This window comes from Arthrobacter sp. NPDC055585 (assembly GCF_053619115.1).
Map to the genome: position 1 here is coordinate 260,972 of NZ_JBSHIT010000004.1, position 53,070 is coordinate 314,041.

Annotated in this window: 60 protein-coding genes and 1 tRNA gene (2 of these 61 only partly in view); 28 read left to right on the forward strand and 33 right to left on the reverse strand. The window is 65.7% G+C overall.

Annotated features, from left to right (window positions below):
* Window positions 1-132, reverse strand: the 5' portion of a protein-coding gene (locus ACWGQ2_RS09280) for an EAL domain-containing protein (RefSeq protein ID WP_452016520.1). Its footprint begins 624 nt before the window's first position; only the first 132 of its 756 coding nucleotides appear in the window; it begins with the start codon at window positions 130-132; its stop codon lies off the left edge, out of view.
* A 124-nt stretch (window positions 133-256) separates the two neighbouring features.
* On the opposite strand from ACWGQ2_RS09280, the gene ACWGQ2_RS09285 reads away from it, so the two are divergent.
* The 3 genes from ACWGQ2_RS09285 to ACWGQ2_RS09295 all read left to right on the forward strand — a co-directional run bounded on the left by ACWGQ2_RS09285 (window position 257) and on the right by ACWGQ2_RS09295 (window position 2,063).
* Window positions 257-1,066, forward strand: coding sequence for a hypothetical protein (locus ACWGQ2_RS09285; RefSeq protein ID WP_452016522.1), 810 nt, complete (start codon window positions 257-259; stop codon window positions 1,064-1,066).
* Window positions 1,067-1,147: 81 nt separating this feature from the next.
* The gene (locus ACWGQ2_RS09290) at window positions 1,148-1,333 is read left to right on the forward strand and encodes a hypothetical protein (RefSeq protein WP_452016524.1); all 186 of its coding nucleotides are present in this window, start codon (window positions 1,148-1,150) and stop codon (window positions 1,331-1,333) included.
* Window positions 1,334-1,397: 64 nt separating this feature from the next.
* Complete coding sequence (locus ACWGQ2_RS09295; protein ID WP_452016526.1) at window positions 1,398-2,063, forward strand: SRPBCC family protein; 666 nt, start codon at window positions 1,398-1,400, stop codon at window positions 2,061-2,063.
* Here ACWGQ2_RS09295 and ACWGQ2_RS09300 read toward each other — a convergent pair.
* Complete coding sequence (locus tag ACWGQ2_RS09300; protein WP_452016528.1) at window positions 2,060-2,851, reverse strand: SDR family NAD(P)-dependent oxidoreductase; 792 nt, start codon at window positions 2,849-2,851, stop codon at window positions 2,060-2,062. The two genes, ACWGQ2_RS09295 and ACWGQ2_RS09300, sit on opposite strands and share 4 nt — an antisense overlap.
* A gap of 101 nt (window positions 2,852-2,952) precedes the next feature.
* On the opposite strand from ACWGQ2_RS09300, the gene ACWGQ2_RS09305 reads away from it, so the two are divergent.
* On the forward strand, window positions 2,953-4,848 hold the full coding sequence (locus ACWGQ2_RS09305; RefSeq protein WP_452016530.1) for an AfsR/SARP family transcriptional regulator: 1,896 nt from the start codon (window positions 2,953-2,955) through the stop codon (window positions 4,846-4,848).
* Here the strand turns inward: ACWGQ2_RS09305 and ACWGQ2_RS09310 are convergent.
* The gene (locus tag ACWGQ2_RS09310) at window positions 4,836-5,303 is read right to left on the reverse strand and encodes a VOC family protein (RefSeq protein ID WP_452016532.1); all 468 of its coding nucleotides are present in this window, start codon (window positions 5,301-5,303) and stop codon (window positions 4,836-4,838) included. The two genes, ACWGQ2_RS09305 and ACWGQ2_RS09310, sit on opposite strands and share 13 nt — an antisense overlap.
* A gap of 105 nt (window positions 5,304-5,408) precedes the next feature.
* On the opposite strand from ACWGQ2_RS09310, the gene ACWGQ2_RS09315 reads away from it, so the two are divergent.
* Window positions 5,409-6,368, forward strand: coding sequence for a helix-turn-helix transcriptional regulator (locus ACWGQ2_RS09315; protein WP_452016534.1), 960 nt, complete (start codon window positions 5,409-5,411; stop codon window positions 6,366-6,368).
* Window positions 6,369-6,370: 2 nt separating this feature from the next.
* Here ACWGQ2_RS09315 and ACWGQ2_RS09320 read toward each other — a convergent pair whose 3' ends face one another.
* The 3 genes from ACWGQ2_RS09320 to ACWGQ2_RS09330 all read right to left on the reverse strand — a co-directional run bounded on the left by ACWGQ2_RS09320 (window position 6,371) and on the right by ACWGQ2_RS09330 (window position 8,756).
* The gene (locus ACWGQ2_RS09320) at window positions 6,371-7,210 is read right to left on the reverse strand and encodes a formate/nitrite transporter family protein (protein ID WP_452016536.1); all 840 of its coding nucleotides are present in this window, start codon (window positions 7,208-7,210) and stop codon (window positions 6,371-6,373) included.
* An 81-nt stretch (window positions 7,211-7,291) separates the two neighbouring features.
* Entirely contained in the window at window positions 7,292-8,140 is an 849-nt protein-coding gene (locus ACWGQ2_RS09325; RefSeq protein ID WP_452016538.1) for a class II glutamine amidotransferase, read from the reverse strand.
* Between the two features lie 115 nt (window positions 8,141-8,255).
* A complete protein-coding gene (locus ACWGQ2_RS09330; protein WP_452016695.1) occupies window positions 8,256-8,756 on the reverse strand; it encodes an ASCH domain-containing protein in 501 nt (166 codons plus the stop codon).
* Window positions 8,757-8,859: 103 nt separating this feature from the next.
* On the opposite strand from ACWGQ2_RS09330, the gene ACWGQ2_RS09335 reads away from it, so the two are divergent.
* From ACWGQ2_RS09335 to ACWGQ2_RS09345, 3 genes are all read left to right on the forward strand, one after another.
* Window positions 8,860-9,066, forward strand: coding sequence for a hypothetical protein (locus tag ACWGQ2_RS09335; RefSeq protein WP_152969933.1), 207 nt, complete (start codon window positions 8,860-8,862; stop codon window positions 9,064-9,066).
* An 82-nt stretch (window positions 9,067-9,148) separates the two neighbouring features.
* Window positions 9,149-9,748, forward strand: a complete 600-nt coding sequence (locus tag ACWGQ2_RS09340; RefSeq protein ID WP_452016540.1) for a hypothetical protein — start codon at window positions 9,149-9,151, stop codon at window positions 9,746-9,748.
* Between the two features lie 97 nt (window positions 9,749-9,845).
* Complete coding sequence (locus ACWGQ2_RS09345) at window positions 9,846-10,511, forward strand: Type 1 glutamine amidotransferase-like domain-containing protein (RefSeq protein ID WP_452016542.1); 666 nt, start codon at window positions 9,846-9,848, stop codon at window positions 10,509-10,511.
* 32 nt (window positions 10,512-10,543) lie between these two features.
* On the opposite strand, the gene ACWGQ2_RS09350 is transcribed toward ACWGQ2_RS09345, so the two are convergent.
* From ACWGQ2_RS09350 to ACWGQ2_RS09360, 3 genes are all read right to left on the reverse strand, one after another.
* Window positions 10,544-10,750, reverse strand: a complete 207-nt coding sequence (locus ACWGQ2_RS09350; protein WP_055240672.1) for a helix-turn-helix domain-containing protein — start codon at window positions 10,748-10,750, stop codon at window positions 10,544-10,546.
* Window positions 10,750-11,037: a DUF2975 domain-containing protein gene (locus ACWGQ2_RS09355; protein ID WP_452016544.1), complete on the reverse strand. Its 288-nt coding sequence runs from the start codon at window positions 11,035-11,037 to the stop codon at window positions 10,750-10,752. The genes ACWGQ2_RS09350 and ACWGQ2_RS09355 overlap by 1 nt, the downstream gene beginning before the upstream one ends.
* A gap of 223 nt (window positions 11,038-11,260) precedes the next feature.
* Window positions 11,261-12,220: a LysR family transcriptional regulator gene (locus ACWGQ2_RS09360; protein WP_082413467.1), complete on the reverse strand. Its 960-nt coding sequence runs from the start codon at window positions 12,218-12,220 to the stop codon at window positions 11,261-11,263.
* A 72-nt stretch (window positions 12,221-12,292) separates the two neighbouring features.
* Here ACWGQ2_RS09360 and ACWGQ2_RS09365 point away from each other — a divergent pair, with 72 nt between their 5' ends.
* Together ACWGQ2_RS09365 and ACWGQ2_RS09370 are read left to right on the forward strand one after the other, a co-directional pair.
* The gene (locus tag ACWGQ2_RS09365) at window positions 12,293-13,273 is read left to right on the forward strand and encodes a DMT family transporter (protein ID WP_452016546.1); all 981 of its coding nucleotides are present in this window, start codon (window positions 12,293-12,295) and stop codon (window positions 13,271-13,273) included.
* Window position 13,274: 1 nt separating this feature from the next.
* Window positions 13,275-13,775 (forward strand): hypothetical protein, encoded by a 501-nt coding sequence (locus tag ACWGQ2_RS09370; RefSeq protein ID WP_452016548.1) that lies wholly within the window; start codon window positions 13,275-13,277, stop codon window positions 13,773-13,775.
* 4 nt (window positions 13,776-13,779) lie between these two features.
* Here ACWGQ2_RS09370 and ACWGQ2_RS09375 read toward each other — a convergent pair whose 3' ends face one another.
* The gene (locus ACWGQ2_RS09375; RefSeq protein WP_452016550.1) at window positions 13,780-14,178 is read right to left on the reverse strand and encodes an ACT domain-containing protein; all 399 of its coding nucleotides are present in this window, start codon (window positions 14,176-14,178) and stop codon (window positions 13,780-13,782) included.
* Window positions 14,179-14,424: 246 nt separating this feature from the next.
* Between ACWGQ2_RS09375 and ACWGQ2_RS09380 the strand changes: the two genes are divergently transcribed.
* Window positions 14,425-14,934 (forward strand): universal stress protein, encoded by a 510-nt coding sequence (locus tag ACWGQ2_RS09380; RefSeq protein WP_452016552.1) that lies wholly within the window; start codon window positions 14,425-14,427, stop codon window positions 14,932-14,934.
* Window positions 14,935-15,007: 73 nt separating this feature from the next.
* Window positions 15,008-15,220: a hypothetical protein gene (locus ACWGQ2_RS09385; protein ID WP_452016554.1), complete on the forward strand. Its 213-nt coding sequence runs from the start codon at window positions 15,008-15,010 to the stop codon at window positions 15,218-15,220.
* 59 nt (window positions 15,221-15,279) lie between these two features.
* Here the strand turns inward: ACWGQ2_RS09385 and ACWGQ2_RS09390 are convergent, their stop codons facing one another.
* A complete protein-coding gene (locus ACWGQ2_RS09390) occupies window positions 15,280-15,630 on the reverse strand; it encodes a hypothetical protein (protein WP_452016556.1) in 351 nt (116 codons plus the stop codon).
* A 155-nt stretch (window positions 15,631-15,785) separates the two neighbouring features.
* On the opposite strand from ACWGQ2_RS09390, the gene ACWGQ2_RS09395 reads away from it, so the two are divergent.
* Window positions 15,786-17,141, forward strand: coding sequence for an APC family permease (locus ACWGQ2_RS09395; RefSeq protein ID WP_452016558.1), 1,356 nt, complete (start codon window positions 15,786-15,788; stop codon window positions 17,139-17,141).
* A gap of 32 nt (window positions 17,142-17,173) precedes the next feature.
* Here ACWGQ2_RS09395 and poxB read toward each other — a convergent pair whose 3' ends face one another.
* Window positions 17,174-18,892 carry a ubiquinone-dependent pyruvate dehydrogenase gene (gene poxB / locus ACWGQ2_RS09400; protein ID WP_452016560.1) on the reverse strand — a complete coding sequence of 573 codons (1,719 nt, stop codon included), beginning with the start codon at window positions 18,890-18,892 and terminating at the stop codon, window positions 17,174-17,176.
* A 111-nt stretch (window positions 18,893-19,003) separates the two neighbouring features.
* Entirely contained in the window at window positions 19,004-19,621 is a 618-nt protein-coding gene (locus tag ACWGQ2_RS09405) for a hypothetical protein (RefSeq protein ID WP_452016562.1), read from the reverse strand.
* A gap of 150 nt (window positions 19,622-19,771) precedes the next feature.
* On the opposite strand from ACWGQ2_RS09405, the gene ACWGQ2_RS09410 reads away from it, so the two are divergent.
* The 3 genes from ACWGQ2_RS09410 to ACWGQ2_RS09420 are packed head-to-tail and all read left to right on the forward strand — an operon-like array spanning window position 19,772 to window position 21,816.
* On the forward strand, window positions 19,772-20,479 hold the full coding sequence (locus ACWGQ2_RS09410; protein WP_452016564.1) for a histidine phosphatase family protein: 708 nt from the start codon (window positions 19,772-19,774) through the stop codon (window positions 20,477-20,479).
* 9 nt (window positions 20,480-20,488) lie between these two features.
* Window positions 20,489-21,049: a DUF3090 family protein gene (locus ACWGQ2_RS09415; RefSeq protein WP_452016566.1), complete on the forward strand. Its 561-nt coding sequence runs from the start codon at window positions 20,489-20,491 to the stop codon at window positions 21,047-21,049.
* Window positions 21,049-21,816 (forward strand): SCO1664 family protein, encoded by a 768-nt coding sequence (locus ACWGQ2_RS09420; RefSeq protein ID WP_452016568.1) that lies wholly within the window; start codon window positions 21,049-21,051, stop codon window positions 21,814-21,816. Before ACWGQ2_RS09415 ends, ACWGQ2_RS09420 begins: the two co-directional genes overlap by 1 nt.
* 92 nt (window positions 21,817-21,908) lie before the next feature.
* Here the strand turns inward: ACWGQ2_RS09420 and ACWGQ2_RS09425 are convergent, their stop codons facing one another.
* Window positions 21,909-22,379: an SRPBCC family protein gene (locus ACWGQ2_RS09425; protein WP_452016570.1), complete on the reverse strand. Its 471-nt coding sequence runs from the start codon at window positions 22,377-22,379 to the stop codon at window positions 21,909-21,911.
* A 116-nt stretch (window positions 22,380-22,495) separates the two neighbouring features.
* Here ACWGQ2_RS09425 and ACWGQ2_RS09430 point away from each other — a divergent pair, with 116 nt between their 5' ends.
* Together ACWGQ2_RS09430 and ACWGQ2_RS09435 are read left to right on the forward strand one after the other, a co-directional pair.
* A complete protein-coding gene (locus ACWGQ2_RS09430; RefSeq protein ID WP_452016572.1) occupies window positions 22,496-22,714 on the forward strand; it encodes a hypothetical protein in 219 nt (72 codons plus the stop codon).
* A 116-nt stretch (window positions 22,715-22,830) separates the two neighbouring features.
* Window positions 22,831-23,037 (forward strand): hypothetical protein, encoded by a 207-nt coding sequence (locus ACWGQ2_RS09435; RefSeq protein ID WP_452016574.1) that lies wholly within the window; start codon window positions 22,831-22,833, stop codon window positions 23,035-23,037.
* A 24-nt stretch (window positions 23,038-23,061) separates the two neighbouring features.
* Here ACWGQ2_RS09435 and ACWGQ2_RS09440 read toward each other — a convergent pair whose 3' ends face one another.
* The 4 genes from ACWGQ2_RS09440 to ACWGQ2_RS09455 are packed head-to-tail and all read right to left on the reverse strand — an operon-like array spanning window position 23,062 to window position 25,372.
* A complete protein-coding gene (locus tag ACWGQ2_RS09440; protein ID WP_452016576.1) occupies window positions 23,062-23,334 on the reverse strand; it encodes a GyrI-like domain-containing protein in 273 nt (90 codons plus the stop codon).
* A 9-nt stretch (window positions 23,335-23,343) separates the two neighbouring features.
* Window positions 23,344-23,520, reverse strand: coding sequence for a hypothetical protein (locus ACWGQ2_RS09445; protein ID WP_452016578.1), 177 nt, complete (start codon window positions 23,518-23,520; stop codon window positions 23,344-23,346).
* A 45-nt stretch (window positions 23,521-23,565) separates the two neighbouring features.
* On the reverse strand, window positions 23,566-24,687 hold the full coding sequence (locus ACWGQ2_RS09450; protein WP_452016580.1) for a sensor histidine kinase: 1,122 nt from the start codon (window positions 24,685-24,687) through the stop codon (window positions 23,566-23,568).
* Entirely contained in the window at window positions 24,680-25,372 is a 693-nt protein-coding gene (locus ACWGQ2_RS09455; RefSeq protein WP_452016582.1) for a response regulator transcription factor, read from the reverse strand. The genes ACWGQ2_RS09450 and ACWGQ2_RS09455 overlap by 8 nt, the downstream gene beginning before the upstream one ends.
* An 88-nt stretch (window positions 25,373-25,460) precedes the next feature.
* Between ACWGQ2_RS09455 and ACWGQ2_RS09460 the strand changes: the two genes are divergently transcribed.
* Window positions 25,461-26,105 carry a M15 family metallopeptidase gene (locus ACWGQ2_RS09460; RefSeq protein WP_452016584.1) on the forward strand — a complete coding sequence of 215 codons (645 nt, stop codon included), beginning with the start codon at window positions 25,461-25,463 and terminating at the stop codon, window positions 26,103-26,105.
* Between the two features lie 4 nt (window positions 26,106-26,109).
* Here the strand turns inward: ACWGQ2_RS09460 and ACWGQ2_RS09465 are convergent, their stop codons facing one another.
* The 6 genes from ACWGQ2_RS09465 to ACWGQ2_RS09490 form a co-directional block, all read right to left on the reverse strand.
* Window positions 26,110-26,682 (reverse strand): helix-turn-helix domain-containing protein, encoded by a 573-nt coding sequence (locus tag ACWGQ2_RS09465; RefSeq protein WP_452016586.1) that lies wholly within the window; start codon window positions 26,680-26,682, stop codon window positions 26,110-26,112.
* A 107-nt stretch (window positions 26,683-26,789) separates the two neighbouring features.
* Entirely contained in the window at window positions 26,790-28,079 is a 1,290-nt protein-coding gene (locus ACWGQ2_RS09470; protein WP_452016588.1) for an NAD(P)/FAD-dependent oxidoreductase, read from the reverse strand.
* A 107-nt stretch (window positions 28,080-28,186) separates the two neighbouring features.
* Complete coding sequence (locus ACWGQ2_RS09475; RefSeq protein WP_452016590.1) at window positions 28,187-29,269, reverse strand: ABC transporter ATP-binding protein; 1,083 nt, start codon at window positions 29,267-29,269, stop codon at window positions 28,187-28,189.
* Window positions 29,262-30,050 carry an ABC transporter permease gene (locus tag ACWGQ2_RS09480; protein WP_452016592.1) on the reverse strand — a complete coding sequence of 263 codons (789 nt, stop codon included), beginning with the start codon at window positions 30,048-30,050 and terminating at the stop codon, window positions 29,262-29,264. The genes ACWGQ2_RS09475 and ACWGQ2_RS09480 overlap by 8 nt, the downstream gene beginning before the upstream one ends.
* Window positions 30,047-30,883 (reverse strand): ABC transporter permease, encoded by an 837-nt coding sequence (locus ACWGQ2_RS09485; RefSeq protein WP_452016594.1) that lies wholly within the window; start codon window positions 30,881-30,883, stop codon window positions 30,047-30,049. Before ACWGQ2_RS09485 ends, ACWGQ2_RS09480 begins: the two co-directional genes overlap by 4 nt.
* A gap of 65 nt (window positions 30,884-30,948) precedes the next feature.
* A complete protein-coding gene (locus tag ACWGQ2_RS09490) occupies window positions 30,949-32,061 on the reverse strand; it encodes an ABC transporter substrate-binding protein (protein WP_452016596.1) in 1,113 nt (370 codons plus the stop codon).
* A gap of 399 nt (window positions 32,062-32,460) precedes the next feature.
* Here ACWGQ2_RS09490 and ACWGQ2_RS09495 point away from each other — a divergent pair, with 399 nt between their 5' ends.
* Genes ACWGQ2_RS09495 through ACWGQ2_RS09505 form a run of 3 tightly spaced genes read left to right on the forward strand, consistent with a single transcriptional unit; the run spans window position 32,461 to window position 38,002 of the window.
* The gene (locus ACWGQ2_RS09495) at window positions 32,461-33,921 is read left to right on the forward strand and encodes a DUF3375 domain-containing protein (RefSeq protein ID WP_452016597.1); all 1,461 of its coding nucleotides are present in this window, start codon (window positions 32,461-32,463) and stop codon (window positions 33,919-33,921) included.
* The gene (locus ACWGQ2_RS09500) at window positions 33,918-34,685 is read left to right on the forward strand and encodes a DUF4194 domain-containing protein (protein ID WP_452016599.1); all 768 of its coding nucleotides are present in this window, start codon (window positions 33,918-33,920) and stop codon (window positions 34,683-34,685) included. The genes ACWGQ2_RS09495 and ACWGQ2_RS09500 overlap by 4 nt, the downstream gene beginning before the upstream one ends.
* Complete coding sequence (locus ACWGQ2_RS09505) at window positions 34,682-38,002, forward strand: ATP-binding protein (RefSeq protein WP_452016601.1); 3,321 nt, start codon at window positions 34,682-34,684, stop codon at window positions 38,000-38,002. Before ACWGQ2_RS09500 ends, ACWGQ2_RS09505 begins: the two co-directional genes overlap by 4 nt.
* 22 nt (window positions 38,003-38,024) lie before the next feature.
* Here the strand turns inward: ACWGQ2_RS09505 and ACWGQ2_RS09510 are convergent, their stop codons facing one another.
* Window positions 38,025-38,987: a DUF2332 domain-containing protein gene (locus ACWGQ2_RS09510; RefSeq protein ID WP_452016603.1), complete on the reverse strand. Its 963-nt coding sequence runs from the start codon at window positions 38,985-38,987 to the stop codon at window positions 38,025-38,027.
* Between the two features lie 256 nt (window positions 38,988-39,243).
* Between ACWGQ2_RS09510 and ACWGQ2_RS09515 the strand changes: the two genes are divergently transcribed.
* Both ACWGQ2_RS09515 and ACWGQ2_RS09520 read left to right on the forward strand, forming a co-directional pair.
* Complete coding sequence (locus ACWGQ2_RS09515; RefSeq protein WP_452016605.1) at window positions 39,244-40,185, forward strand: oxygenase MpaB family protein; 942 nt, start codon at window positions 39,244-39,246, stop codon at window positions 40,183-40,185.
* A 137-nt stretch (window positions 40,186-40,322) separates the two neighbouring features.
* Window positions 40,323-41,000: a DsbA family protein gene (locus ACWGQ2_RS09520; protein WP_452016607.1), complete on the forward strand. Its 678-nt coding sequence runs from the start codon at window positions 40,323-40,325 to the stop codon at window positions 40,998-41,000.
* 52 nt (window positions 41,001-41,052) lie between these two features.
* On the opposite strand, the gene ACWGQ2_RS09525 is transcribed toward ACWGQ2_RS09520, so the two are convergent.
* Genes ACWGQ2_RS09525 through ACWGQ2_RS09535 form a run of 3 tightly spaced genes read right to left on the reverse strand, consistent with a single transcriptional unit; the run spans window position 41,053 to window position 44,881 of the window.
* Window positions 41,053-42,291 (reverse strand): beta-ketoacyl-[acyl-carrier-protein] synthase family protein, encoded by a 1,239-nt coding sequence (locus tag ACWGQ2_RS09525; RefSeq protein ID WP_452016609.1) that lies wholly within the window; start codon window positions 42,289-42,291, stop codon window positions 41,053-41,055.
* Between the two features lie 8 nt (window positions 42,292-42,299).
* Complete coding sequence (locus tag ACWGQ2_RS09530) at window positions 42,300-43,985, reverse strand: class I adenylate-forming enzyme family protein (protein WP_452016611.1); 1,686 nt, start codon at window positions 43,983-43,985, stop codon at window positions 42,300-42,302.
* A gap of 17 nt (window positions 43,986-44,002) precedes the next feature.
* Entirely contained in the window at window positions 44,003-44,881 is an 879-nt protein-coding gene (locus tag ACWGQ2_RS09535) for an SDR family oxidoreductase (RefSeq protein ID WP_452016613.1), read from the reverse strand.
* A 378-nt stretch (window positions 44,882-45,259) separates the two neighbouring features.
* On the opposite strand from ACWGQ2_RS09535, the gene ACWGQ2_RS09540 reads away from it, so the two are divergent.
* Both ACWGQ2_RS09540 and ACWGQ2_RS09545 read left to right on the forward strand, forming a co-directional pair.
* Window positions 45,260-45,619 carry a cupin domain-containing protein gene (locus tag ACWGQ2_RS09540; RefSeq protein ID WP_452016615.1) on the forward strand — a complete coding sequence of 120 codons (360 nt, stop codon included), beginning with the start codon at window positions 45,260-45,262 and terminating at the stop codon, window positions 45,617-45,619.
* Window positions 45,620-45,711: 92 nt separating this feature from the next.
* Window positions 45,712-46,308: a TetR/AcrR family transcriptional regulator gene (locus ACWGQ2_RS09545; protein ID WP_452016616.1), complete on the forward strand. Its 597-nt coding sequence runs from the start codon at window positions 45,712-45,714 to the stop codon at window positions 46,306-46,308.
* 136 nt (window positions 46,309-46,444) lie between these two features.
* Here the strand turns inward: ACWGQ2_RS09545 and ACWGQ2_RS09550 are convergent, their stop codons facing one another.
* The gene (locus ACWGQ2_RS09550) at window positions 46,445-47,089 is read right to left on the reverse strand and encodes a response regulator (RefSeq protein ID WP_452016618.1); all 645 of its coding nucleotides are present in this window, start codon (window positions 47,087-47,089) and stop codon (window positions 46,445-46,447) included.
* Window positions 47,077-48,459, reverse strand: coding sequence for a histidine kinase (locus tag ACWGQ2_RS09555; protein ID WP_452016620.1), 1,383 nt, complete (start codon window positions 48,457-48,459; stop codon window positions 47,077-47,079). Before ACWGQ2_RS09555 ends, ACWGQ2_RS09550 begins: the two co-directional genes overlap by 13 nt.
* 143 nt (window positions 48,460-48,602) lie before the next feature.
* On the opposite strand from ACWGQ2_RS09555, the gene ACWGQ2_RS09560 reads away from it, so the two are divergent.
* The gene (locus ACWGQ2_RS09560; RefSeq protein WP_452016622.1) at window positions 48,603-49,358 is read left to right on the forward strand and encodes an ABC transporter ATP-binding protein; all 756 of its coding nucleotides are present in this window, start codon (window positions 48,603-48,605) and stop codon (window positions 49,356-49,358) included.
* Between the two features lies 1 nt (window position 49,359).
* On the forward strand, window positions 49,360-51,831 hold the full coding sequence (locus tag ACWGQ2_RS09565; protein WP_452016624.1) for an ABC transporter permease: 2,472 nt from the start codon (window positions 49,360-49,362) through the stop codon (window positions 51,829-51,831).
* A 98-nt stretch (window positions 51,832-51,929) separates the two neighbouring features.
* On the opposite strand, the gene ACWGQ2_RS09570 is transcribed toward ACWGQ2_RS09565, so the two are convergent.
* The 3 genes from ACWGQ2_RS09570 to ACWGQ2_RS09580 all read right to left on the reverse strand — a co-directional run.
* Window positions 51,930-52,017: transfer RNA gene (locus ACWGQ2_RS09570), tRNA-Ser, on the reverse strand.
* Between the two features lie 78 nt (window positions 52,018-52,095).
* On the reverse strand, window positions 52,096-52,746 hold the full coding sequence (locus tag ACWGQ2_RS09575; RefSeq protein ID WP_452016626.1) for a TMEM175 family protein: 651 nt from the start codon (window positions 52,744-52,746) through the stop codon (window positions 52,096-52,098).
* 85 nt (window positions 52,747-52,831) lie between these two features.
* Window positions 52,832-53,070, reverse strand: the 3' portion of a protein-coding gene (locus tag ACWGQ2_RS09580) for a cytochrome b/b6 domain-containing protein (protein ID WP_452016628.1). It continues 919 nt past the right edge of the window; 239 of the gene's 1,158 nt are visible here — the last part of the coding sequence; its start codon lies off the right edge, out of view — the gene reads right to left on this strand; its stop codon occupies window positions 52,832-52,834.

Genomic DNA, 53,070 nt, shown 5'->3' on the forward strand with positions numbered 1-53,070 from the left:
CTCGCCGTTTGTCCCGCGGACCAGCGCTTCGTAGCCCCAGACCCGGCGTTCAACGGCGTCGTAAATCGGCTGGAACGCCATGCTGAAATCGAAGTCGAGCTGCGCAGCCGTGCTGCAGCCATCACATGGCATGGGTCCCCCGTTTGTTGTTGGTTCCCGAATGCTATCTTCCGGAGCCGCACATCCCCCGGATGCGTGCCTTGGGATCTTTCTGCGGCTAGGGTGTGGGACGACCGTCCACACATTCGGGGGAACCATGAAGAAAGCCGTCTCTGTCTCTGCCCTTGCCCTGCTGCTCCTGACCGGTTGCACGGCGGCGGAGGCCCAGCCGGAAGGTTCCGTCCCGCCGTCGCCCGCCGGCCCGGCCGCCGCGTCCGCCACGTCCGCCGCGGCACAGCCTCCGGCTCAGCAGACAGAGGAACAGTCCTGCGCCAAGCTCACGGGCAGCGGCGGCTCCGGTCCGCTGTACAAAAGCATCCAGCTGGTGCGCATCAGCGACGGCACGTTCAGTTTCCAGCCTTCCACTCCGGAGAACACGGAGCAGCTGCATACGACGGTGCTGGCAGCTGCGGACACTGCCCCGGAGGACATCGGTGTGCTGTTGACGGAGCTCTCAGCCGGCACGGAAAACGCCCTGCAGGTCGCCGGCGGCAAAGGATCCCAGTCCGTGAACTTTGATCCCTTTGCTTGGAGCGATGCAGCCGGTCAGCTGCTCACCCGCTGCGCACCGTATGAAGCCGCGTCCGCAGGTGTTCCGGCGGCTCCGGACCTCGGAACCCCGGAAGCCGTCGGAGTCAGGTTCCCGGGGTATCCGCTGGTGGTGGACGCCGCGTCCGTGGATTACCGTGCGGGTGCGTGGCTGGACGGCAAACTGATCGACGGCCGTGTGGTGGCGCTGGCACCGGGCCTTTACACCCCGTATGACCCGGCAGTGCCGGATCTGGGCGCCTACTACGCGTCGTCCGACGGCGTCTCCGGGGACACGGCAATGAAGCAGACAGTCTTCCCCGGTTCAGGTGCTGCCGGTGCGTTTGCCGGGGTAACCGCCGGGTCGCAGGAACCGTAACGGTCTCACGAAGGAGGCTCTGTGGATCCACGGAATCACCCGACGGTACGCCGCGGGACAAGGTGGTGGCGGTGCCAATCGGTGAGCGGATCAGTCGTCCTGCTGGGTCTGGCCGTGCTGCTGTTGCGGGAACCGGTGCTGATGAACGTCCTGGGCGCACTGGCCTGTGTCCTCGCCACCGGCCTGTTTGTCTATTTCAGCGAGAAGCAAATCAAGGTGCTGCGCCGTGAGTACCGGTATGAGGACGAAGACACGCCTCGCAGCTAGCTGCACCCGGGGTTCACGGCTTCCATGATTGCCATGGCCCGGTACCGGTGCAATATTGGGGCGCATGGGATGGGGACGGCGCCTGGCAGGAACGACGGCGGCAGCGGCTGCAATTGCCGCAGCGGTACTGGCTTTGCGGCGCGTATCGCTGCGCTGGGGGGCCTCCGAGGAAGAGCTGCGCATGACCCTGCCCGGCGATGAGCTGGTTCCAGTGCCTGACCTCGCAGCGACCCGCGCCATCACCGTGGCTGCGCCTCCGGCCGCCGTCTGGCCCTGGCTCACGCAGCTGGGCCAAAACCGCGGCGGTTTCTACAGCTACGACTGGCTCGAGAACCTCATGGGTCTGGGCATCCACAGCGCGAATGCGATCCGGCCCGAGCTGCAGGTTCAGGCGGTCGGCGACGAGGTGAACCTTGCGCCCGGCGGCGGGCTTTTGGTGGTTCGGCTGGATCCGGACAGCGCACTGGTCCTTGGCGGCGGCGTCGGTCCCGGAAGTGCGGCCTCCGGCTCCGACGACGGCGGCGCCCCCTTCGATTTCACCTGGTCCTTTGTGCTGCTGCCCCAGGCGGACGGTTCAACGCGGCTCGTGGTCCGCGAGCGCTATGCCTACCGCACGGTCTGGGCGGGACTCATGGTCGAACCTGTGGAAATGGTCAGTTTCCTCATGACAGAGCGGATGCTGCGCGGCATCCGGGACCGGGCGGAGCGGAATCAAGCGGAGCGGACCTAAAGCACCGTCGTCAGCACGCCGCCGTCGACCCGCACCGCTGCACCGTTCGTTGCGGAGGCACGCGGGCTCGCCAGGAACACCGTCATGGCGGCAATCTCGGCGGGTTCGATGAACCGTTCCAGGAGCGTGGTCTGGTTCGCCGCAATGATCGCGGCCTTCATCTCCCCGGCAGCCAGCCCGGTCTGGGCGGCGAGTGATTCGACAGTCCCGGCAACGCCGTCGGAATAGGTGGGCCCGCCCAGGACCGAGTTCACCGTGACGCCGGTGCCCCGGGTGAGTTTTGCCAGTCCGTTTCCAACGGCCATCATCGCGGCCTTGGAGGCGCCGTAGTGGATCATGTCCGCCGGAACACTGACGCCGGATTCGCTGCTGATAAACACGATCCGGCCCCATCCCCGCTCCAGCATGCCTGGCAGCAGCCGGCGGGCAAGCTGCGCTCCGCTGAGGGTGTTGACCTCGAAATACCGCCGCCATTCATCTGCGGGAATCTCCGTGAACGGCTGAAGGTCGAACAGGCCTACGTTGTTGACCAGAATGTCGACGTCGGGCAGTTCCGCGCACAGCCGCTCAACCTGGTCCGGGTTGGAGAAGTCCGCAGCAATGCCGTCCACCGAGGCGCCCGGCACTTCCTGGCGGAGCGTTTCGACGGCGCCTGCGAGTTTCCCGGCTTCTCGGCCGTTGAGTGTCACCTGAACGCCCTCCCCTGCGAGTGCCTTCGCGATGGCGTAGCCGATTCCCTGCGTGGAGCCGCTGATGAACGAGGTTTTCCCGGTGAGCTGCAAATCCATGGTGTTCCTTTCCTGCCGCCTGTGCGGCTGTTTCTGGAACGAGGTTCCCACTGCTGGATCAGCGCCCGATCAGCCGGCGGCACGCGAACTAGAATCAGCTGGTGAGCAAGCTACGACTCCGCGTCCTCGGTCCGGTCAGCGCGGAGATCGGCGGCAGCCCGCTCCGGCTGTCCAAGGCGCGGCAGCGTGAGGTCCTGGCGATCCTGGCCGCAGCCCGCGGACGGGCCGTCCCCGCGGAGAGCCTGATCGACGACTTGTGGGACGACGCCCCGGCCGGCGCCCTCGGCGCCGTGCGCACCTTCGTCGGAGAACTCCGCCGCATCCTGGAACCCGCCCGCCAGGCCCGCACTCCCCCGGCAATCCTCGTGACCGTCCCCGGCGGTTACGCGCTCAGGCTCGGGACGGACGACGTCGACCTGTGGCGGGCGGATCAGGCGGTCCAGTCCGCTGCCGGGCTGGGTCTGGCTGCCCGGGAAGCACAGCTGGCAGCAGCACTTGGCGAATGGCGCGGAACCGCATTCGAGGAGTTCGGGGCCCGGCCCTGGGCCAGGGCAGAACGGGCAAGGGTCGCTGAGCTGCGGGCGTCGGCGGTGGAGCAGCTGGCGGAAACCCGGCTGGAACTCGGCCGGCCGAAGGATGTAATTGGCCTCCTCGATGCGCACGTGGCCGAGTACCCGTGGCGGGAGGAAGGCTGGCGGCTGCTCGCGCTTGCCCTGTACCGCGGCGCCCGGCAGGCCGATGCCCTGGCTTTGCTGTCCAAGGCCCGTTCGACTTTGCGCCACGATCTCGGCCTGGACCCCGGGCAGGCGCTGAGGGACCTGGAGCAGCACATCCTGCGCCACGATCCGTCCCTGAGCCCTGAGGACGACGGCGGGACGCTCCTGCGGCGCACCGCCACCGCCGCTGCCCAGACCGGTCAGCGCACCCAGCTGGAAAGCGTGGCTCGGCTGCTGCCCGTGCTTGCGGTGTCAGGGTCCGTCCAGCTGGCAGCCGAGCAGCGCACAGCAGTCATCGCGGCCGCGGAGCAGTTCGGAGATCCGGAACTGGCGGCACGGGTCATCGGCGGGTTCGAGGTGCCCGGAAGCTGGACCCGGTCAGATGATCCAGCCCAAGCTGCGGCGGTGGTCGAGGCTGCCCTGCGTACGCTCGCTGTACTTCCGTCCGGAACCTCGGCCCGGGTCCGTGCCAGGCTGCTGGCCACTGCTGCCATGGAATCGCGCGGCACCGCGGACAGGCTGGCCGAAGCCGCCGAGGCCGAGCGGATCGCACGGCAGCTAAATGATCCGGCCCTGCTGTGTTTCGCGCTCAGCGCCCGGTACCAGCAGAGCTTTGAGACGGCCGGGCTGGCAGCGGCACGAGAAGCGCTGGGTGCTGAGATCACCGCCGTCGCGGTGGAGGCTGAGCTGCCGACTTTCGAGATCCAGGGACGCCTGATCCGGATGCAGGCACTCTGCGCACTCGACCGCATTGAGGCGGCGTCGATGGAAGCCAACCGGATCGACGCCTTGGCCGTCCGGTTCGACCGGGCGCTGGCCATGGTGTTCACTGCCTGGTTCCGGCACACCTTCCTGCAGGGCCCCACACCGCCGGACGGTGCGGAGATGCCCGGATTCCAGACGGGCCTGCCGGCCCTGGCCGAGCTCACCGGTGCTGTCCGGAAGGGTGCGGACCTGCCCGACGGGAACTTCGGACCGTACGAGCCGTGGGCGCGGCCATTGCTGCTGGTACGGGCCGGACGCAGCGATGAAGCACGCTCGGCGCTCGGGTGTCTTCCCGATCCTCCCCGCGATCTAATGCTCGAAGCGTCCTGGTTCCTCGCCGCTCTTGCCGCGCTTGAAACCGGGAACCGGGAGGCGGGTCTGCGTGCGTACCGCGCCCTGCTGCCGGCGGCGGGTGAACGTGCCGCCGGCAGCGGAGCCGTGGATCCGGGTCCGGTCCGGCCGCTGCTCAATGCCCTCCGGGATCTCGCAGAGCCGGACACAGCTCACCCGTTGTAGGGGACCTCGACGTCGATCACCCAGGTGACACCGAAACGGTCGGTAAGCATCCCAAATCCGGGACTCCACGCTGACGCGGCAAGGGGTTCAATGATGTCGCCGCCGTCGGCCAGTCCTTCCCAGAGTTGTGTGACCTCCTTCAGGCTCTGTCCGCGCAGGGACTGAAAGAAGGTGCGGTCCGTGACGGTGGTGCCGTTCTCACGGCGGGTGGTGCCCGCGGTTCCGGCGATGTCGGTGCTGTCCTGGCCGGGAATGTCGTAGGCCATCAGCCGGAAACCGTCAGCCGTCTCAACCTGCCCGAACACGATCTTCTCCGCTCCCGGAGCCTCCTTCGGCATGCCAAAGTCGCCGTAGGTTGCTGACGTCAGGGTGCCTCCAAAGACCTGCTGGTAGAACTCCAGGGCCTGCCCGGCCGTGCCGCGGAAGTTCAGGTGGGTAGTGGTGGTGATGCTCATGGGATCTGCCCCTTCGGTTCGTTGCGGCCACGGTTTGCGGCCCTGAAAACAGCCTGAACCTCGTAGCGGACAGGATGTGTCCTCTTCTTCCGCCATACTCAATGCATGCCCGGAACTTCTTCGCGGATGCTCGCCCTGCTCTCGCTGCTGCAGTCCCGCCGGGACTGGCCCGGACAGGTCCTGGCCGAGCGCCTGAACGTGACATCGCGGACGGTCCGCCGCGACGTCGACCGGCTCCGGGAGCTGGGCTACTCCATCACGGCCGTCAAGGGGCCCGACGGCGGTTACCGGCTGGCTGCCGGTTCGGAACTCCCGCCGCTGCTGTTCGACGATGAGCAGGCCGTGGCCATCGCCGTCGCGCTTCAAAGCGCGCCCTCCAGCGGGGTGGACCTGGACGAGGCCGCGGCGCGGGCGCTGACAACGGTGAAGCAGGTGATGCCGTCCCGGCTGCGGCACCGCGTGGAGGGAATCCAGTTCACCGACACCGGCACTCCGGCCCGGGTGGACCCGGCGGTTCTCGAAGCGGCCAGCACCGCCACCCGGGAGCACCGGATCCTGCGGTTCGAGTACGGCGGGGACTGGTCAGTGCCGCCCAAACGGGTGGAGCCGCATGCGGTGATCGCCCGCCGGGGCCGCTGGTATCTGGTTGCCTGGGATTTGGACAAGGCCGGCTGGCGGATCTACCGGCTGGACCGGATGACGCCGAAGTCCCCGGCGGGCGCAGTCTTTTCGCCGCGGCCGGTTCCCTCCGGTGATGCCGGCAGCTACCTCACCTCCCGCTTGAAGGGATCCGACGACGGCGATACGTGGCCCTGCTACGGCGAACTGCTGATCGAGCTCCCTGCCGCAGCGATTGCGCCGTGGCTCGGGGACGGCGAATTGGAACAGGTCTCGGCGGCCGCCTGCCGGGTGCGCGCCGGGTCGTGGTCCTGGGCGGGCCTGCTGTCCTGGGTCCTGCGCTTCGATGCCCCGTTCACCGTTCTGGGGCCGGATGCGTTTATCGATTCACTGTCCGGGTTTGCCGGCCGGATCGCGGCTGCGCACCCTGACAAGCCGCACAGCTGAACCTAGCTGTCCCCGTGGGATGCATCAGGGTCCGCGGGAGCTTCCTCGCGGCGCTCCTTGAGCAGTTCTTTGGTCCGGACCAGGCGCAGGGCCGTGACCAGCACCAGCCCGCCCACCATGTTGAAGAACAGTGTGTAGCCAAACCATGTGAGCCACTCCAGGTAGGTAATGCCGGCACCGGACTGAATGGCCCCGAAGATCAGCAGTGAATCCAGGATTGAGTGGAACATCTGAAGCCCGGCAAGCAGGAACCCGCCAATCACCGTGGCAACGATCTTGGCCGGATCCGAAGACGTTCCCTGCTGCATACGGCTCATCAAGGTGATGGTGCTGCCGCCCAGGACGGCGAGCGCAACCGTCTGCAGGGAAAACGGTGCGTCAGTGAAGTGCCTGGCCGATTCGGCAATGGTGTCCTCCCACTGCGGGAACGCCTGCATGACGATCCACATGATGACCCAGCCGCCCACAAGGTTGCCCAGCAGCGTGACTCCCCAGAGTTTCACCAGTTGCCGCACCCTGGCCTCCTTGGCCACCACGGCTGCGACAGGCATCAGGAAATTCTCGGTAAACAGTTCGCTGTGGGCGAGGAACAGCGCGATCAGACCCACGCTGAACGCAATTCCGGCCAGCAGGTGATCCCCGGTTTGGTACATCACGGCCAGGTAGGCCATGACTCCCAGCCCCACCTCCAGTCCGCCGAACACTCCGGTCACCAGGACGGCGCGGAACGTGCGGTGCAGCCGCTCCGCTCCTTCGGTGATGGTGTTGTCGAAGGACTCCTGCAGCTCGTCCTCGACTGGAGCGTCGGATTCCCCGATTTCCCTGCGGCGTTGCTCGCTCATGCCGTTCCTTTCGCTGCCTCCGGGGACTGCTGTCGGGTCAGCAGCCTAGTCCGCCGGGCCTGCATATGGGCGGGCAGAGCGTTATGTGGCCAGGAGGGATACGGGCGCCGAGGGAACAAACGGGTGCAGCTCCTGCTCGCCGCCGCGTACGACGACGCACGTGGCTTCCGGCACTTCCTGCCACGCGCCGTGCAGGTCTCCCAGCGGTTCGGAGACGATTAGCCGGGAGTCGTCCGAGAGTTTATTCAGCAGCACGTTCTCGGGGTACAGGGCCTGGAGTGGTGAAATGTCCCTGCTGGTGAAGAGGGAGCGCGACTTGCCTTCGCTGGAGTAGCGGAACGCCCAGGTGGTGTCGCCGTCGGTGGTTGCAACCGTCATCTGGACGGGGTGCTCCACACCGTGGCGCCGTCCCGCATCCTCAATGAATCCCACCGCTTCGGCGACTGCCGCGCGGGGGTCCTGCTCCAGTCCGAAGGTCAGCGCGAGGTAGAAGAACACCTCGGAGTCCGTTGATCCTTCGATCTCCGGATACAGGTTGGGGTTGACCGCCAGCGCCATGTCGCGCTTCACCTTGGGGAAGTCTGCGAGCGCCCCGTTGTGCATCCAGAGCCATTTGCCGTGGCGGAACGGATGGCAGTTCGTCTGCTGAATGGCCGTGCCGGTCGTGGCGCGGATGTGCGCGAAGACGCGGCTGGCGGAGGCCTGCCGGCCGAACTCGCGCAGGTTGCGGTCGTGCCAGGCGGGCTCCGTGCTGTGGAACAGGCCAGGGATTGGTTCGGTGCCGTACCAGCCGATGCCAAAGCCGTCCCCGTTGGTGGTCTCCGCTCCCATGCGCGCGTGTTTGCTCTGCATAACGAGGGAGTTCACGGGTTTGTAGAGAAGGTCATCCAGGCGGACGGGGGAACCTGAATACGCTAGCCAACGACACATTGCCGTCTCCTTCGGATCGGGCCGGATTTATGAACCGGCGGTCCGAGGGGGTGGGCTTAGCGAACGTCGTTACGCTCGGGCCGCACTTCAGTCGACCACAGAACGCGGGGAAGTTCTACGGGCTCCCGGGGACGCGACCGCTGCCGTGCACCGTGCTCACTTTGTCTGCGTGCGCAGGGGGCCAGACAACCGTGAACCGTTCGAAAACGATCTCGTCAGTTTCAGACCACTCACGCCCCTGGGCTGCTGATACCCGTGTCCAGTAGCGGCGGTGTTCACGCTGCCAGCTCGCCAGGCTCAGATCGTCTTCGCCTTCGTCCCGTGCAAAGGCCTCGTCCGCCGTGCCGAAGGGCCCCAGCCGCAGCTCGATGCTGCGCAGGATGAGCCGCGGCGTCCCCGTCCCGTCGCACGCTATCCAGTGGGAACCGATCTGGGGGACCGCGTCTCCACTGGCCAGGAAATCAGCGGCGAGTTCCGACGTCGCGCGTTTCCGTCCGCTGAGCACATGGGTGAGGAGTTCGTCCGCCAGCCGCCGTGTATCCCCAAAGTGTTCAACGGTGTACTCCGGGGACACGGCTACTGCTTCCGGGTGCGCGGCGCTGTATGCCTGCCACATTCGGATTGCTGCGTCCTGGTCAATCGGGCTTACCGGGTCAGATTCCACCAAGCCATGATGTCAGGCCTGCAGCACGTATCCGGGCTACCAGTAGGGTGGGCCGATGAACAGAACTCAGAAGTACCGCAAAGCCGTGTTCATTGCTGGCGTGGGACTGTTTGGTGCGATAGCCGTCGTGCTGATACCAGGGCTGTTTGCTGAATTCAGAACCGGCCGGCTTATCGCGGTTTTGGTTTTGCTGGCAGGCGTCGTCGTTTTTGCTGTCGCCGCCAATTTGCCCCGGTGGCCGGGAAACGCCGTCGATCCCTAAAGTGCCGCTGATAGCCCGCCCTGTTCACGCCGTCTGCCTCCGTCTAATGTCTAACTAGCTGACCAACGGGGGATAAAAGCACATGCGGAAACGAATTGCGGGCGCCGCGGCGGCGCTGCTGCTAGGCGCTCTGCTCGCAGGCTGCGGACCGACGGACGCGGAAGTCAACGAGGCGCAGGCGATAGCTGAAGTGAAAGCCGACCCAGCGCCAACCCCGTGGGAGCCCCGACCGTGTCTCGGCGGTGAGATCCTGCAGTCGGACCCCAGTGGAACCATGCAGACCATCAAGCCGGATTGCATGGACCAGGCCCTGCTCGAAGCTACGCAGGAATTCCCGGAGCCGCTGCCGCCAGGCGTTGAATGGAAGTTCGAGTCCGTGGATTACTCCAACCCGGAAGAGAACCCGTCACTGGAAATGCCTGCAATCATGGACGGCAACCAGGACACGATGGTGGCTCACTACTGGCTCTGCGCATGGGCGGATTCCTATCTCCAGTCCGTGGAGAACAATGACTTCCAGGGTCAGGAACAGGGGATGGGCTACCTGGCCAAATACACACAGCTCCCGGCGGTCCAGGCGTGGCATGTGGACCCGGAAGTCTTTGAGGCCAACGTGATCACACCGGCTCAGGCCGGAGATCCGGCCGCGTTGCAGAACTGGGCGCGGTCCTGCCCCCTCTGATTCCGCCCTGCCGTAACCGGAACGAACCATAGACAAGGCCCTGCCGGGTGTGTAGCCATGGGAAACATCCATTCCTGCACGAACACCCGGGGGCATCATGAAACTCCTGCTGACGTCCGGCGGCGTGACAAACCCCAGCATTGAATCCGCGCTGGTCAGCCTACTCGGCAAGTCCATCGCCGAGTCCCACGCCCTGGTGATACCGACGGCGCAGTGGGGCCACCCGGCGTGCGGGCCGGCGTCAGTGGGCAGGCTGGTTGCCGCCGGCCCGGGCTCCCCTCACCTGACAGGTCTGGGATGGGCGTCACTCGGTGTCCTCGAGCTCACCGCCCTGCCATCCATCGGCGTCGAGCGCTGGGTCCCCTGGGTCCGGGAGACTGATGTGCTGCTGGTCGACGGCGGCGACGCCACCTACCTGAACCATTGGATGCACGCGTCCGGACTTGCAGACCTGCTGCCCTCCCTGCCCGATACCGTGTGGGTTGGAGTCAGCGCGGGAAGCATGGTCCTGACGCCGCGCATCGGGGATTATTTCGTGGAGTGGCCAGCCGCGGCGGACGACCGCACGCTGGGCGTGGTGGACTTTTCGATCTTCCCGCACCTCAACGCTTTTCCGACCAATACCCCGGCCGACGCCGAGCGGTGGGCCGCTGACCTGGGCGTTCCGTCCTATGCGATCGACGAACAGACGGCCATCCAGGTGCTCGACGGCACCGTCGAAGTAGTTTCCGAAGGGCTCTGGAAGAAGTTTGAAAGCGGATAAGAACAGCCGGCTCCGGCAGATATGTCCGGCGCTTAGTCCTTTTCCCAAATCAGAATGTCCCCCGGCTGGCATTCGAGCACCCGGCAGATCGCGTCCAGCGTGGAGAACCGAACTGCTCTTGCCCGCCCGTTTTTAAGGACAGCCACATTGGCGGGAGTGATGCCAACCCGGTCCGCGAATTCCCCAACGGATAATCCACGTTCGTCCAGCAGCCGGTCGATTGCCACTCGAATGGGCATCAGACGACCTCGTCCAGCTCTACCCGCATAAATGCCGCCCTGTGCAGGAGTGCTCGGAGCACCAGCAGGACCAGCGTGATCGTTGCAGCTACCAGCGCGCAGCCCAGAATCAGCAGGCCGAGGGCGGGCGGTCCCGGAATGAAGAAAAGGGTGCCCAGAATCAGAAGCGTGGCAGTCACCAGCACCCCGGCCGTGACGTCCACCAGCCGAAGAGCCTGAGGCCCGAAGATGCGGCCGTCCCGGGTATGTCCGGCGAGGATGCCGGTGATGACCAGAACCGTCTGCACATCCCAAAAGCGATGGCAGCGGTGACCAGCGGACCCTGCAGATCGGCGAACTCGGGATAGCTGTCCACCACCGCCTGGGCACTGAAGACTGCAGCGACCTGCCCGCCGATCACTGCAAGAAAGAGCAAGCCCAGGGCTGCACGCGTCAGGGAAATGACGGCTGAACCGGCATGCGGCGTCGAAGTGGTCATGCCCGGATAATCGATTATCAATCGATCGCAAGTCAATAGGTACGATCGGGACTTCCTACGCTGCGAATGGCGCTGTGCGTGTGCCCTTTCCCGGGTTCAGGGCGCACCACAATTTCCCGGAGCGCCGTGACGACCTGCTGAACCGCAGCCCGGTGGAGCGCCTCGGGCCGGCAGAGCACGTCGACGTGCCGGGCCAGCGGAAGGCCGCGGATCGGCTTGAGGACCAGGCCACTGCCCTCCGGCGGGGACGCAGTGCGCCGCGGCATCAGCGCGACGGCGGAACCCGCGGCGACAATTTCGGCAGCGATAAAGAATTCATTTATTTGATGCGTGATATTCAGAGGCTGTCCCGCGTGAACGGCGATGGCCTGCAGAGCCGGCATCAGCGGGAAACCGTCCTGGACTGACACCCATTCTTCGTCCGCGAGGTCGTCCACACTGACGTCGGGCTGCCGGGCGAGGCGGTGCCTCCCGGACATAGCGACGTCCAGCGGCTCCCGGATCAGCGGACGAACGCTGATCGATTCGGGCCAGGGTTTGCTGTGCTCCAGGCGGTGCGCGATCACCAGGTCATAGTCGGCAGCGAGCGCCGGGAAGGCTTCCTGCCCCACATCCCGGTCAGAGCAGACCAGCTTGGGGTTTCCCTCGCCCGTCATTGCCTGCAGCAGCGGACGGAACCAGGCGAGGCCCGCGCTGCTGAATGCGGCAATGCTTACTGTCGCACGGGGGTCCTGCAGGTACCGGCTCACGGCCTGCTCCGCGGAACTCATGGCAACGCTGATGTCCACGGCGGCCCGGGCCAGGGCCTGCCCGGCCTCCGTCAGGACGAGGTTCCGTCCCCGGCGTTCGGTCAGCGGAACCTCCACACGACGCTGCAGTGCGGTCAGCTGCTGGGAGACCGCCGACGCCGAGATGTGGGATGCGCGGGCGACGGCGGCGAGGCTTCCCCGCTCGCCAAGCTCCCGCAGCAGCCGCAGCTGATGAAGATCCATAAGCACAGGCTAAACCGTTACTTCAGGATTTGGCCTCTGGTCTTACGAATTCGTCCTCATCAGACTCAAGGAGTGCCCTCCCCGATACTGACTCCAGCCCCGCCCGAGCCCCGCGAACGGCGCCGCCGGCTTGCCGCGCTTCTCACTGCACGCAGAGTGGATCTGCTGCTTCTCCTCGTCGCAATGGTCTGGGGCAGCAGCTATCTAGCGGCGAAAACCCTCACCGCTACGGTCGGCGTGACGGTCATCCTGTCCCTGCGGTTCCTCATCACCGCCCTGGCATTGGCAGCGATCTGGCTGATTTGGAACCGCCGCCGGACAACCCGCCGCGAAGCCGCGACCGGCGTCGTTCTGGGCTTTACCCAGGCAGCGGTGCTGATCCTGGAAACCCACGGCATCGCGGGCACGAGCGCTACCAACGCCGGACTGATCATCAGCCTCGTCGTGGTGTTCACCCCCGTGACCGAGAGCATCGCCTTCCGGGTGAAGCTGCCGCGTACGGTTTTCGTTGCCGGCGTCATTGCCGTCGTGGGTGTTTGCCTGCTCGTTTCAGCAGACGGATTTGCTGCCCCCGGGCCGGGGGACCTGCTCGTGCTTGCCGCAGCTGCGGTGCGCGCCATCCATGTCACAGCGGTCTCTGCGCTCACGCGGGGACGCGGGTTCAGTGCGCTCAATCTGACCCTGGTCCAGGGCGTGGTCTGCGCGCTGCTCTATACCGCCGCCGATTACCAGGGTGTGCTCCGGGCGGTGCAGGGCTTCGGCCCGGGTGAATGGATGGGTGTGCTCTACCTGGGACTGGTGTGCAGTGTCTTCGCGTTCCTGGTCCAGACCTGGGCCATCCAGCAGACGTCGGGTTCCCGGGCGAGCCTGCTGATGGGAACCGAACCCATCTGGGCTGTCCTTATCGGAATCTCCATCGGGCAGGAACCGCTTGCGCTCCTGGGCTTCGCCGGGGCGGCTCTCATCGTTGGCGGCACGTACCTCGGGTTGAGGGCTGAATCCCGGCACTGGCTGGCCCTCGCAGCGCCCCGGACCGCGGCCGTAGACTCCTGAGATGACCACCGCCGAAGGGCAGCCTCGACTGAGAATCCGGCTGTTTCCGGACTACGCCGGAACCGTGCTCTGGCTGGATGAGCCCGTCTCATTTGAGGTGTCCGGGCTGAGCCCGGAACTCGTCCACTCGCTGCAGGCGTGGGAAGAGTCCTACTATCGTTCACTTACCCCGGACTTCGAATGGGTGTCCGACGGCGCTGCCCGCCTGTTCACCGCTGAAGGCAACCGACTGGCGCAGCGCCTGGCCGACGAACTCGGCGACGGGTACGAAGTGTCTTTCAAGTCCTATGAGGACGGTGTTCCCCGCCGTATCTTCCGCTCGTCCGGCGCGGCGCCCAACGCCGCCGCGGTAGCCGCGTTCAACAAGCTGAACGGCGCGCGGCCGGCTGAAGCGGGCCGGCCTGGATCAGGGCCGCGTCCCACGGGGAACGACGCCGGATGGTATGCCTGGGCTCCGCTGTCGGACACAGCTTTCAAGCCGCCGCCGGTCGACGGTGAGTGAGCGATCAGCGAAGGGTGTGCCCCGCCGCTGCCAGCAATTCGCAGGCCTGCCCATACTGCGGGGACGGGACCATCAGCACGTCTCCATCGAAGGTTGAGGTGACAAACACCGGGCAGCCGGCGGCGGAGAGCGGCGCGACCAGCGACGCCACAACCCCCGTCAGCCCGAAAGGCATCGGTCCCGCGGCATAGAGAGCCTTCCACGGTCCGTCGACTTCCATGCCTTCCGGAGCAAGTGGGGCAGGACAGACGATCGAGAGCTCCTGCGGAGTGCGGGTCACGGACACGAAACCACCCGTATCTGCCGGTGACAGCAGGTCAGCGGGCACCCGCGATGACGCGGCAAGCCGAGCAATGATGTAGTCGCCGGGAAGGCTGTGGAGTACCACCGAAGGATTGGGCATAGCCGGTCCTGATTCGCTCTGTGCGGAAGGCCGCCGGTTGAGGCGGCCGCGCGGATCGCACGCTTTCATCCTGCCAGAGCAGACCATTTGCCAGCGCCGGCAGGGCTCCTCCTCCCGGTTCAGGCCCGATGAGCAATGGGCCTGCCCCGCAGCTGAAACCTGGGATGAGCGGTGCACAGAGCATCCAGACTGTGCCACCTTGGCATTGTCTGTCCGCACACCCCTTCCCCCGAAGGAGCGACCAACATGCCAAACTCCAATCCACAGATCGTCGTCGGCGTTGTCAGCGGTACGGCCGCCGCAGTGGTTGAGGCCGCAGCGGGACTCGCTGAGCACATTGGCGCTGAACTGGTCTGCGCCAATGTGGACGCCTCCAGCGAAAAGGTCGAGGAAAAGCCGGACGGGACAGTAGTCTCACGGCCCATCGACCCGGACGTGCCATTCGAGGAGAACGAGGAGTTCGACGCCGGTCTGCGCGCAGAGATCGCCGCAGTTCTGGACCCGCTGCAGGTGCATTGGTCGGTGCGGGCGCTGGCCGGGGGTCCGGCGCAGGAACTGGCAGGGCTGGCCGAGAGGCTGGACGCAGCGCTGATCGTTGTCGGCACCCGGGAATCAGGGTTTCGTGGTTCCGTCGAGGAGTTCCTCAACGGGTCGGTGGACATTCGGCTTGCGCACCGCCAGCACCGTCCGGTGGTCATGATCCCGCTGCACCCGGTCCTCGATGACGCCGACCTCCCCTGGAAGACAGCCCAGTAAGGACTCGATGGTGTTCCGACGACCGGAGCTATAATCGTAAGGTTACTTACAGTCGAAGATTGAGGAGCACATCGTGGCTGACACGCATGCGAATGATCCCAAGGGCGAACCGTCGAACCCGATCGAGAAAGCAGCTGACAACCTCATGCAGAATCTCGGTGAAGAGGTTCCGGACGGCAGCGGCAGCCAGGACAAATCCGATCCCCGTACCAAGGTCCACTCGAACCTAGCGGAGGGGCTGAACGCCGACGACGAGAATTTCAAGGCTGAGCACAAGGACCGTTAGCCCCGGTTCACCGCGGGGACCTGGAGAACGCACGGTGGGTGACCGCCAGCAGCGCGCGACTAGTTGGACTCACGGTCAGGATTGGGCCGGGAGTTCTCTTCATCGTCCAGCTCGGAGATGGTGTAGGCCGGTCCGCTGGAAGGTTCAATCGGTGAGCTTCCCGGCGTGAAACCGAACATTCTTGACTGGACGGAAGCGGAACCGGCAAGCGGGCCTGCAATTTGCGAACGCCAGGATCCCGCGCGGGTCAGCAGGCGAATAAGGACCAGAACGGCGAGCGCAGAGAGCATTAACGTGCTCCACTGACTGAGATCCGCCGCAGACAATCCGTCCACAATCAGGACCGCCAGCAGCGCCACCAGGAGAATGACCGTGGTTGCTGTGAGGAGACGCGAGAGCCGGGCTGCCATTCGCCCACCCTAGCCAGAACCACCGGCGGCAGCCAGAGGGCAGCCGCACCCCCGGGGACCTGTCCCTTCCCCACCCCCTTCATGAGCCGCCTGCGGCAGCCCCGAAGGTGGAAAGTTCTCTTGCGCTGAGGCGGCAGAGGATTTCCAATGGCCCAATGACAAAAGATGCGGACAAAGCCGCCGCGAAACCGCAGACCGGGCTGAAGCGGGCAATCGGCACGCCGCTGCTGTACGCATTCATCGCGGGAGACACCCTCGGGGCCGGCATCTACACCCTGGTGGGCACCATGGCTTCCGATGTCGGCGGCGTGATTTGGCTGCCCCTGCTGATAGCGCTGGTCGTCGCGATGCTCACTGCCGCTACCTATGCCGAGCTGATCACCAAATACCCGCACGCCGGCGGAGCTGCACGCTACGTTGACCGGGCCTTTGGCATCCCCTACCTGTCCTTCATCATCGGCTTCCTGATGATGGCCTCCGGCATTACCACAGCCGCTGCCCTGGCGAACGCGTTCGCGGGCGACTACCTGACCGCCATCGTCGATGTGCCCGCAGCCCCGGCTGCAGTCGCGTTCATCATCCTGCTGACCCTGATCAACCTGCGCGGCGTCCGCGAGTCCCTCACCGCAAACCTGGTTGCGTCCGTCATCGAGGTCAGCGGTCTCGTCATCGTCATCTTCGTCGCCGGCGTCGTCCTCACCTCCGGCAACGGGGAGCCGTCCCGGCTCCTTGAATTCGCTCCGGACGTACCGCCGCTCGAGGGAGCCTTGGCCGCGTCCATCGTGGCGTTCTTTTCCTTCCTTGGTTTCGAGGCAGCGGCGAACATGGCTGAGGAGGTGCGCAAACCGTCCAAGTCCTACCCCCGCGCCCTGTTCGGTGCCATTGGCACCGCAGGGTTCGTGTATCTGCTGATTGCCCTCGGGGCAGTGATCGTGCTGCCTCCGGCGGAGCTGGCCGAGTCCAGCGGACCGCTGCTCGACGTCGTTGCGGCCAGCGGCGTCGGCGTCCCGCCCTGGCTCTTCAGCCTCATCGCCCTGGTTGCGATTTCGAACGGAGCGCTGCTTTTCATGGTGATGGCCAGCAGAGTCGGCTACGGACTGGCGGAGGCCGAACTGCTCCCCCGGGCCTTCAGCCGTGTGCTGCCGGGACGCCGCACGCCGTGGGTCTCGATCGTGGTCATCGCCGGGCTGACAATCATCCTGGCCCTGACCGGGAGTGTCGCTTCACTGGCCGAAACCACCGTGCTGCTCCTGCTGCTGGTGTTCCTTTCCGCCAACGTCAGCGTCCTTGTGCTCAAAAAGGACAAAGTCGACCACGATCACTTCTCTGCCCCGCGTTTTGTGCCGGTCCTGGCGATCATCGCGAGCGTCGCCCTCCTGACCCAGCAAACCGGGCCGATCTGGCTCGGCACCGCGGCGTATATAGCCGTGGGCTCCCTGCTGTTCCTCGCGGCCCGGGCACGGCGCAAGCACGAGGAACGGCGCCTGCGCCCGGGCGCGGCGCAGGCCTGAGCCGGCACCACCGCTGAACAGGGCAGCCAGGCTTAGAGCAGCTGGCGGACGTTCGCCCTGGCCAGGTCGATGAGCTCGCGGCCGTTGCCCGCCAGAACGGTGCGCAGCGCGTAGAGCGTAAAGCCCGTCGCCTGCTTGGCCTCGATCTTCGGCGGCATGGAGAGCTCCTGCCGTTCCACTGCCACGGAGACGAGCGCGGGACCGTCATATGCGAAGGCACGGCGCAGCGCACCCTCAAGATCCTCCGGACGGGTTACGCTCTCGCCGTGCATCCCCACTGCCTGAGCGACCGCGCCGAAGTCGGGGTTCTCGAGCCCGGTGCCGAAGTTAACGATGCCCGCCGCCTTCATTTCCACCTCGACGAAGCTGAGTGCGGCGTTGTTGAACACCACAATCTTGATCGGCAGCTTGTGCTGCACGGCCGTCAGCAGTTCACCGAGCATCATCGCGAGCCCGCCGTCGCCAGCAAGGATGACAACCTGCCGGTTCCGGTCCACGGCCTGCGCACCCAGACCCAGCGGGGTCGCCGCCGCCATGGTGCCGTGCCAGAAAGAGCCGATCAGCCGGCGTCGGGGGCCAATGTGCAGGTGCCGGGATGCCCAGATGACGGGCGTGCCGACGTCGGGAAGGAACACCGCGTCGTCGTCGGCGAGTTCGTCGATCAGGTGGGTGAGGTGCTGCGGATGGATCGCGCCCGGTCCCTGCTTTTCCAGGTCGTCGAGCTGGCGCCGGGTGCGCCGGTAGTGGTCCAGGGATTTCTCGAGGTGGGAACGTTCCTGCTTCCGTTCGAGCAGGGGCAGCAGTGCCGCCGCTGTCTCGCGCACCCCGCCGACCATGCCCTGGGTAAGCGGTACCCGGCGGCCGAGCTGTTCGCCCCGGATGTCGATCTGAAGGATCTTCGCCTTCTCCGGATAGAACTGCTGGTACGGGAAGTCGGTGCCGAGCATCAGCAGCGCATCGCAGTCCTCCATGGCACGGTAACCGGAGGCGAACCCGAGCAGCCCGGTCATGCCGACGTCGAACGGGTTGTCCCACTCGATATGTTCCTTGCCGCGCAGGGCGTGAACGATCGGCGCGCCCAGCGCGTCGGCGAGGGCGAGGACCTCCTCGCGGGCACCTTCGACGCCACCGCCGGCGAGGATCGTCACGTTGCCGCAGGAGTTCAGCGTATCCGCCGCTTCCTGCAGCTCCGCCGGAGAAGGCACGGTCACCGGGTCGGTGCGGCGGACCGTAAAGACCCGCTCGTCCGCGGCGTCGTCCAGTGCCGTGTCGCCGGTCATGATGAGGACGGCGACTCCCCGCTTTTCGATGGCGGTCCGCATGGCGATCTCCAGCAGCCTCGGCATCTGCTCGGGGCTCATCACCATTTCGCAGAAGACCGTGCAGTCCCGGAACAGCTCCGTGGGACGGGTCTCCTGGAAGTACTGGCTGCCGATCTCCTCGGTCGGGATGTGCGCGGCGATCGCCAGCACCGGAACCCGGCTGCGGTGCGCGTCGTAGAGCCCGTTGATGAGGTGCATGTTTCCGGGGCCGCAGCTGCCGGCGCAGACCGCGAGTTCGCCCGTCAGCGCTGCCTCCCCCGCAGCGGCGAAAGCGGCTTCCTCCTCGTGCCGGGCGAGCATCCACTCGATGTCCTTCTCCCGGCGGATGGCTTCGGTCACCGCGTTCAGGGAATCCCCCGGCACGCCCCAGATCCGCCGAATTCCATTGGCTGCAAGATTGCGGACGACGGTCTCGGCGATGGTGGCCATGATGCTCCTCAGTTAGGCGGGCTAAGTTCGGGGTTCAGGCGGCCCAGTCTAGGGGCCGGGAGCTGGGCAGTGCCACCGTGCGGCTCGCGGCGCGGGGATCCACTGGCACCTCTATCCGCCCGCCGGTTTAAGGAGAATAGTGTCCCGGCCGCATGTGAGTTCCAGGCCGGCTGCCCCGGAACCGAGCGCGCAGTTCCCCTCAGTGACCGCCTCCATGTCTGTCAGCACCTGCCCCTTGAAGCGTTGGTACAGCGGCCCGGCATAAGGCGTCCAGATTTCGACGCCGTAGGACTGCACCCGGACCAGCGCACGGTGGCCTTCCCCGTCCGAAAAGGAGGAATAGCTCCAGGTCCCTGCAATGAAGAACAGGACGAGGGAAAAAAGCGCCCAGACTCCGAGCAGGGCCAGATACGTCATTGCCAGCAAGCCTTTCAGGCACCACCGCAGCCACCGCAGCCGGATTCTGCGCAGCAGCGGCGGAAACAGACGGGGAAGCGCCGCTGCCAGACAGATGCCGCCGAGAACGTAAAGTAAGCAGTTCCACTGGCTTTCGTCCATCACCAGGTAGAAGAGGAGCGGCTGCCCGCTTCCGCCGTGGAGCGAGATCCCTTCCAGGAGGGCGTGGCCGCCAAACAACAGCAGCCCCGCGGCTCCGAGGGCGATGCCCCAGGCCACAGTCACGCGATCCCCAGCCGCCGGGCGCGCCAGCGCTGTGCCCTCGGCCGGCACAGCATTTGAATCCTCCGGTTCCGCTGCACCCATGTGCCCCCCCCTGCGCGTTGTCAGACTGCAGGATACGGGCAGCAGCGCATGATCGCGTTTATGCCGCTCGCGCCGCCGTCGGGCAAGCCGGCCGGACAGGGCAACTAGGCTGGGGGCATGGCGACAGTAATCCTCGTGCGGCATGGCCGCACCACAGCGAATGCCTCCGGCCTGCTGGCCGGCCGCACCCCCGGCGTCAGCCTCGACGACACCGGCCGGGAACAGGCGGCAGCGGCTGGTGACCGCCTTGCCGTCGTGCCCCTGGTGGGCGTGGTGTCCAGCCCACTCGAACGCTGCCGGCAGACCGCGCAGTTCATCCTGGACCGCCAGAAAGCCGCTCCGCACGCGCCGGTCGACGACGATCTCACCGAGTGTGATTACGGCCAGTGGCAGGGGCAGACCCTGACGGACCTGGCGAAGGAGGACCTGTGGAAGGTGGTGCAGTCGCAGCCGTCGGCCGTCACGTTCCCGGGCGGTGAGTCCATGGCCGCGATGCAGGCCCGTTCGGTTGCCGCGGTCCGTCGCCACGATGCGGCGTTCGAGGCCGAGCACGGACCTGGCGCAGTCTGGGCTGCGGTGAGCCACGGGGACATCATCAAGTCGGTCCTGGCCGACGCGCTCGGCATGCATCTGGACATGTTCCAGCGGATCGACGTCGGGCCGGCGTCGCTGTCGATCGTGCGCTACGGCCCGGGGCGCCCTACCGTGCATGCCACCAATACCGATGCCGGGGACCTGTCCTGGCTTGCTGCCGTCCACGCCCCGGATGATGCTCCGGTGGGCGGCGGCGCGGGACACGCAGCGCCGCCCGCGCAAGGAGCCTAGAGTAGTCCTATGCCTACAACCGTTCATGATTTCGACTGGCCGGACCGCGTAGTAGTCGGCACCGTCGGCGTCCCCGGTCAGCGCACGTTCTACCTGCAGGCGCGGGCAGGCAAGCAGCTCATCAGCATCGCGATGGAAAAGCTGCAGGCGGACCAGCTGGCGGAAAAGATCGATGAGATCCTCGACCAGCTGATGACCATCGACGGCAACCCCTTCCACGTTCCCGCGAACACTCCCCTGGAACTCGTGGACAACGACGATCTGGACACTGTGGAGGAACAGTTCCGCGCCGGGGTCATGAGCCTGGGCTGGGACCCCACCACCGCTCAGGTGGTCATCGAGGCCTACCCCATCGAGGAAGTCGATGAGAACGACGACGGCCTCCTCGAGGAAGGTGACGACGACGATGCCGACGCCGCCGAGGTGCTGCGGGTGCGGATGCCGGTGGGCACTGCCCGGGCCTTCGCGAAGCGCACGCGGGAAGTGGTGGGCGCCGGGCGTCCGATCTGCGTGATCTGCGGCCAGCCAATCGACGACGACGGCCACACCTGCGCCCTCCCCGAAAACTAATGCCGGAGCCTGACCTGCTCACCGATGAGCTGACACTCACCGGGCGGATTACGACGGCGTCGAACGCCACGTTCCTGGGCAGCATCGGCGACGCGGCGGTTGTGTATAAACCCATTGCGGGAGAGAAGCCGCTGTGGGATTTCCCCGACGGCTGCCTGGCCCACCGCGAAGTCGCCGCGTATCTGGTGTCCGAAGCCTTGGGTTGGAACGTTGTGCCGCGCACCTGGCTGCGGGACGGGCCGCTCGGCGAAGGCATGGTCCAGCTCTGGCAGGACGCCGATCCGGAGCAGGACGCGGTGGATCTGGTGCCTCTTGATGAGGTGCCGGAGTCCGGGTTCAAGCTCGTGCTCGAGGGCGAGGACCAGAAAGGGCAGATCGTCGCCCTCCTTCACGAGGACACTGCGGCGCTGCGGCGGATGGCGGTGTTCGACGTCGTCGTCAACAATGCGGACCGCAAAGGCAATCACGTCCTGGCCATGCCCGGCGGGCACCGGTACGGGGTGGACCACGGGGTTACCCTCCACGCCGAGCACAAGCTGCGGACCGTGCTCTGGGGATGGATCGGCGAGAAGCTGACCGACGAGGAACTTGAAGGAATTGACCGGGTTCTCACTGCTTTGGAGGGTGAGCTTGGCGAGAAGCTGGCTGAGCTGCTGACCGCCGAGGAGATCGAGGCGCTTGCCGCGCGCTGTGTGCGGCTGCGCATGACGGCGGTGTTCCCCGGCCCGAGCGGCGGGATGCCTGCCGTTCCCTGGCCGCTTTTCTAAGCGCACCGCGGACAATCAACTTTCGGCAATAGCCGAGTGCCTAGGCCCTGATGGCGCAGACTGCCCGACGTCAGCCCGCACCGAGGGGATATCTATCCGCCCGGAGTTGGGCCTTGAGCTGAGTCCATGACGAGGAACCTGTTCCGGGTTTCTATGAGGTTCCGCAGGTAGCGGGCCAGCACCAGTTTCTCGACCAGTTGGCCGAGCGGCCCGAAGGGTGCCTCGAACTCGACGCGGTCTACCATGACGGTGCCCGACGGTTCCTCGCTGAACTCATGGACATGGCGGAACCGCTTGAACGGTTCTTTGACCTGCTCATCGACGAAGAAGTCGGGGGCTTCCATGCCGGTGATGCGGCTCGTCATCCTGAGCGGGAAGCCAAAGTGCCAGGCCTGCCAGGTGACCTCCTCGCCCAGGGAAATAAGGCTCGTAGTCACACCTGCGACCGCCTCTTCGCGGGACCGTGCCATCGAGTCCTTATGGGCATCTATGCTCCGTGCACGATCGAACAGCTCGGTCTTGGGCATAGTGGTCCGTGTAGTGCAAGCGAAGGAAACGGTCATCTGTGGAGTATTGCAGCTAGCCGGCGGGCCCGCGGCACGGTTCCGTTGCGCACACTGTTCCGCCGCTGCGTCTTCGTGTTTTATCCAGCTGCATGGACCCGAGGAATCATCCAACTGTGCGGCGTGGAACCCGCTGGTGGCGGCGCCAATCCTGGGCGCTGGCAATACTCCTCACTGGTATTGGGATCCTGCTGCTGCGCGCCCCCACAGGGTGGAGCATCACCGGCGCCGTTGCATGCGCTGCCGGGGCCGGGCTTTCCATCTACGTCGGAGAGCTTTTCGTGAAGCGCCTCCGGCACGAGTACCGGTACAAGGTTGACGAGCCGCTCCCCTAAACGACACCGACACCTCCCGAAACGGATTGGCCGGGGGGGGGGAAGCACCGTTTGAGGTCCGCCCGTCCGGCGTCTAGGGTGGCCGGACAGCCGCCACCGGTCAGGAGAAAACAACGATGCATAACAAATCGAGCTGGGTCTTCATCAGTTTGCTGCTCGCGATGTCGCTGGCAGCCGCAGCCCTCGTCCTGAGCGTTCCGGCGCTTTTCGGGTCACCCGGACCAGGGCAGCTCTGGCTCGCCGCAGTGCTGGGTATCCTCACTGCTGTGCTGGGAACGGCTGTTATGCTCCTTCGCCCGCAGCGCCGGGGCACCCGCTCCTAGCCGGCACGAGGCAGGATCCTGGAATTATTCGACCGGCCAGCAGATCTGGGTCCGGGCGTGGTCGGGGCTTTGCTCGGTTCCCGGATCGGCCACGTAGTTCTCCCACATGACAACGCTGGGTTTGAGCTTGTTTTCGGAGAAGAAGCTCTCAATATCCGCGTAGGTGTTTGCCAGCGTGTCGAAGGACCCAACGTGCGTCGCTTCGACGATCCTGCCGGCCGGGAGGTTCCCCGGTACCACCTTCCCGGCAGGCTCGATGACACCGGCGACGGGAAAGCCCGCTTCGACGTCGACCACGGATCCGGGCTACCCGTAGTACTTGCCGAACGGCGGGCCCACCGGCTGCACGCCCTGTGACTCCAGGACCGCCATGATGTCCGTGAATGCGTGTGAGAAGAAGTCTGCCAGTTCGGCCATCGGCACCTGTGCGCGGACGGCCGCCGTCGCCTGCTCGGGATGTTCGGTGATCTTGATGTCCGTCATGCTTTCCACGCTAACCGTCCCCCGCGGCCCAGGACAGGGAACGGGCTAACCGCCCACCCCGGCGGGCAGAACGGCGGAGACCCGCAGGCCGCCGTCGGGCCGTGCCGAGACGGTGAGGGTTCCGTCGTGGGCCTGGACGATGCTCCGAACGATGGCCAGTCCCAGGCCGGCGCCTGCGTGATCCGAGCGCACCCGGTCCGTGCCGCGCTGGAACGGTTCGGTAAGCGTTGGGACCAGTTCCGGCACCAGTTTCTCGCCGGTGTTCTCCACGATGAGCTCGACGCTCCCGGGGACCGCTTCGGTCCTCGCCCACACCAGACCGTCCTCGGGCAGGTTGTGGATGATCGCGTTGTGCAGGAGGTTGGTTGTCAGCTGGAGCAGGAGTGCTCGGGAGCCCACGACGCCGGCCACACCGCCGTAGGTGCGAACACTGACCCGGCGTTTTTCCGCGAGGGGCAGCAGAGTTTCAGCTGCTTCGTCCAGGAGCAGGGACAGGTCCACCGGTTCGCTGGTGAAGGACTTCTGGTCCGCGCGGCTGAGCATCAGCAAAGCCTCAGTGAGGTCGATGGCGCGGACGTTGACGGAGTGGAGCCGGTCCAGGAGATCGTCCACGTTCCGGTCCGGGTCATTCCGGCCGACTTCCAGGAGGGTCTGCGAAATGGCCAGCGGTGTGCGCAGCTCGTGCGAGGCGTTGGCCGCGAAGCGCCGCTGTTCGGCCACGTGAGCCTCCAGCCGTTCCAGCATCTCGTCGAAGCTGTCCGCGAGGTCACGAAACTCGTCCCGCCGTCCCTTCAGTGCGACGCGGTGGGACAGCGTGCCGTCCATGGCGGTGTGCGTGGCTGCCTGGATCTTTCTGAGCGGGGTCAGCATCCGGCCGGCGAGGAGCCATCCGCCAGCCAGGCCGAGGATCAGCAGGACCCCCAGCGCCTGAGCTGCCCGGGGCGCGAAGGCTTCCCAGAGATCGTTTTGCCCGGGTATCCAGGTCGGATACAGGTTCCTCTCCCCGTCGTAATAGGGCTCGTAGGGAACAAAGATCCCTTCCGCAGGCACATAGCGCAGCAGGAAAACCCACACCACGGCGAGGAGCAGAGCGCCGGTCAGCATGATGACGGCGGCATAGCTGAGCGTGAGCTTCATCCGGACGCTCAGTCCACGTCTCCTATGCATGCGCACCCGTCCCGTCGGCGTCCGCCACCGCAGCAATCCGATAGCCGACGCCGGGAACGGTCTCGATAATGACGGGCTCACCCAGCCGCTTGCGCAGCGCGGAAATCGTGATGCGCACGGCGTTGGTGAAGGGGTCCGCGTTCTCATCCCAGGCCTTCGCCAGCAGTTCCTCGGCGCTGACCACTCCCCCGTTGGCCGCCACCAGGATTTCCAGCACGGCGAACTGCTTCCGGGTGAGTGCCACGTAGCGGCCGTCGCGGAAGACTTCCCGGCGGAAAGGGTCCAGCCGGAGTCCGGCGATCTCGCTGACCGGAGGCCGCGTATGGGCCCGACGGCGGTACAGGGCCCGGAGGCGCAGCACGAGTTCGCGGAATTCGAAGGGTTTGGTGAGGTAATCATCGGCGCCGAGTTCGAAGCCGGCGGCCTTGTCGTCGATCCGGTCGGCTGCGGTGAGCATCAGGATCGGGAGGCCGCTGCCGGAGCCGACTATCCGGTTGGCGATCTCGTCCCCGTTCGGACCGGGAATGTCGCGGTCCAGGATCGCCACGTCATAGGAATTGACGCTGAGAAGCCCCAGAGCGGTGTGCCCGTCGCCTGCAATGTCCGCCGCGATGGCTTCAAGCCGCAGCCCGTCACGCACCGCTTCCGCCAGCAGGGGTTCGTCCTCGACAATCAGCACATGCATAGGCCCGATCCTACGAGACGGCACATATCCTCCGCGTATCAAAAACCCCATACGCCCCTGCAACATCTCGCCGGCTTGAGTGGACGGCATGGCCCTCTCACTCTCACTCGACACTCGGGAACGCCGCACCCAGCATCTTCAGAGCGTTGCAGTCTTGGCTCTCATCACGGCGCTCATCAGCGCGTACCTGCTCACCTTCGGCCCTCCCCCGGGGTTCACGGCCCGGCCCGGTGAGCTGCCGCTCGGGCACCACGCAGCCAGCGGCACCCTGGGCGGCCCTGCGAACGACGGCGTCATCTCGGGATACGTCTCAGCCTCCGACAACACGCATTCTGCGGTGACCAAACTCGACACGGCGCTGCTCGGAGCGCTCCGCACCGCGGCGGCGGACGCCGAGGCCGCCGGCATCGCCGTCGTTATCACCAGCGGCTGGCGGTCCGTGGAGTATCAGGACCGGCTGCTGCAGGATGCGGTCGCCCAGCACGGGTCGGAGGCCGAGGCTGCCCGCTGGGTGGCCACCGCCGAAACATCTGCCCATGTGAACGGGGCCGCCGTCGACGTCGGGCCGGAGGCCGCGATTGAGTGGCTGTCCTTCAACGGTGCCTGGTACGGGCTCTGCCAGACGTATGCCAACGAACCCTGGCATTTCGAATACCTTCCCGACGCCGCCACGTACGGCTGTCCGGAGATGTATCCGGACCCGACCTGGGACCCGCGGCTGAACCCCTCTTGATGTGCTAGTAGCTAGGTGGAGAGATGGCCCACAAAACTGTTGCTGGCCGGCCGACAGCTTCTACCAGCCTGTGGGTCTGGCGACTTGAATAGGGCAGCGAGTCAAGGGGACCCAGCTGGTGAGTAACATCTCCAATTGTCACCTCTACCTCGCCATTTATTACCAGCAAAAGCTCTTCCGAGTCGCCATGCGAATACGGCTCGACACCCGTTGACCCATTCGGCTCGAATAACCCGATAAAAACCTCGAGATGGTCGAATGATTTTGGTGTGAGCCGAGCCTTCCGCGCATCGATTCCGAACGAAAATCCACGAGCGTCCACGAACCGAGTCACCCCGGGAGTCTCATCCCATGCAACATCGAAAAGTTCCCCAACAGTGAGGCCCAGGACCTTGCAGATCTTTTGCAGGGTCCGCACGCTCCCTGAGTGAACACCCCGTTCAAGCTGAGACAGGAAGCCCTCCGCCAAGCCGGCTTCTTCGGCTACCTGACGTAAAGTCATGCGCTTGGCCTTGCGGCGGCGTCGCAAGCGGGCACCGATCGCTTCACTCGTCTCACCGTAGGGTTCACCTGCCATGCGTGCTACCGGCTCTCTTCCTGATGGATACTGCTATTACGTGGTCGGGTCTGCCAGCCAGAGAGATCCAAAGACCCCGCCCGACGATCCAGCCGGGCGGGGACTTATCAGACTCTTCCAGAAACTCTGTTCGCGAACGCCGCCACGACGGATGTCTTAGGTCCGCCCCGGCGCCTCTCAATGACATCAGCCGTCTGATAGAGCTTCTGAACAGCATGGGAACCGATCCACCGCAAGGGCTCGGGTTCCCATTTCCGGGGACGATCACGCACCCAAACGCTCCTGGTCAGCTCCGTGTCTGCTCCCGAGACTAGGTCGGCGATGGTCTTCCCGGCGACATACGCCGCAGTTACGCCTTGTCCGGCGTAACCACCCGCTTCTATAACCCCCGAGGAATTATCCCTTGATATGAAAGGAGACCAGTCTCGGGTGACGCCAAGTACACCACACCAGGCATGCTCGAATTCGAAAGAGACAGCTGGGAAGAGGTTACCCAGAATCTCCATCAGCTGCGTCTGGGTCCGCACATTCAACCGGCCGTCATCATCCATGGCCGAACCCCACCGGTAAGGTTTGCCTCGTCCGCCGATAGCAATTCGACCGTCCTCAGTGCGCTGGGAATAAAAGTAGACGTGGTCGGCCCCGCTCATGCATACGTAGTCGTCCCAGCCGATCTTCTCCCATTCACTTTCAGCCAGCGGTCGTGTGACCACCATTGAAGAAAGCATTGGCAGGATATCCCGGCGACGTTCCGGGAAGCGGCAGGTAAAACCCTCCGTCGCCAGAACGACGGTTTCCGCTGTAATGACCCCCCGCGAAGTGTTAACTGAGTTTCTGCTGACGATTTCCGCAGCCGTATCCTCATAGATCTTGACACCCATATCCTCACATATACGAGCGAGTCCAAAGGCGAGGCGTGCGGGGTTAATGCGAGCAGAATACGGGCTGAACAGGGAACCAACCAGACCGGGCGCGTTCACCTTGTTCACAGTTTCCCGGGCGTCCAGCAGACGAACATCGTCCTGTGTCAAGCCAGCTGCGTAGTCAGCTTCCGCATGGTGGGCCAGCCGGGCCATCTCGCTTTCAGTCCGTGCGATCTGCATCCACCCCCCTCTTCGCAGACCCGAATCGATGTCTTCCTTTTCAATGAAATCGGCGATATCACCTACTGCTTGATGACAGGCCCGTTCCATAAAGAGGACATCTTCAGCGCTGCCGTACTTGCCGAGATTTTTTCTAAGCCCAACTGTTTTTCCGCTAATCCAGCCTCCGTTACGGCCAGATGCCCCGTAGCCAACTTTGTTCTTATCAATGACTAGGACCGAGAGAGCGGGATTTTGTTTTTTGATCCAATACGCGGCCCAAAGGCCGGTGTATCCGGCACCAACTATGGCCACAGAAGATGTTTCGTCTCCGTTGAGGCTGGGGCGCGGAGAACGTGGGTCAGGGGTCGAAGCCAGCCAGAAGGACCCGTTGCCAGTGTGCATGCTCATGTTCCGTTCAGTCAGGGGAGAAGAATGCGACCGTCGTCAGTCGCCCAAGAGAGGGTCACGGTTTCGCCGGGATGAAAGCTTGGACCGGCACCAACGGGCTGGCGCACTACTCCGCCACCCGCACCGGGCACATCCACCTTGTAGCGCACTGCGTGCCCGATATATGTTGCGTCTTGTACGACTGCCTCCACCGATGTGCGGCCGGAGCCGGAGGTTGCAGCTGCCGGCGGCCGTCCAGCCGTCGCCGAGATCTGTTCCGGGCGCACCATAAGTTCCGCAGCGCCGGCATCCGGCGGACATGCATAGGGCAGCTCAGCACCCTGAAGATACAGCCGGCCATCTGAGCCGTCAGTTTTAAGGCGAAGAGACTCTCCGAGGAATCCTGCGACGAAAGAGTTCGCCGGGTTTGCGTAAAGGTCTTGGGGACTGCCCACCTGCTGGATGGCTCCGTCATTGAAGACGACGACCTGATCAGACAGCGCCAGGGCCTCGTCCTGGTCGTGTGTCACGTAAACAACCGTGGTGCCCAGGTTTCGGTGTATCGCTTTAATCTCCTGCTGGAGATGCTCCCTTAGCGCCTTGTCCAGCGCACTCAATGGTTCGTCCATGAGAAGGACGGGGGGTTCGTATGCGACAGCTCGTGCCAGCGCGACTCGCTGTCGCTGGCCGCCCGAAAGCTGGGCTGGCATCCGGTTGCTGAAAGAGGACAAACCTACCAGGTCCAGGACCTCAGCGACTCGTTCTTTGGTCTTCTCCTTTGAGCACTTCCGCCTCTTCAGTGGATACGCGATATTGTCCCCGACGGTCATGTGCGGAAACAGTGCATAGCCTTGGAAGACCATCCCGATTTTGCGCTTACTAACCGGAACGTCGTTAAGCGGCCGCCCATCCAGAGTTATATCCCCACTTGTGGGGGTCTCAAAGCCTGCGATCATGTTGAGTGTTGTTGTTTTCCCACTGCCACTTGGCCCCAGAAGCGTAACGAATTCCCCGGCAGGTATCGTTACGGTTGCATTATCAACAGCCGTGAATTCGCCGAATTTCTTTGTCACTCGATCTAAACGGACTTCCGCATTTGGTTTGTTATCAGGCATTGCTCTTCTTTCGACTTGAGGCCGATATGCCAAGTGCTGCTGCAATCGTTGTGATGACCATGATCACGGTCGCTGCCGCGGCTATTGTTGGATCCACTTCTCGTTGCAGACTGCTGAACATCCGAACGGGCAGAGTCTGAAGGAAGGGATTGGAGATGAAAAGTGACACGATGACTTCATCGAACGAGGTAATGAAGGCGAATAGGAATCCAGAAAGAACACCGGACTTTATCGACGGGAGCGTGACAGTAAGAAACGCGCCCATTTTACTCGCCCCGCAGACCCATGCGGCTCTTTCAAGCTGAGGATCATAACTCGCCAGGGACGCCGTCACATTGATAACCACGAACGGAAGAGCAAGCGCAGTATGCGCGAGCAGGAAACCCCAGAATGTACCCACCAGATTGACCTGAAGGAACAACGCATAGAGGCCGACGGCGAAGATGACATTGGGCACCAGCATGGGCACAAGGATTAGGTTGCGCGCGGCCATCTTACGGAAGCCTGCAGTCTTGGATAGTGCATAGGCTGCGGCTGTCCCCAGTACAGTGGCAACCACGGCCACAACCAGTCCAATCTGAAGGCTGTTGAGGAGCCCGCCCAACCATCCGGAGCTGGTGAAGAAGTTCTCATACCAGCGGAGGGAAAAACCTTTCGGAGGGAAGGCCAGAGAACGCTGTTCGGTGAACGACAGCGGGATGACAACCAGCGTGGGCGCTACCAGCCATACTGCGACAAGGGCCGTGACGGCGTATAGAGGAATACGAGTTTTCCACTTCATAGTTTCGCTCCGCCCAAGTCTGCAACTTTGACCTTGAAACCCCGGCCCAGCGCGGCTACGCACAACAGAATGCCTGCGACGATGACGAGCAGCGCTACTGCCAGCGCCCCGCCCTGTCCCCAGTTCAGCAGTTCAAGAATCTGGGTATAGAGGGCGTTCGGAAGCAGCTGGTCACGCGGCGAACCGAGAATAGCCGGCGTGACGTAAAAACCGAGGGACAGGATGAATACCATCAGTCCCCCCGCCAGCACCCCGGGAAGAGAAAGTGGGAAGTATACAGTCCAGAAACCTCGCGCAGGGGATGCTCCCATGACCTGCGCGGCCAGCGGCAGCTTCTGATCAATGGACTGCATCGTAGATGCCATCGGTAGCACCATGAACGGCATGAGCACCTGACACATTCCGATCAGCACAGCCCATGTTGTTCCCAAAAGACTCTGGCCAGGCAGGCCAACGACCCCCAATAGTGAATTGAGTAAACCGTTATCTTGCAGGATGATCACCCACGCAAAGGTCCGCACCATCATGGACGTCCAAAATGGCAGGATAACTAAAGCAGTCAGGATCCCGCGCATACGCGGCCCAGACATGCTCATCACATAGGCGTATGGGTAACCGAGAAGCGCACAAATAAACGTCGCTGCCAGTGCCACTCCCAAGGTCCGAAGAATGACCTCCAGATTGCGCCCTGTACTAAACAGCCACTGATAGTTCTGAAGCCCCAGTGAAGGATCAGAAAAGCTCTGCGCTACCACATAGCAGACGGGGGTAACGAAAACGATGAGAACCAATGCAACAGCTGGGAGCATCAGTCCGCTGTTCCGGACAGCCACCTTAGGGCGCCTCGATGTTCGCCTGCCCTTGGGCGCAGCATCCGACGGCGTTTCCAAGAGGACTGTCATGAGTTAAGCCACGCTTCCCAAGCAGAGACGATGGGGTCCAGGTTTTCCCCCCAATACGCCGGGTTCTGGGGGATAGTGACATCTAGAACCTCCGGACTCGTTACGTTGAAGTCCTGTGCCTCGGATGAAAACTGAGGTTCCGCATCAATGTTGGCGGGAGAGTAGCTGGTCAACTCGGCCATCGTGGCTTGCTGTTGGGCGCCGAGAGCGTAGTTGATGAAGCTGTGAGCCGCTACGGGATTCTTAGTTCCCTTCACGATCGAAAAGCTGTCGCTGGTAATAAATGACTGATTCCAGACCGGCACAAAGTTGGTACCGTTCTGATTCGCTTCGAACAGCCGTCCGCTCCAGCCAAAGACCATGTCCGCACTACCTGCTTGGGCCATTTGGGTTTGCTGGGCCCCGGACGTCCAATATGCCAGGGAATCCTTGATTGTGCTCCACTTCGTGAGTGCTCTGTCGATGTCCAGCGGGTACAACTCGTCCTCAGCAACACCGTCCGCCAACAAGGCAGCTTCCAAAGTCCCTGCCGTCGGCACAGCCCGGCCGTCAACAGCACGTGTACCGGGGAATCGTTCAGTATCGAAGAAGTCTTCCCAGGAAGTCGGAGGATTGTCGCCGTACTTTTCCGCGTTGTAGAAGAATCCGTACACGTACGCCAGGGATGGAAGGAAGCATTCGCCCTGTGCCATGCCGTCCGGGATAAGAGACGTATCAATCAAGGAGAGGTCCAGAGGTTCATATAGCTCGTCACAGTAGGCCGTTCCATATGTTGGATTCCCGTTGACGACATCCCAAGAAACGTTTCCTGACTCCACTTGGGCCCGGAGTTTTGCTGTATCCGTGGGTCCGTCATAGAGAATTTCAGCCCCTGATTCCTCGCCGAAAGGATCGCCGAACGCCTGCTGCTGGCCGTTCTGAAAATCTCCGCCCCAAGATACAAACGTCATCTTTGTCCCGGCGAGCGAATCCGCAGGGACGGTGCCCGCCTCCGGATTCTCGAAAGCCGCTTTATCGATTTCCTCCATTGCCTGGCTACCACCAGACATACATGCAGTCAGGAGCAGCACAGAGAGCGCGGCTCCGGTAACGAGGTGCTTTGATTTCATCGTTCTCCCCTTCCGGGCATGTCCGAATCGTGGCGGCACTGAGAATAGTTCAGCCTTTGTCTATGTTGGATTCTCTTTCGAGTAACAGCTGGACAAAAGGAATCTCCGTGACTTGCCACCGGGATTAAGTTGATAACCCCTTTGCTTTTCTCGAACGTACCCGAAAGTCACCACCGGCAAAAGGGTTCTTCTGTAAGATCTCAGAAAACTTTGGTAACGATTCAGTCACCTAACCCGTGGCCTAAGACTCCGGACATGTGAGGCAACGCGGGACCAGCCCCTGTCGTCTGCAGCGGCTGACCGACCCCGTGCGCGGCGCCCTCGCCAATTCGGCATCCTCCACTCAGCTAAAATCAGACAGGCCCGTTTTACCCCTTCGTTCCGGGCGGAAAGCGCAGCATGTCCTTCACAGAAAACGCCGTAGCCCGCTGGGCGGAGCTGCAGCGGCTACAGGCCTCGCCCGGCTGGAAACTCACCAACGCGAACCCCTGGGTCCTTGCCCTGTTCCGCGAGGCCTTCACACGCACCCGCCCGCGCATCCCCCTGGACGAATTCCACAGCCTCACCGACGCGTTCCTGCAGCAGCTCAAGCTCAACGGACAGAGCCTGCGCGAAGACTGGACCGGCAAGAACTACGCCGATGACTGGGTGGCACGCCGCTTCCTGGCCCGCCCCCGCGCCGACGGACGCTTCGTCTACGAACTCACCGAACCCGCCGTCCGGTTCCTCTCCTACCTGGACGGCTTCACCGGCGACACCACCAGCCTGAACTCCTCCCGGTTGAACACCCTACTCTCCAGCGTGGAAACCCTGGCGCACGAATCCAACCCGGACCCCGAAGCACGCATCGCCGTTCTCGAAGAAGAGATCGCCCGCCGCGAAGACCTCATCCGGTCCCTGCGCGCCGGCGACGCTCCCCCTCCCCTGGACGATGACACCGCCGTCGAAGCCGCCCGCGACATCCTGGACCTCGCCGCCGCCCTGCCCGCCGACTTCAAGCGCATGCGCGACGGCCTCGAAAAGATGCTGCACACCCTGCGCCAGGAAATGGTCGAATCTCAGGCTTCCAAGGGCCTGACCATGGGCGAAATCCTTGAAGCGGACAAACGGCTGCGCAGCACCAGCGAAGGCCGCACCTATGAGGGCTTCACCGCGTTCCTGAACGACGCCGACCAACAGGGCCGCTTCCGGCACGCCATCGCGCAGGTCCTGGAACGCGACTTCGCCGACGCCATGACACCCGGCGACCGGCAGGCGCTGTACCGGATGATCAGCGACATGCGCGAGCAGGCCGCCGAAATCCAGCGAATCTACGGCCGGCTCTCCGAATCCCTGCACACCTACGTCCAGAGCGACGAGTACCGGGAATCGGTCCAGCTGCGCAAACTCATCCGCGCCGCCGAAACCGCCATCCACAAGGCACCGCGCGGACGCCGCCGCGCCGCCGTCGTGCCGGCACCCAGGCTCTACGCGTCCGCGTTCGAATCGCTCAGCATGGTCCGCAGCTACGACCCCGCCGAGCACGCCGCACCGCGGAAGCTGCCCGAACCGCCGTCGTTCACTGAAGCGGACATCCACCGCGCCGCCCGCACACCCAAGGCCGACCGCCGCGTGCTGCGTGACGCGATCACCCGGGCCGGCAGCCGCCGCGGCCGCGCCACCGTCGCGGAAATCTTCGCCGAGCTGCCCGCCGAACACCGCCACCTCAACAGCATCCGCGCGCTCCTAGCCTCCGCCGACCCCACCCAGGGCACGGAAACAACGACGGCGGCTAGCGAGTCCATCCCCTTCCTCCAGATCGACGGCAGTTCCCGCACCGCAGTGCTGCCCGTCCTCACCGTCGCCGAAAGCCAGTCATGACCGAAAACCCCACCGCCGAATCCGCAGAGTACGACGAGCTGGACGAGGGCTACCCCTTCGATGAAGCCACACAGCCCGCCCGCGACGTCCTGATCGACGGCCCGGAACTGTTCCCCGGCGACACCGGCACCCTGCCGCTGAAGCTGCGCCAGGCCCTCATCCGGCTGCTGCGCGGCCCGTATCTGGACGCCAACTCTTCCGACAACGTGTACAACACCGTGGTGGATAACCAGGAACAGCTGCGCGTACGCCTGAGCGAACTGTTCCTGGAACTGGTCGTGGACGAGGACCACAAGGTCGCCCTGCTGCGCCCGGTGGAGATGGCCGAACCGCACACCACCGCCCTGCAGCGCCAGCGCGAAATGACCCGCGAGGAAACCCTGCTGCTGCTGCGCATGCGCCTGGTCCTGGACCGCCACTCGGGCACCGGCAACGAGGCCACGATTGCCCGGCAGGACATTATTGACGTGCTCGAGCAGTACGTGGATCCGCAGGCGCACGACGCCAAGGGCGTGGAAGACCTGGCCGACGCCGCCATCCGCAAGCTCGTCACCGAACGCCGCCTGCTGCTGCCCACCGAACTGGACGACGTCTGGGTCATCTCCAACGCACTGCCGCTGGCCCTGCCGTACGAGCACATCGGCGACATCATCACCTACATGAACTCGCTGACCGAGGCCCCGGCGGAACCGGACACGGCTGACGAAGCGCCCGCCGAAGACGCGGTCACTGAAACAGAGCACGACGGCGAGGAGCCGGCATGAGCATCGAAACCACCCTTCCCATGGGGGACCTGATCAACCCCGGCCAGAACCGGCTCTCCCGGATCCAGATCGTGAACTGGGGAACCTTCGACGGCGCGCACACCATCCACGTGGACCGTGCCGGCACACTGCTCACCGGTGACTCCGGCGTCGGCAAGTCAACCATTTTCGACGCGATCCTGCAGGTCATGGACGCCCGGCCCAAGATGAACGAAGCCGCGCAGAACAACGGCGGCACTGCCGCCGAGGAAAAGCGCACCGCGTTCTCCTACATGCGCGGCCGGCTCGGCACCCAGGGCATGGACGCCGGCGACGGCACCGCCTACCAGCGGCCCGGCGCCACCTGGTCCGCCGTCTGCCTCACCTTCGACAACGGCCTGGGACAGATCACCAGCCTCTCCGTACTCATGGACCTGCCGGCGACCGGCACCGAACACCACGTTGGCCGGTTCTACGCCGTGCACAACCGTCCACTGGACATCACCGCCCTGGAAACCGGCATGCGCGGCCGGTTCACCAAGGGTGCCCTTGAATCCCTGCTCCCGGGCGCGCAGATCTTCGATTCGCACAAACTCTTCGCCGAGCGGTACCGCACCGCCCTGGGTGTGGAGGACGAGAAGGCGTTCGGCCTGCTGCGCATCCTGCAGACCGGCAAGGGCCTGGGCGGGACGGTCAACGACTTCTTCCGCAACCACGTCCTGGACACCCCCAAGACCCTCACCGCCGCCGACGAGGCTGTGGAGGACTTCAGCCACCTGCGCAGCATCCGCCGCCAGCTCGAACGCGCCCGCCAGCAGCGCGACCACCTGGCCAACGTCCCGGACCAGCACCGCCTGTTCCTCACCACGAAGGCCGAACTGGACCGGGTCCGCGCCCTGAGCACTGACGGCCTGCCCGCCTACCGCCGCCGTCTGGCGCTGGCCAGCCACGAACGCGACGTCGACCGCCTCACCTCCGCCGCCGGCACCGGCCGCGAGGCACTGAAGGCCGCGGAGAAGCAGCGCACCAAGCTGAAGAAGCAGGTCGCCGAGCTCACCGCCCGCTACACGCAGGAGGGCGGCGGCGCGATCGCCACCCTGGAACGCGAAGTCGCCGCCGCGCAGGCACAGCTGGTTTCCCGTGAAACCGTGGAGAACGCGTTCCGCGCCGACCTGCGCGCCGCCGGCATCGACACAGACCTCTCCCTCGCCGGGCTGGTCACCGCCCGCAGCCGCGCCCATGAACTGATCAAGACGCTGAACGCCGACGTCGACGCCGCCCGGGAGCGCAGCTCCGACGCCCACGGCGAGGCCTGGGCCCTGAAGGGTTCCATCGCGAAGCTTGAAACCGAGATCGCGTCCTTCCGCCGCCGGCGCAGCAACATCCGCCCGGAAAGCCTGGAACAGCGCGCCCGAATCTGCGAAGCCACCGGCATCGACGAAGCGGAGATGCCCTTCGCCGGCGAACTGATCGACGTCCCGGCCGAACACGCCCAATGGCGTGCCGCCGCCGAACGCGTGCTGCGCCCGCTCTCCACCGCCCTGCTGGTTCCCGGCGAGCACATGGCCGCCGTCACCCGCTACCTCAGCGAAACCAACCTCCGCGGCTTCCTGCGCTGCATCGACGTGAGCATTCCCGTGGACGGCCCGTCCGAACCGGGACCGCGGGACCTGATCACCAAGCTCAGCACCTACGACTCCGCCATGGGCGACTGGGTGGCCCGCAAGATCACCGCGCACTACGACTTCGAGTGCGTCGAGAACCCGGACGAGCTCGCCAGGGTTTCCCGCGGCGTCAGTCGAGGCGGTGCCGTGAAGCGCAACTCCTCCACCACGGAGAAGGACGACCGGCACACCAAGGCCTCGGACAACGTCCTGGGCTTCGACAACAAGGACAAGATCGCCGCCCTCGCCGGTGAGCTGCTGGCCCTGCGCGCCAGCTTCGAAGAGGCCGACGTCGTCTCCCGCAAGCACGCCTCCGAGCAGGACGACCTGATCCGCCGGCTCGCCGCCGTCCGCAAGGTCGCCGCAGACACCCGCGAATTCGAGGACATCAGCGCCGAGGAGCACCGCGCCGCTCTGACTGCCGCCGTCGAGCGCCTTGAATCCGCGCGCGACGCCAACGCGGACCTGGAACAGATCCGCTTCGAACTGGACACTGCCGAGCTGGACCTCACCGCCGCGACCGAGAAGATCGGCGTGCTCAAGGGCGACCTGGCCCGGCTCGAGGCCGAGCTGGCCGCTGCCACCGAACGCCGCGATGCCCTGGCATCCCGCGGCCCGGATGCCCTCGCCGAGGACCTGCGTGCGCAGCTCGATGAGCTGTTCGCCCCCTTCGGTGAGATCACCGACGTCGTGCACCTGAACGACGCCGCCGGGCAGGTGGAGCGGAACCTGCTCACCGAGGCTGCGCGGCTGGATAAGACGCTGCTGGAGACCCGCACCCGGCTGGAGCGCACGTTCGAGACCTACAGCGAGAAGTGGGGTTCGGATTTCGGCACGGGCGTGGACTCGGCCGAGGAGTACGTGCGCCGGTACGAGGACATTGTCACCGAGGGCCTGCCGCAGCACGAGGCGGAGTTCCGCGAATACTTCAACAACCGCACCTACGAGCGTTTCAGCGACCTGCTGCAGCTGCTCGACGAGGAACGCCGCAGCATCTCCGCGCGCCTGCTGCCGCTGAACTCCGTGCTGCGGCGCGTGCCGTACCACGTGGACAGCCACCTGGAGATCGAGGTCAAGACCACCGTTCCGGACGACGCGCACAAGTTCCGCACCGAACTGAAGAACGCGCTGCCGATGATGGGCGTGCGGCAGGACAAGGCGGACATGGACGCCCGGTACGCCGCGCTCGAGGGCCTGGTGGAGAAGCTGAAGGACCCGCAGGAGCGCCGCTGGCGGGCCGAGGTCCTGGACGTCCGCGCGCACGTGACCATCACCTGCACCAACAAGCTCGCGAACGGGCAGTCGTTCACCAACCTGCAGGCGTCGCTGATGTCCGGCGGTGAAGGGCAGCGCTTTACCGCGTTCATCATGGCGTCGGCGCTGGCGTACCAGCTGGGCATTGTGTCCCAGGGCTTCAGCACCTACGGCACCGTGATGATGGATGAGGCCTTCGTGAAGTCGTCCCTCTCCTTCGCCGAAGCGTCCATCAACGCGCTGCACGAGTTCGGCTTCCAGCTGCTGCTCGCCGCCCCGGAGGACAAGGTGGACCTGTCCCGGTTCCTGGGTTCGGTCACCGAGATCCTGCGCGACGACGCCGCCAACCGGTCGGGCACGCTGGAGCGGGTTCCGGTGGGGTCTGGTGGCTCGCGGGCTGTGGATATTCTGCTGCGGTAGCGGGGCTTGGCTTTGCGCGCGGTCAGAGCGCCTCGTAGCTCTGTCCGTGCGGTCCAGTGAAGGCCTGTGGCTTGCCGTTCAGGGACAGGACCAGCCGGCCTTCGGCGCTGCGGGGAAGCTGTTCCTGGACGCTCGGCAGGGCGGCTTCACCCTCGTTGCTGACCCAGGTGACGCTCAGGTCCTGGACTCGATCGATGAACCGCTGCCGGTGTGCGGGTTCCAGATAGGGCAGCACCGCACTGTGGAAGACGACGACGGTCGCGCCCTTTGGCGCCTTCTGCACCAGCTGCGGAAGCTCTTCGACGATGTCGCCCTGGATCAGGTTCGGCGGGTCTGCGGCTGCAATGCCGGCGACCGCGCCCAGGCGGTCCCGGCGTTCCTGGTGCTCGGGCCAGACGAGGGTCTGCAGCCACGCCATGTCCTCAGGATCCTGCACGCTGAGCGGGTTCAGGTCGATCCCGGCCCGCCACACGACGTCGGGCAGACGCGTTGGGACCTCCCCTCCGGTCAGCGCACAGGTCAGCTGAACCGGGCTGGGACCGGACGCCGGATGCAGAACCGTCTCGCCGCCGTCGTGCTGGTACCGGTAGCTGTAACGGTCCGGATAGAGGCAGAAACCCGCTGCCGCGCCGGCTTCGATAAGCGCCACCGGCCCCTCGATCTGCGCAAGCAGCGGCAGCAGGACTGCGCAGCGGGCGGCCTCGTTGGTCTGCGTCATCCGCGCCTGAATGACGGGTTCGACGGCGGCCCAGTGCTCCAGCAGCCACTCGCGGAACTGTGGATATTCTCCCAGCGGGGCACCGGCCAGCCGGGCTGCGGCAAACACCAGGTTGGGCTGCCGCTTGGGCCGCGGAAGTCCGTCGATCAGGGCCAGCACGTCCGGGTCATCTGCGACGCCGGCTGCCCATTCCTCATAGAGCGGTGACACACCACGGGCCTCGAGGGCGGCGAACCGTTCGTATCTTGCTGCTGTCTGCGAAGGCATGGCCCCACCCTAAGGGGAACGCAACTCTGGCGCGGCCCGCGGAACCGCCGTGCGTCGGGCCCTTGTGCCACCCTCAGGCTCTCATGCACTCCGCTTTGGGCAAATGCTCCGCTTTGTGCGGATCGCTCCGCCGCGCCGCGGCCGAATTCCCCCAAACCGGAGCGATTCGCCGCCGAGACGCCATGACCGCCCGGCATACCCACCCCGGCGGCGCCCCACCCTGACACCTCCCAGCCGGCAGGACCATACTGGGTAGATGGGCAAGCTCCTCGATTCCTGGCGCCGGCAGCTGGTCGGCACCTTCAGCAACAACGCAGAGACCATTCCGGAATGGGAACTGGAACTCGCCAACGGCAATGACCCGGGCTATTACGGCCCGGACTCCGCAGTGTGGGCCGTCCACGGGTCCATGACGACGATCGTGGCAGGCATCCGCGCCCTGCTGCTGCAGGCATTGCACCCCGGCGCGATGGCCGGCGTCCGCGACTACTCCAACTACAAGGAAGATCCGCTCGGCCGGCTGGCCGGAACCATCCGCTGGATTTTCACCGTCACCTACGGGGATACGACGGCGGCACGCGGGGCCTCGAACTGGGTGCTGCGGCTGCATGAACGGGTGAAGGGCACCTACGAGGACGCCGCCGGCATCGAGCGGCCCTACTCGGCGAACGATCCCGAGCTGGCCCGCTGGGTCCACCTCGCCTTCACGGATGCGTTCCTGACCTCCCACATCGAATTTGGCGGACCCATTCCGGGCGGACCGGACCAGTACGTCGCGGAATGGGCCACCGCCGGTGAACTCATGCAGATCGATAACCCGCCGCGGGACCTGGCCGGTCTGCGGAAACAGATGGCAGCATTCGACCCCGAACTGCGCTCCAGCCCCACCGTCGAAGAAGTGGTGAAGTTCCTGCGCCGTCCGCCTCTGCCCAAGAACCAGCTGATCGGCTACCGCGTCCTGTTCGCCGGCGCCGTCGCGTCCCTGGAACCACGGCACCGCGAACTGCTTGGCCTGCGCGAACCGCGTCTGGGCCCGATCAAGCTGCCGGTACACGGCCCGGTCCGGCTGGTGCTGCGCGTCATCCAGTTCGGGCTCGGCAACATGGGCCCGTCCGAGCGCTCTGCCCGCGAGCGCATCGCCCGGTTGGCAGCCGAGTCCGGGGAAGCCCCGCCGAAGGATGCCACGGAAGCACAGTAGCCCCGGCCACAGACCCGCTGGAGCAAGATCACGCGGCAACCGCCTTCCACTCCCCCGCCGGCCGGTGGAACCATTAAAGGAAGTAAATCCGAACCCCAGCGCGCCTTCGTGCGCCACCCCAAGCCAGGAAAGGAACCATGCGCAGGGCTGTACCTTCACTGCTCATTGCCGGACTGCTGGTTAGCGGCGGAGTCGTCTCCTGCGGGACCGCCTCTGAGTCCCCCGCACCGGAAACGTCAGTCAGTGCCTCCGCGGAGTTCTCCATTCCCGCGGACCAGATGGACAAGCTGGTCCCCTCGGATGCCCGGACCATCACCAACCCGGCCGATCCGCAGGCCACGCTGGTCCTCTTCACCGACTACCAGTGCCCCTACTGCGCCATGATGGACACCCTGATCCAGCAGACCAAGGCCGACTACGGCGACCAGGTCAAGATCGTGGTGCGGAATTTCCCGCTGCCCAAGCACCAGAATGCTGAGCCGTCCGCCCGCGCGGTGGAAGCCGCCGCGGAACAGGGTGCCATGGAACAGATGGCCGCCAAGGTCTTCGAACACCAGCAGGACTGGAAGGCCGAGTCCAACGTGGACGACGTCTTCGCCGGCTACGCCGAAGAGCTCGGCCTGAACATGGACCAGTTCCGCGCCGACTACACCTCCGACGCCATCCGGGAACGCGTGGCCCGGGACCTCCAGGATGCACAGGACCTCTCGGTCCAGCACACCCCCACGCTGCTGTTGAACGGCAAGGAAATCCAGCTCCAGTCCGGCGCCTACAGCGAGATCAAGGAACCGCTCGACGCCGCCCTGGCCAACTAAGCTGCCCAACTAAGCCGGCCAGCCCGGGGCCGAAACGGCCCCGGGAACAGCCCTACACCCGCCCGAACGCCACCACACAGTTCTGCCCGCCAAACCCGAATGCGTTGGTCACCGCGTACTGCACATCCTGCTCCCGGGCCGTGTTGGGCACATAGTCCAGGTCGCACTCCGGATCCGGGGTCGAATAGTTGATCGTCGGCGGAATCACTCCCGCAACAATCGACATGGCGCACAGCAGCGACGCCAGTGTTCCCGCCGCACCGATCAGGTGCCCGGTCATCGACTTCGGCGCCGTCACCGCCAGGGACCCGGCATGCCCGCCGAAGACCGTATGCAGGGCAGCGGTTTCCGTCCGGTCATTGGCCTTCGTCGACGTTCCATGCGCGCACACCAGGTCCACATCCGACGGGTCCAGCCGGGCCTGCAGCAGGGTCCGGGAAATCGCCTCCGCCGCATACTTCCCGCTCGGTTCCGGCGCGACGATGTGGAACGCGTCCGAGGTCATTGCCCCGCCGAGCACCTCGGCGTACACCCGGGCGCCGCGGGCACGGGCGTGCTCCAGCGTCTCCATCACGCACACCACGGCGCCCTCGCCGAATACAAACCCGTCCCTCTCGGCGTCGAACGGCCGGCTCGCCTCCTGCGGCACATCGTTGCTCCGCGAGAGCCCGCGCATGGTGGTCAGTCCGGCGAACATCACCGGGGTGATCGCGGCATCCGTTCCGCCTGCCAGTACGACGTCGGCGTCCCCCGCCAGCAGCGTGCGGCGCGCCTCCAGCAGGGCATGGGTTCCGCTGGCGCAGGCCAGGGCACTGGCATTCACCGGCCCGTGCACGGACAGGTCGATCGCCACTTCGCACGCGGGCATGTTGGTCAGCGAGGACGCCACGAAACTCGGGCTGACCGGCCGGATGCCCTCGGCGTCGAACAGCCGGGTGGCATCCTGCACCTCCGGATACCCGGAGACCGCACTGTTGATGATGACCGCCGCGTCGGTTCCTTCCAGGGTGTCCCCGAGTCCGGCGTCGGCCGCTGCTTCCCGGGCCGCGGCGACGGCGAGCTGCGAGGCACGCGAGGACCGGTTGATCCGCTTCACCGGCAGCCAGGCGGCGGGATCGAAGCCCTTCACCTCGGCGGCGATTCGGGTGGGGAAATCCGTGGCGTCGAAGGCGGTGATCCGGTCCACCCCGGACTTGCCTTCCTTCAGCGCCTCCCAGGTCAGCGGCCAGGACCCGCCGAGCGGAGTCTGCGCACCCATCCCGGTGATGACCACCCGCCGCTCATCATCCATGCCGCTCCTCACTCCGTTGCCACCGCGGAGCCGGGAGCAATCAGCCGCCCGGCTCCCAGGTCCTCCACCGCCGTCTCGGCGAGTTTGAAGTGCATCTTCTTCCCGGTGGCGGTCAGCGGCACCGAGTCCACAAACCGGTAGGCACGCGGGCGTTTATAGTCGGCCAGGCCGGGATGGGCCAGGCAGAACTCCTCCAGCACTTCCGCCGTCGCGCCCCCGCTGCGCGGCACCACATACGCCACCACCCGCTGGCCCCACCGCGGATCCGGCACGCCCACCACCACTGAGTCCAGCACTTCGGGATGCTCGGCGAGGACGCCTTCGACCTGCACCGGGTGGATGTTCTCGCCGCCGGAAATGATCATGTCGTCCTTGCGGCCCAGGATGGTCACGAACCCGTCCTCGTCCCAGGTGGCCATGTCCCCGGGATACAGCCAGCCCTCGAAGAACTTCTCCTCCTCCACACCGGGCAGGTTCACGTAGGAGTACCCGGCCTTCGGCGAGCGCATGATCACTTCCCCGGCCTCGGTGCCGTCCTGTGCGGCCAGCTCATCCGGGCGTCCGCGGCGGTCCGGAAAGACCTTGACGACGGCGACGTCGTCATCCGTGCACGAGCGCCCCGCGGTGCCGGCCCGGGCAGGGAGGTCCTCGGGGCGCAGGAACGTGTTCCAGAACGCCTCAGTGGTGCCGTAGCCGTTGAAAATCCGCGGCGTGAGCAGTTCCTGGTACCGCAGCGCCGCGGCCCGGTCCAGCGGTGCACCCATGGTCACGATGCCCTTGAGCGTGCTGATGTCCCGGGGCTGCTTCTCCTGCTCCGCGGCGATCATCTCCAGCGTGGTGGGCGCGCCGATCAGGAACGTCAGCCCGTACTCCCCCACCCAGTCCAGCACTGTGGAGGGATTGAAGCTGCGCAGCGGCACTACTCCTGCACCGATGTAGAAGGACGGATTCGGCCCGCCCGAGTGCAGCCCGCCGCGGTGGAACCACGGGGTCATGTTCAGCGTCCGGTCCTGCGGGCTGAGCGGGAAATGCATGATCACGTCATGTGCGCTCATCAGTTCCGCCAGCGACGGCAGGGACACACCCTTGGGCATCCCGGTGGTGCCGGAGGTGTACAGCCGGGTGGACTCGTCGTAGACGGAATAGTCCGCCGGCAGGTCCGGAACCTGCCCGGTGGCGCTCTGCAGTGCGGCGTCGAAACTTTCCCACCCTTCCGGCAGGCCGGCTGCTCCCGGCCCGCCTGCCGCCGCACCGCCGTCGGCCACGAGCATCCGCGCCGTCTTACCGGACAGCTCAAGCGCCTGCGCCGCGGAAGCTGCGCATTCGGCGTCGACAATAAACACCGCCGGGTCGCTGTCCCGCAGGATGTGCGCCGTCTCCCCCGGGGCCAGCCGGTAGTTGATCGGCACGCTGATGGCGCCCAGCCGGTGGGTGGCCAGGTAGAGCAGGGCAAACTCGACGCCGTTGAAGAGCTGGTACATCACCCGGTCCCCTGCGCCCACGCCGTGTTCTGCCAGCATCGCCGCGCAGCGGTCCACCTCCGCGCCCAGTTCGGCATAGGTCCACTGGCGTCCGGTGGGCGGATCGATCATGGCGACGGCGCTGCCGTAGCGGGCGACGTTGCGCCGGAACCCGGCACCGTAGGTCATCTGGGATTCGAAGTAGTCCTTGAACCGCCCTGCGTCGTATGGCATGGGGTCCTGTCCTTTCGTCAGTCTTCCGTTTGCGGCCGCCGTGGGCGCTCGGGAAGGGCTACGGGGTCGGTGGTATCGCTGAAGAAGGGAGGGGCGATGACGGACAGGCCGCCGTCCACGGCCAGGCTCTGCCCGGTGATGTACTCGGCGCCCGGGGAGAGCAGGAAGTCCACGGTGGCGGCCATTTCGTCCACGGTTCCGGGGCGGCGCTTGGGGATCCGGGAGATGACGCTGTCCATCGGCGCCATCCCTTCCATGGAGTAGAAGTAATCCAGGGAATCGGACTCGATCAGCCCGCCGTTCACCGCGTTCACGTTGATCCCGTAGCCGGCCAGCTCCACGGCCATGAACCGGACGAAGGACTCCACAGCGGCCTTGTAGGAGCCGAGCGCGGCATAGGTGGGGAAGGCCCGCACGCTGCCGTAAGAAGTCAGCGCCACGATCCTGCCGCCGTCGTCCATCAGCTTGACTGCCTCCTGGGTGCCGATCACGAACGGCCGCACATTCACGGCGTAGGCGCGGTCCAGGTGATGGGGTTTCAGGTCAACGACCTTTTTGAAGGCCGCGGCGGCCGCATTGTTCACGAAGAAGTCAAGCCGCCCGTATTCCGCGGCGGCGGCGTCGAAGAGCCGGACGATGTCCTCGGGGTCCTCGATGTCCGCCTGCACGGCCAGCCCGCCGCCGCCGAGCCGTTGCAGTTCCGCGACCGTTTCCTTGGCCAGGTCCGCGTTCTTCCGGTAGCCGACCACCACCTGCGCTCCCTGCGCGGCGAGGCGTTCGGCGACGCGCCTGCCGATGCCGCGGGAGGCCCCGGTGACCAGGGCGACCATGCCGTCGTACGGGCGGTCCTGCCGGAGCTGGGATTGGAACTGTTCGGACTCTGCAGGCTGTTCCACGGGCAACCTTCCGCACCGTGAACCCGGCGCCGGCGTCTCGATTTCGGGCGGTGGCCCCCGGACGGGAGTTCGGAGGCCGGGCGGGGAAGCACGACGCCGGTGCTCCCGGCAGTGTGGCAGGTCCCCTTGGTCCGTAAATCGTTATCCCGCGCCGGTGCTGCGTCAAGGGTGTGCGGGTTGGTTTGGGCTTTCACCTGCGCGTTGGTTCATTTGCGGGTCCGGGCTCCGAGGCCGTTGCAACGGGTGCCGGCTCCGCCCGGCACCTGGCCCTAACACGCGCTGCATCCGGCGTAACGAACTTGGGAACGCCTGCCCGGCTCAGTACCGTGTAAAACCAATATTGGAATATTGGTTTTAGAGACTACCCGAGGAGCCCGCATGGCAATCGTCCGCAACATCGCGCAGGTTGAAGAATCCGAGAAGACCGTGGAGCCGCTCGCGCTGCCGCTGGCCGACCCGCTGGGCGCGGACATCGAGACCAAGACCTACAACCTCTTCTCCACCGAAGAGGAAACCATCCACGCCGGCACGTGGGAGACCGCCGTCGGCCTGTCCAAATGGGACTTCTCGGACGGCGGCGAGGTCATCTACGTACTCGGCGGCCGCATGACCGTCCAGCGCGACGGCGAAGAGCCCAAGGAAGTGGGCCCGGGCGACCTGGCGGTCTTCCCCCAGGGCTGGACCGGCACCTGGAACGTGACGGAGGCGCTGTCCAAGGTCTATGTCATGTACAGCTAGGCCGCTTGAGCTGGGGAGAGAAACCGGAGCGGACGCGGGTCCGTAAAGTTGTGGAGGGCGGCTGCACCTTGACTGCCCAGGATGGAGATGGAATGGCTCGCGGCAAAGAGCTGAAGAAGCGCGCGATCCTCGTCGCGGCACTGGAGTGCATCTCAAGAAGCGGCTATGAGGCAACCCGGCTTCGGGACGTCAGCGATGCCGCGGGTGTGTCCATCGGAATCATCCAGCACTATTTTGGGACCCGCGAACAGCTTCTGGGCGACGCCCTCGGGTACGCCAGCGGCGAGCTGGTGGAGCACTTCGCTTCCCTGGATGACCGGCTGGGCCCGTGGGACCAGCTCCGCGGCATGATCGGCGTCGTCTGCGGGATGCCAAGCCTGCACGGACGCGGCCTGCTCTGGCTGGAAATGTCCAGCCTGGCCCGCCGTCACCCGGAGCTGCGCGAGCGCCTGGACAGCGTATATGAGCTGTGGGACGCCCACATCCGCGCGGCCGTGCAGCGAGGAGCCGATGACGGGTCGCTCGGCGTCGACCCGGGTTCGGTGGACGACCTGACCGCGATCTTCCTGGCCTTCTTCGACGGCTACGAATATGAGATCGCTTCGTCCCTGGTTCCGGACGACCCGGCAGTGCTGGAACGCCGTGCGCTGCTGCTGGCGGAGCGGCTGTTCCGGCCGGTTGCTGCGTAGCGGACTGCGCGGCCGGTCCTCCGGCGCCCTCTCCACTCATCGAGAGGCCACTTGCGGCTCTTTTGAGCGCTGAAAAGAGCCGTAAGTGGCCTCTCGACGGATGTGGGGAGGGGTGTTCCCGGAATGGGGCCGGGCCTCAGGAACGCAGGTAGGCGAGGGTGGCCAGGACGCGGCGGTGGCCGGTGTCCGACGGCGCCAGGCCCAGCTTGGCGAAGATGTTGCCGATGTGCTTGCTGACGGCGGTTTCGGAGACCGAGATCGACTGCGCGATTGCCGTGTTCCCCAGCCCCTCCGCCACCAGTCCCAGCACTTCGAACTCGCGCGGTGTGAGCGAACGGATTGGATCCTGGTTGCTTCGGCGGCTGAAGAGCTGGGCAATCACCTCGGGATCCATCACGGTTCCCCCGTCCGCCACGCGGTGCAGCGCGTCGACGAAATCCCCCACCTTCCCCACCCGTTCCTTCAGCAGGTATCCCACACCCTGGGCGCCGGACCCCAGCAGCCGGCTGGCATACCTGTCCTCCACATAAGCGGAAAGGACCAGCACGGGGAAATCCGGTACCCGTTCCCGCAGCTCGAGCGCAGCCCGCAGCCCTTCATTGGTAAAGGTTGGCGGCATGCGTACATCGAGCACTGCGGCGTCGGCGGTTCCCGGTTCGAACGCGGCCAGCAGGTCGTCCGCGTTGTCCCAGGACCCGGCAACCTCGAAGCCCTCACCCTTCAGCAGCAGCTCCAGGCCGGCGCGCAGCAGGGCATCATCTTCGGCGATCAAAACGCGCACGGCAGCTCCACTCTCACTTTCGTCGGTCCTCCAGCAGGACTGTCCAGCATCAGCCTGCCGCCAAATGCGGCAGCGCGCCGCGCGATTCCGGCCAGCCCGGTGCCTGAGCCAACGTCGACGATACCGACGGCGGCACCGGACCCAAGTTCCTCCGCAGAACCTGCCCGTACGCCCGACACCGATTCCGAACCAGTACCGGACCCAGCGCCCGGACCAGCACCAGACCCCGCAGGCGAAACCACAGCCCCGCCGCGCCCGTCGTCGGTCACTTCAACCACCAGCACGTCCTCCCGCGGCGTTGATTCGGTGCGGAGCACCACCTCGATCCGGGACGCACCGGAATGCTTCGCTGCGTTGGTCAGCGCCTCCGCCAGCACAAAGTAGGCCGCCGACTCAACGGCTGCCGGCGCGCGCAGCAGTCCCGCCACGTCCAGGCTGCTGGGAATCGGCGAACGGCTGGTCAGGGCCGAGGCCGCGCCCCCGAGTCCCAGCTCATCCAGCACCGGCGGATAGATGTCATGCACGGCTGCTCGGAGTCCGGCCAGTGCCTCAGTGGCGGCATCCTGCGCCCGGGCAAGGAACGGGAAGGCAGCCGCGGGATCCGTCTCGGCTGCCCGCTGCGCCAGACCGAGCATCATCACCACGCCCACCAGCCGGTTCTGCGCGCCGTCGTGCAGTTCCCGCTCAATCCGGCGCAGCTCGGCAGCATGCGCCGCGAGCGCACTGGCCCGGGCAGCGGAGAGGTCCTGGATGCGGCGGGAGAGTTCTTCGTACCGCCGCGGGGAGAGGATCGCGAGGGTTCCCTCGCTCAGCCGGCGGGCCATCCAGGGCAGCAGCAGCCAGGCCAAAACACCGTAGACGACGCCGAGCAGCATGCCCAGGAACGCCGCCGGCCAGCTGGTGATGGTGATGGTCATTTCCAGTGGAGCATCCGCCGGAAACAGCATCCACAGCGGAGAAACCAGCAGGTAGAGCAGCGCTCCCACGGGCAGGGCGATGGCCAGGGCTCCGGCCAGCAGGGCAAACGCGGCGTGGAACAGCAGCCAGGACAGGTCCCGTTTGGTTTCCGGTGCCGTCACCAGCGAGGCCAATTCCCCAAAGGAATGCCGGCCGCTGAGACGGCGGCGGTCAAAGGGAATCACGGCGCCGGCAAACGCCGCGGACCGCCCCTGCGCCCGCGCAGCCAGGAGGTCCAGGAGCCGCAGCACTCCGGGGAGGGCATACAACCCAATGCCCAGGGACAGGAACGGCAGCAGCACCAGACCGGCCACCAGCATTCCCAGCGAGGCCAGCCAGTACGCACCCTCACGCAGCAGGAACACTGCGTCTGCTGCGCGGGCCCGCAGGCCGGCTTGGGTTGGCCATCTCATTTGCTCGATTATGCCGGAGCGTCCGGCGCCTGTCGGTATAGCCAGCTACACCAAGAACTGGGCTGCTGGCTGTATCGGAACGGAATCCCGCGCTGCGTAGCGTCGAAAGCAGTTCCCCAGCCACCGTTCAAAGGACACACATTATGTACTCCGATTCCTCCCAATTCCCCGGCCCGGCAGCCCTGGAGCTGACCGGCGTTTCCAAGAGCTACCGCTCCGGCAGCACCGCCGTGACGGCCCTCCGCGACGTATCGCTGGCCGTGCCGGCCGCCACCTTCACCGCAGTGATGGGCCCGTCCGGGTCCGGCAAAAGCACACTCCTGCAGTCCGCTGCAGGTTTGGACGTGCCCGACGCCGGGCAGGTGCGGCTGGGCGGCACCGAGATTTCCCGGCTCCGCGGCAAGGCACTGACCCGGTACCGGCGGGACCATGTGGGCTTCGTGTTCCAGTCCTACAACCTGCTGCCCCAGCTCACCGTGACGGCCAACGTCACCCTGCCGCTGCTGCTGGCCGGGCGCGGCACCGACCGGGCCTGGCTGGAGTACGTGCTCGGCGCCGTCGGCCTGACCGGGCTGGGCGGCCGGAAACCGCAGGAACTCTCCGGTGGGCAGCAGCAGCGGGCCGCGATAGCCCGGGCGCTGATCACCCGGCCGGACGTGGTTTTTGCCGACGAGCCAACCGGCGCCCTCGATTCCGGCACGGCACGGCAGGTCCTTGAACTGCTGCGGCACACCGTCTCCGCCCTGAACCAGACCGTGGTGATGGTGACCCACGATCCGGTGGCCGCCAGCTACGCGGACACTGTCATTTTCCTGGCCGACGGACACATTGACGGCAGCATTTCCGGCGCCTCGGCCCGCGACGTCACCGACCGCATGGCCTATCTGGGAGGGAACTAACATGCTCAGCCTCGCCAAAGCATCCATCCGGCACCACCGCGGCGGGTTCGCCGGTGTGTTCATCGCCGTGTTCCTCTGCTCTGCCCTGATCACCGCCATGGGCGTGCTGATTGAATCCGGGCTGCGCGGCGGCACCGCGCCGCAGCGCCTGCAGGCCGCCGACGTCGTCGTGGGCGCACCTCAGTCCATTCCGGTGCCGGAAGACCTGCCGGCCGTTTTCCCCGAACGGGTGCTGCTGCCCACGGAAACCGTGGAGGAGATCGAATCAGTGCCCGGTGTCCGGAGTGCTGTCGGCAACCTTGAGATCCCGCTGACCACTGCGGAAGGGAATCTGGTGACGGCCGGAGCCTGGGACTCAGCCGCCCTGGCGCCCTTCGACCTCACCGCCGGAGAACCTCCGCAGACGGCCGATGAGGTAGCGGTGGATGCGTCCTTCAACGCCGAACCCGGCAACCGCATCACGCTCAGCCACGGCGGCATCCCCGCCGAATACACCGTGACCGGCACCGTCGCCCCGGCAGACGGAAACAGCACCGGCCCGGCGGTCTTCCTCAGCGCCGCCGGTGCCGCCGCCCTCTGGCCGCACGGAGATGCCGTCGCCACCATCGGTGTCCTGGCCGAACCGGGGATGAACCCGGAGCGTCTGGCTGCGGACATTGAAGCGCAGGTCTCCGGCGTCGTCGGTTACACCGGGGACCGCCGCGGCGACGTTGAAAACCTCGGCGGTGCCGGAGCCCGGTCCATGCTGCTGCTCCTGAGCGGGTCACTGGCAGGAGTAGCCCTAATGACGGCGGTCTTTGTGACGGCCGGGACCCTCTCCCTCTCCATCCTCTCCCGCCGCCGCGAGTTCGCGATGCTGCGGGCCATCGGTGCCGGAGCCAACCAGACACTAGGCCTGGTGGTCCGCGAGGTCCTGCTGGTTTCCACCGCTGCGGCCGTGCTGGGAGCTGTTCCCGGATTCTGGCTGGCCGGGTTCCTGGGCGGCCAGTTCACCGCCGCGGGCGTGATTCCGGACGGGTTCCAGCTGGCGTACAGTCCGCTGCCGGCGGTGGGCGCCGTGCTGGTGAGCGTCGCGGCGGCTGTGGGTGCCTCACTGGTCTCGGCCCGCGGGACGGTCCGCGCCGCACCGGTAACGGCGCTGCGTGAAGCGGTCACTGAGTCCGGGCGGCTGGGCCGCGGCCGCGTCATCACCGGGCTGACCCTGCTGGGCGCCGGACTTCTGGCCGCACTGCTGCCCGCCGCGGTCCCCGGCAGCGCCGGACTGGCGGCAGCGGCGTCGAGCATCCTGCTGCTGGTGATCGGCGCGGGCGTGCTGGGCCCGTGGATTGTGACCGGTTCCCTGAAGGTGATGGCGCCGGTCCTGCGGCGGAGCAGTTCAGCGCCGCTGGTCCTTGCGGGAGCCGGCGCCCAGGCGTTCCCCCGCCGGCTCGCTGCCGGGATCGTTCCGCTGGCCCTGGCCCTGGCGCTTGGCTCCGTGCAGTTCTTTATGCCAACCACGGTCGAATCCGAAGCGCAGCGGCAGTCCCGCGACGGGGTCGTCGCCGGGTACCTGGCCAGCGCGCCCGGCGGCATATCACCCGAATTGGCGGACACGGTTGCCGCCCTCCCCGGGGTGGAAACCGCGACGCCGATGGCCGGCTCCGCGCTCCTGATGCAGACGCGTTTCATGGGCATGGATGACGGTGTGCAGCCCGTCGGGGTGCAGGGCGTTGCGCCAGAGAACCTGGACGCAGCCCTGGACCTGGGGGTCCGCGACGGTTCGCTGGACCGTCTGGCCGAACCCGGAACCGTCGCAGTGAGCACGGCGCTGGCGCGCGAATCCGGCCTGGCCCCCGGAGAAGAGTTCGAGTTCCGCTACGGGGACGGAACCGAGGCCAGCGCCGTCGTCATCGCCACCTATGACCGCGGGCTGGGTTTCGGCGACGTGACCATGGACAACACGGCGCTGCTCCCCCACACCACCTCCGGGCTGAATCATCAGCTGCTGCTCACGGCTCCGGACGCCGACGCCGCTGCACTGCTGCCGGCGCTGGAAGACCTGGGGCTGACCGTCCTGGACCGGGAGGAGCTGGACGCAGCCGGCGCGGCGGAGCGCGGAGCAGAGTCCTGGGTGAACATCCTGGCCATGCTGATCCTGCTCGGTTATCTGGCGGTGTCCGTGGGGAATTCGCTCGTGATGTCCACCGCGCGGCGTCGTCCGGAACTGCTGCTGCTGCGCAGGCTCGGAGCCACGGATGCCCAGCTGCGCCGCATGACCGGCGCGGAGGGGGCGCTTATGGTGGCTGCCGCCGTCGTTGTGGGAACTGTGCTGGCACTTCCACCGCTGCTGGGCATCGCCCTGAACGTCTCCGGGCAACCGCTCCCCACCATTCAGCCGCTGGTGTACCTGGCGCTGGCGGGCGGAACCGCCCTGCTGGGCATGGGAACGGTGGCCGCGGCCACCCGGTTCGCCCTGCGGCCGGAGCGCAGCTGAAAACGGAGGGCAGCTGAGGCATCGCCTGGCGGAGGCTCCGGACAAACAGAAACGCCCCGACCGAAGGACCGGGGCGTTTCTGGTGATGATTTCTCATCTGGCGGAGGATGGGGGATTTGAACCCCCGAGGGCGTTAACCCAACACGCGTTCCAGGCGTGCGCCATAGGCCGCTAGGCGAATCCTCCAGGCTTTGCTCGTCAAGAGCAGATATAAGACTACCGGACATTGAACCAATTACCGAATCGGCGCAGGAAGGGCAGGCGTCACGCTTCCGCGGAAGCCCCCAGCCGGCGCCGTCCCCACAGCCGCAGGCCCAGGCTGATCACCAGGATGGAGAGCCAGGACAGCTCCGCTGCCGACGGGCTGAGCAGCGCAATCGGAATCGAAAGCAGGAAAACCGCCGGGGTGATGGGGGCCCGGACCCGCGCGTATCGAAGCAGCCCGGGATTCACGTCGTCCCGGAAGAGCCCGTGCCGGTGGCAGTAACCCCACATCAGCGTGTTCACCGAACCAATGAGCCCCAGCGCCAAAGCATAAATAACGACGCCGAGACTCGTGTCATCGTGCAGCGCCAGCATGTCCGTGGCATAGGCAAGCAGCGCCACAAAGAACAGCAGCAGCAGGTTCAGGCGCTGCAGCCCGCCGGTGAACCCCTTGAGCAGCCGGAACAGCCGGTGGTGGCTCAGCCAGTATGCGCCCGCAACGGCGAAGGACAGCGCGTAGGCAAAGAACTCCTGCCCCTGTTCCAGCACGGCCCTGCCCAGCTCATCCGGCGGGACCTGCGGCGCCTTAATGTCCACCGCCACCAGCGTCATGGCGATCGCGAACACCGCATCGCTGAAGAACATGGTGCGCTCAAGGTCCGGCCCGGAATCGAGCCGGCGCTTGAGCGTTCCGCCGCTGCTCTCCGCCATTTACCCAGTGTGTTCCTCCCGCAGACTCCGGTCAGCAGGGAACGGCGTAAATGGGCGGCCCGGCCGCCAGCTGCCCCAGGGACAGCTAGCGGCCCACCTTGCCGAACAGCGAGGCAATAGGCGCCAGGACCAGCGGACGCGCAGCGAACCAGGCGCCGGTAATCACCAGCAGCGACGCGAACATGATCCAGAAACCCGTCCAGTTCACGGCGTCCTGGCCCGCGTACATGTGGTTCAGGTTGCGCAGCGCACCGGTGGAAAGCACCAGGGCCACGTGCACCAGGATGAAGGCCACGAAGTACAGCATCACGGGGAAGTGAATGG

Bases quoted from the DNA above. Each gene is read 5' to 3' on its own strand.
- ACWGQ2_RS09285 (WP_452016522.1), top strand. From the start codon at position 257: ATGAAGAAAGCCGTCTCTGTCTCTGCCCTTGCCCTGCTGCTCCTGACC.
- ACWGQ2_RS09295 (WP_452016526.1), top strand. From the start codon at position 1,398: ATGGGATGGGGACGGCGCCTGGCAGGAACGACGGCGGCAGCGGCTGCA.
- ACWGQ2_RS09300 (WP_452016528.1), bottom strand. From the start codon at position 2,851: ATGGATTTGCAGCTCACCGGGAAAACCTCGTTCATCAGCGGCTCCACG.
- ACWGQ2_RS09310 (WP_452016532.1), bottom strand. From the start codon at position 5,303: ATGAGCATCACCACCACTACCCACCTGAACTTCCGCGGCACGGCCGGG.
- ACWGQ2_RS09315 (WP_452016534.1), top strand. From the start codon at position 5,409: ATGCCCGGAACTTCTTCGCGGATGCTCGCCCTGCTCTCGCTGCTGCAG.
- ACWGQ2_RS09320 (WP_452016536.1), bottom strand. From the start codon at position 7,210: ATGAGCGAGCAACGCCGCAGGGAAATCGGGGAATCCGACGCTCCAGTC.
- ACWGQ2_RS09325 (WP_452016538.1), bottom strand. From the start codon at position 8,140: ATGTGTCGTTGGCTAGCGTATTCAGGTTCCCCCGTCCGCCTGGATGAC.
- ACWGQ2_RS09330 (WP_452016695.1), bottom strand. From the start codon at position 8,756: ATGTGGCAGGCATACAGCGCCGCGCACCCGGAAGCAGTAGCCGTGTCC.
- ACWGQ2_RS09335 (WP_152969933.1), top strand. From the start codon at position 8,860: ATGAACAGAACTCAGAAGTACCGCAAAGCCGTGTTCATTGCTGGCGTG.
- ACWGQ2_RS09340 (WP_452016540.1), top strand. From the start codon at position 9,149: ATGCGGAAACGAATTGCGGGCGCCGCGGCGGCGCTGCTGCTAGGCGCT.
- ACWGQ2_RS09345 (WP_452016542.1), top strand. From the start codon at position 9,846: ATGAAACTCCTGCTGACGTCCGGCGGCGTGACAAACCCCAGCATTGAA.
- ACWGQ2_RS09350 (WP_055240672.1), bottom strand. From the start codon at position 10,750: ATGCCCATTCGAGTGGCAATCGACCGGCTGCTGGACGAACGTGGATTA.
- ACWGQ2_RS09360 (WP_082413467.1), bottom strand. From the start codon at position 12,220: ATGGATCTTCATCAGCTGCGGCTGCTGCGGGAGCTTGGCGAGCGGGGA.
- ACWGQ2_RS09370 (WP_452016548.1), top strand. From the start codon at position 13,275: ATGACCACCGCCGAAGGGCAGCCTCGACTGAGAATCCGGCTGTTTCCG.
- ACWGQ2_RS09375 (WP_452016550.1), bottom strand. From the start codon at position 14,178: ATGCCCAATCCTTCGGTGGTACTCCACAGCCTTCCCGGCGACTACATC.
- ACWGQ2_RS09380 (WP_452016552.1), top strand. From the start codon at position 14,425: ATGCCAAACTCCAATCCACAGATCGTCGTCGGCGTTGTCAGCGGTACG.
- ACWGQ2_RS09390 (WP_452016556.1), bottom strand. From the start codon at position 15,630: ATGGCAGCCCGGCTCTCGCGTCTCCTCACAGCAACCACGGTCATTCTC.
- ACWGQ2_RS09395 (WP_452016558.1), top strand. From the start codon at position 15,786: ATGACAAAAGATGCGGACAAAGCCGCCGCGAAACCGCAGACCGGGCTG.
- poxB (WP_452016560.1), bottom strand. From the start codon at position 18,892: ATGGCCACCATCGCCGAGACCGTCGTCCGCAATCTTGCAGCCAATGGA.
- ACWGQ2_RS09410 (WP_452016564.1), top strand. From the start codon at position 19,772: ATGGCGACAGTAATCCTCGTGCGGCATGGCCGCACCACAGCGAATGCC.
- ACWGQ2_RS09415 (WP_452016566.1), top strand. From the start codon at position 20,489: ATGCCTACAACCGTTCATGATTTCGACTGGCCGGACCGCGTAGTAGTC.
- ACWGQ2_RS09420 (WP_452016568.1), top strand. From the start codon at position 21,049: ATGCCGGAGCCTGACCTGCTCACCGATGAGCTGACACTCACCGGGCGG.
- ACWGQ2_RS09425 (WP_452016570.1), bottom strand. From the start codon at position 22,379: ATGACCGTTTCCTTCGCTTGCACTACACGGACCACTATGCCCAAGACC.
- ACWGQ2_RS09435 (WP_452016574.1), top strand. From the start codon at position 22,831: ATGCATAACAAATCGAGCTGGGTCTTCATCAGTTTGCTGCTCGCGATG.
- ACWGQ2_RS09445 (WP_452016578.1), bottom strand. From the start codon at position 23,520: ATGACGGACATCAAGATCACCGAACATCCCGAGCAGGCGACGGCGGCC.
- ACWGQ2_RS09450 (WP_452016580.1), bottom strand. From the start codon at position 24,687: ATGCATAGGAGACGTGGACTGAGCGTCCGGATGAAGCTCACGCTCAGC.
- ACWGQ2_RS09455 (WP_452016582.1), bottom strand. From the start codon at position 25,372: ATGCATGTGCTGATTGTCGAGGACGAACCCCTGCTGGCGGAAGCGGTG.
- ACWGQ2_RS09460 (WP_452016584.1), top strand. From the start codon at position 25,461: ATGGCCCTCTCACTCTCACTCGACACTCGGGAACGCCGCACCCAGCAT.
- ACWGQ2_RS09465 (WP_452016586.1), bottom strand. From the start codon at position 26,682: ATGGCAGGTGAACCCTACGGTGAGACGAGTGAAGCGATCGGTGCCCGC.
- ACWGQ2_RS09475 (WP_452016590.1), bottom strand. From the start codon at position 29,269: ATGCCTGATAACAAACCAAATGCGGAAGTCCGTTTAGATCGAGTGACA.
- ACWGQ2_RS09480 (WP_452016592.1), bottom strand. From the start codon at position 30,050: ATGAAGTGGAAAACTCGTATTCCTCTATACGCCGTCACGGCCCTTGTC.
- ACWGQ2_RS09490 (WP_452016596.1), bottom strand. From the start codon at position 32,061: ATGAAATCAAAGCACCTCGTTACCGGAGCCGCGCTCTCTGTGCTGCTC.
- ACWGQ2_RS09495 (WP_452016597.1), top strand. From the start codon at position 32,461: ATGTCCTTCACAGAAAACGCCGTAGCCCGCTGGGCGGAGCTGCAGCGG.
- ACWGQ2_RS09500 (WP_452016599.1), top strand. From the start codon at position 33,918: ATGACCGAAAACCCCACCGCCGAATCCGCAGAGTACGACGAGCTGGAC.
- ACWGQ2_RS09505 (WP_452016601.1), top strand. From the start codon at position 34,682: ATGAGCATCGAAACCACCCTTCCCATGGGGGACCTGATCAACCCCGGC.
- ACWGQ2_RS09510 (WP_452016603.1), bottom strand. From the start codon at position 38,987: ATGCCTTCGCAGACAGCAGCAAGATACGAACGGTTCGCCGCCCTCGAG.
- ACWGQ2_RS09515 (WP_452016605.1), top strand. From the start codon at position 39,244: ATGGGCAAGCTCCTCGATTCCTGGCGCCGGCAGCTGGTCGGCACCTTC.
- ACWGQ2_RS09520 (WP_452016607.1), top strand. From the start codon at position 40,323: ATGCGCAGGGCTGTACCTTCACTGCTCATTGCCGGACTGCTGGTTAGC.
- ACWGQ2_RS09525 (WP_452016609.1), bottom strand. From the start codon at position 42,291: ATGGATGATGAGCGGCGGGTGGTCATCACCGGGATGGGTGCGCAGACT.
- ACWGQ2_RS09530 (WP_452016611.1), bottom strand. From the start codon at position 43,985: ATGCCATACGACGCAGGGCGGTTCAAGGACTACTTCGAATCCCAGATG.
- ACWGQ2_RS09540 (WP_452016615.1), top strand. From the start codon at position 45,260: ATGGCAATCGTCCGCAACATCGCGCAGGTTGAAGAATCCGAGAAGACC.
- ACWGQ2_RS09545 (WP_452016616.1), top strand. From the start codon at position 45,712: ATGGCTCGCGGCAAAGAGCTGAAGAAGCGCGCGATCCTCGTCGCGGCA.
- ACWGQ2_RS09555 (WP_452016620.1), bottom strand. From the start codon at position 48,459: ATGAGATGGCCAACCCAAGCCGGCCTGCGGGCCCGCGCAGCAGACGCA.
- ACWGQ2_RS09560 (WP_452016622.1), top strand. From the start codon at position 48,603: ATGTACTCCGATTCCTCCCAATTCCCCGGCCCGGCAGCCCTGGAGCTG.
- ACWGQ2_RS09565 (WP_452016624.1), top strand. From the start codon at position 49,360: ATGCTCAGCCTCGCCAAAGCATCCATCCGGCACCACCGCGGCGGGTTC.
- ACWGQ2_RS09575 (WP_452016626.1), bottom strand. From the start codon at position 52,746: ATGGCGGAGAGCAGCGGCGGAACGCTCAAGCGCCGGCTCGATTCCGGG.